Source organism: Campylobacter jejuni (assembly GCF_049221745.1).
GTDB lineage: Bacteria > Campylobacterota > Campylobacteria > Campylobacterales > Campylobacteraceae > Campylobacter_D > Campylobacter_D jejuni_E.
In genome coordinates this window covers 1-57671 of the sequence record NZ_JBMJAO010000008.1, presented here as the reverse complement: position 1 = coordinate 57671, position 57671 = coordinate 1, and the positions used below count along the sequence as shown (strand labels likewise).

Annotated in this window: 67 protein-coding genes and 2 pseudogenes (1 of these 69 running past the window's edge); 34 read left to right on the top strand and 35 right to left on the bottom strand. The window is 29.9% G+C overall.

All coding sequences use genetic code 11. The features are described 5' to 3' along the window. Positions 1-62, bottom strand: partial view of a peroxiredoxin gene (gene ahpC / locus ACOTU8_RS06770; RefSeq protein WP_002854219.1) — the start only. Its footprint begins 535 nt before the window's first position; the window shows 62 of its 597 coding nt (coding positions 1-62); its start codon is at positions 60-62; its stop codon lies off the left edge, out of view. 205 nt (positions 63-267) lie between these two features. Between ahpC and fdxA the strand changes: the two genes are divergently transcribed. The 6 genes from fdxA to fabH all read left to right on the top strand — a co-directional run bounded on the left by fdxA (position 268) and on the right by fabH (position 3562). Further along, on the top strand, positions 268-552 hold the full coding sequence (gene fdxA, locus ACOTU8_RS06765; protein WP_002854354.1) for a DUF362 domain-containing protein: 285 nt from the start codon (positions 268-270) through the stop codon (positions 550-552). Positions 553-663: 111 nt separating this feature from the next. After that, positions 664-1077, top strand: coding sequence for a nucleoside-diphosphate kinase (gene ndk / locus ACOTU8_RS06760; protein ID WP_422342275.1), 414 nt, complete (start codon positions 664-666; stop codon positions 1075-1077). After that, positions 1078-1431 carry a hypothetical protein gene (locus ACOTU8_RS06755; RefSeq protein ID WP_422342274.1) on the top strand — a complete coding sequence of 118 codons (354 nt, stop codon included), beginning with the start codon at positions 1078-1080 and terminating at the stop codon, positions 1429-1431. Between the two features lie 25 nt (positions 1432-1456). Then, the gene (gene rpmF / locus ACOTU8_RS06750) at positions 1457-1603 is read left to right on the top strand and encodes a 50S ribosomal protein L32 (protein ID WP_002858674.1); all 147 of its coding nucleotides are present in this window, start codon (positions 1457-1459) and stop codon (positions 1601-1603) included. A 5-nt stretch (positions 1604-1608) separates the two neighbouring features. Further along, the gene (plsX, locus tag ACOTU8_RS06745) at positions 1609-2595 is read left to right on the top strand and encodes a phosphate acyltransferase PlsX (protein ID WP_422342273.1); all 987 of its coding nucleotides are present in this window, start codon (positions 1609-1611) and stop codon (positions 2593-2595) included. Continuing rightward, positions 2588-3562: a beta-ketoacyl-ACP synthase III gene (gene fabH, locus ACOTU8_RS06740; protein ID WP_422342272.1), complete on the top strand. Its 975-nt coding sequence runs from the start codon at positions 2588-2590 to the stop codon at positions 3560-3562. Before plsX ends, fabH begins: the two co-directional genes overlap by 8 nt. On the opposite strand, the gene ACOTU8_RS06735 is transcribed toward fabH, so the two are convergent. From ACOTU8_RS06735 to rplY, 17 genes are all read right to left on the bottom strand, one after another. Continuing rightward, complete coding sequence (locus ACOTU8_RS06735) at positions 3559-3909, bottom strand: RidA family protein (protein ID WP_422342271.1); 351 nt, start codon at positions 3907-3909, stop codon at positions 3559-3561. The two genes, fabH and ACOTU8_RS06735, sit on opposite strands and share 4 nt — an antisense overlap. Next, positions 3906-4982 carry a phosphoserine transaminase gene (serC, locus tag ACOTU8_RS06730; RefSeq protein WP_422342270.1) on the bottom strand — a complete coding sequence of 359 codons (1077 nt, stop codon included), beginning with the start codon at positions 4980-4982 and terminating at the stop codon, positions 3906-3908. Before serC ends, ACOTU8_RS06735 begins: the two co-directional genes overlap by 4 nt. Positions 4983-4991: 9 nt before the next feature. Next, positions 4992-6155 (bottom strand): exodeoxyribonuclease VII large subunit, encoded by a 1164-nt coding sequence (xseA, locus tag ACOTU8_RS06725; RefSeq protein WP_422342269.1) that lies wholly within the window; start codon positions 6153-6155, stop codon positions 4992-4994. Continuing rightward, the gene (gene ubiE / locus ACOTU8_RS06720; protein WP_422342268.1) at positions 6152-6859 is read right to left on the bottom strand and encodes a bifunctional demethylmenaquinone methyltransferase/2-methoxy-6-polyprenyl-1,4-benzoquinol methylase UbiE; all 708 of its coding nucleotides are present in this window, start codon (positions 6857-6859) and stop codon (positions 6152-6154) included. Before ubiE ends, xseA begins: the two co-directional genes overlap by 4 nt. 2 nt (positions 6860-6861) lie before the next feature. Then, positions 6862-8058 (bottom strand): hypothetical protein, encoded by a 1197-nt coding sequence (locus ACOTU8_RS06715; protein ID WP_422342267.1) that lies wholly within the window; start codon positions 8056-8058, stop codon positions 6862-6864. A gap of 45 nt (positions 8059-8103) precedes the next feature. Next, entirely contained in the window at positions 8104-8514 is a 411-nt protein-coding gene (gene perR, locus ACOTU8_RS06710) for a peroxide-responsive transcriptional repressor PerR (RefSeq protein ID WP_002876900.1), read from the bottom strand. A gap of 85 nt (positions 8515-8599) precedes the next feature. Then, positions 8600-10447 carry a 1-deoxy-D-xylulose-5-phosphate synthase gene (gene dxs, locus ACOTU8_RS06705; RefSeq protein WP_422342266.1) on the bottom strand — a complete coding sequence of 616 codons (1848 nt, stop codon included), beginning with the start codon at positions 10445-10447 and terminating at the stop codon, positions 8600-8602. Next, the gene (gene fliH, locus ACOTU8_RS06700) at positions 10440-11270 is read right to left on the bottom strand and encodes a flagellar assembly protein FliH (protein WP_422342265.1); all 831 of its coding nucleotides are present in this window, start codon (positions 11268-11270) and stop codon (positions 10440-10442) included. The genes dxs and fliH overlap by 8 nt, the downstream gene beginning before the upstream one ends. A 7-nt stretch (positions 11271-11277) precedes the next feature. Next, positions 11278-12306: a flagellar motor switch protein FliG gene (gene fliG / locus ACOTU8_RS06695; protein ID WP_422342264.1), complete on the bottom strand. Its 1029-nt coding sequence runs from the start codon at positions 12304-12306 to the stop codon at positions 11278-11280. Next, a complete protein-coding gene (gene fliF, locus ACOTU8_RS06690) occupies positions 12306-13988 on the bottom strand; it encodes a flagellar basal-body MS-ring/collar protein FliF (protein WP_422342263.1) in 1683 nt (560 codons plus the stop codon). Before fliF ends, fliG begins: the two co-directional genes overlap by 1 nt. Positions 13989-14039: 51 nt before the next feature. After that, complete coding sequence (gene hisC, locus ACOTU8_RS06685; protein WP_422342262.1) at positions 14040-15134, bottom strand: histidinol-phosphate transaminase; 1095 nt, start codon at positions 15132-15134, stop codon at positions 14040-14042. Next, on the bottom strand, positions 15124-16197 hold the full coding sequence (gene pheA, locus ACOTU8_RS06680; RefSeq protein WP_422342261.1) for a prephenate dehydratase: 1074 nt from the start codon (positions 16195-16197) through the stop codon (positions 15124-15126). The genes hisC and pheA overlap by 11 nt, the downstream gene beginning before the upstream one ends. Further along, positions 16185-16952: an HAD-IIA family hydrolase gene (locus ACOTU8_RS06675; RefSeq protein ID WP_422342260.1), complete on the bottom strand. Its 768-nt coding sequence runs from the start codon at positions 16950-16952 to the stop codon at positions 16185-16187. The genes pheA and ACOTU8_RS06675 overlap by 13 nt, the downstream gene beginning before the upstream one ends. A gap of 1 nt (position 16953) precedes the next feature. Further along, complete coding sequence (lysA, locus tag ACOTU8_RS06670; RefSeq protein ID WP_422342259.1) at positions 16954-18162, bottom strand: diaminopimelate decarboxylase; 1209 nt, start codon at positions 18160-18162, stop codon at positions 16954-16956. Between the two features lie 43 nt (positions 18163-18205). Further along, complete coding sequence (locus tag ACOTU8_RS06665) at positions 18206-19264, bottom strand: LptF/LptG family permease (RefSeq protein ID WP_422342258.1); 1059 nt, start codon at positions 19262-19264, stop codon at positions 18206-18208. A gap of 1 nt (position 19265) precedes the next feature. Next, positions 19266-19808, bottom strand: a complete 543-nt coding sequence (gene pth, locus ACOTU8_RS06660) for an aminoacyl-tRNA hydrolase (RefSeq protein WP_422342257.1) — start codon at positions 19806-19808, stop codon at positions 19266-19268. Further along, positions 19805-20341, bottom strand: coding sequence for a 50S ribosomal protein L25/general stress protein Ctc (gene rplY / locus ACOTU8_RS06655; protein WP_422342256.1), 537 nt, complete (start codon positions 20339-20341; stop codon positions 19805-19807). Before rplY ends, pth begins: the two co-directional genes overlap by 4 nt. Before the next feature lie 137 nt (positions 20342-20478). On the opposite strand from rplY, the gene ACOTU8_RS06650 reads away from it, so the two are divergent. Genes ACOTU8_RS06650 through bioD form a run of 3 tightly spaced genes read left to right on the top strand, consistent with a single transcriptional unit; the run spans position 20479 to position 21707 of the window. Next, on the top strand, positions 20479-20820 hold the full coding sequence (locus tag ACOTU8_RS06650; protein WP_422342255.1) for a DMT family transporter: 342 nt from the start codon (positions 20479-20481) through the stop codon (positions 20818-20820). Further along, positions 20820-21134: a DMT family transporter gene (locus ACOTU8_RS06645; protein ID WP_422342254.1), complete on the top strand. Its 315-nt coding sequence runs from the start codon at positions 20820-20822 to the stop codon at positions 21132-21134. Before ACOTU8_RS06650 ends, ACOTU8_RS06645 begins: the two co-directional genes overlap by 1 nt. 9 nt (positions 21135-21143) lie before the next feature. After that, the gene (gene bioD, locus ACOTU8_RS06640) at positions 21144-21707 is read left to right on the top strand and encodes a dethiobiotin synthase (protein WP_422342253.1); all 564 of its coding nucleotides are present in this window, start codon (positions 21144-21146) and stop codon (positions 21705-21707) included. On the opposite strand, the gene ACOTU8_RS06635 is transcribed toward bioD, so the two are convergent. Both ACOTU8_RS06635 and bioA read right to left on the bottom strand, forming a co-directional pair. Next, complete coding sequence (locus ACOTU8_RS06635) at positions 21704-21979, bottom strand: hypothetical protein (RefSeq protein WP_422342252.1); 276 nt, start codon at positions 21977-21979, stop codon at positions 21704-21706. The two genes, bioD and ACOTU8_RS06635, sit on opposite strands and share 4 nt — an antisense overlap. 53 nt (positions 21980-22032) lie before the next feature. Further along, a complete protein-coding gene (gene bioA, locus ACOTU8_RS06630) occupies positions 22033-23316 on the bottom strand; it encodes an adenosylmethionine--8-amino-7-oxononanoate transaminase (protein ID WP_422342251.1) in 1284 nt (427 codons plus the stop codon). 67 nt (positions 23317-23383) lie between these two features. Between bioA and bioF the strand changes: the two genes are divergently transcribed. The 7 genes from bioF to modC are packed head-to-tail and all read left to right on the top strand — an operon-like array spanning position 23384 to position 28557. Then, positions 23384-24526, top strand: coding sequence for an aminotransferase class I/II-fold pyridoxal phosphate-dependent enzyme (gene bioF, locus ACOTU8_RS06625; protein WP_422342250.1), 1143 nt, complete (start codon positions 23384-23386; stop codon positions 24524-24526). Further along, positions 24523-25134 (top strand): pimeloyl-ACP methyl esterase BioG family protein, encoded by a 612-nt coding sequence (locus tag ACOTU8_RS06620; protein WP_422342249.1) that lies wholly within the window; start codon positions 24523-24525, stop codon positions 25132-25134. The genes bioF and ACOTU8_RS06620 overlap by 4 nt, the downstream gene beginning before the upstream one ends. Next, positions 25131-25817, top strand: coding sequence for a malonyl-ACP O-methyltransferase BioC (bioC, locus tag ACOTU8_RS06615; protein WP_422342248.1), 687 nt, complete (start codon positions 25131-25133; stop codon positions 25815-25817). The genes ACOTU8_RS06620 and bioC overlap by 4 nt, the downstream gene beginning before the upstream one ends. 50 nt (positions 25818-25867) lie before the next feature. Further along, positions 25868-26617 (top strand): molybdate ABC transporter substrate-binding protein, encoded by a 750-nt coding sequence (gene modA, locus ACOTU8_RS06610; RefSeq protein WP_422342247.1) that lies wholly within the window; start codon positions 25868-25870, stop codon positions 26615-26617. After that, entirely contained in the window at positions 26614-27015 is a 402-nt protein-coding gene (locus ACOTU8_RS06605; protein WP_422342246.1) for a TOBE domain-containing protein, read from the top strand. The genes modA and ACOTU8_RS06605 overlap by 4 nt, the downstream gene beginning before the upstream one ends. Continuing rightward, the gene (gene modB, locus ACOTU8_RS06600) at positions 27008-27682 is read left to right on the top strand and encodes a molybdate ABC transporter permease subunit (RefSeq protein ID WP_038815921.1); all 675 of its coding nucleotides are present in this window, start codon (positions 27008-27010) and stop codon (positions 27680-27682) included. Before ACOTU8_RS06605 ends, modB begins: the two co-directional genes overlap by 8 nt. Beyond that, entirely contained in the window at positions 27679-28557 is an 879-nt protein-coding gene (modC, locus tag ACOTU8_RS06595) for a sulfate/molybdate ABC transporter ATP-binding protein (protein ID WP_422342245.1), read from the top strand. Before modB ends, modC begins: the two co-directional genes overlap by 4 nt. On the opposite strand, the gene ACOTU8_RS06590 is transcribed toward modC, so the two are convergent. Further along, the gene (locus ACOTU8_RS06590; protein WP_002870726.1) at positions 28554-28781 is read right to left on the bottom strand and encodes a helix-turn-helix domain-containing protein; all 228 of its coding nucleotides are present in this window, start codon (positions 28779-28781) and stop codon (positions 28554-28556) included. The two genes, modC and ACOTU8_RS06590, sit on opposite strands and share 4 nt — an antisense overlap. A 126-nt stretch (positions 28782-28907) precedes the next feature. Between ACOTU8_RS06590 and ACOTU8_RS06585 the strand changes: the two genes are divergently transcribed. Both ACOTU8_RS06585 and traT read left to right on the top strand, forming a co-directional pair. Next, complete coding sequence (locus ACOTU8_RS06585; RefSeq protein ID WP_422342244.1) at positions 28908-29420, top strand: hypothetical protein; 513 nt, start codon at positions 28908-28910, stop codon at positions 29418-29420. Positions 29421-29429: 9 nt separating this feature from the next. Further along, positions 29430-30142: pseudogene (gene traT / locus ACOTU8_RS06580) on the top strand (complement resistance protein TraT). Here the strand turns inward: traT and blaOXA are convergent. The 3 genes from blaOXA to surE are packed head-to-tail and all read right to left on the bottom strand — an operon-like array spanning position 30139 to position 32316. After that, entirely contained in the window at positions 30139-30888 is a 750-nt protein-coding gene (gene blaOXA / locus ACOTU8_RS06575; RefSeq protein ID WP_422342243.1) for an OXA-184 family class D beta-lactamase, read from the bottom strand. The pseudogene traT and the gene blaOXA overlap by 4 nt on opposite strands. Beyond that, on the bottom strand, positions 30885-31550 hold the full coding sequence (locus ACOTU8_RS06570) for a tRNA threonylcarbamoyladenosine dehydratase (protein ID WP_422342286.1): 666 nt from the start codon (positions 31548-31550) through the stop codon (positions 30885-30887). Before ACOTU8_RS06570 ends, blaOXA begins: the two co-directional genes overlap by 4 nt. Next, positions 31540-32316, bottom strand: a complete 777-nt coding sequence (gene surE, locus ACOTU8_RS06565) for a 5'/3'-nucleotidase SurE (RefSeq protein ID WP_422342242.1) — start codon at positions 32314-32316, stop codon at positions 31540-31542. The genes ACOTU8_RS06570 and surE overlap by 11 nt, the downstream gene beginning before the upstream one ends. A 665-nt stretch (positions 32317-32981) precedes the next feature. On the opposite strand from surE, the gene ACOTU8_RS06560 reads away from it, so the two are divergent. From ACOTU8_RS06560 to tal, 12 genes are all read left to right on the top strand, one after another. Beyond that, the gene (locus tag ACOTU8_RS06560; protein ID WP_422342241.1) at positions 32982-33782 is read left to right on the top strand and encodes an RICIN domain-containing protein; all 801 of its coding nucleotides are present in this window, start codon (positions 32982-32984) and stop codon (positions 33780-33782) included. Between the two features lie 12 nt (positions 33783-33794). Continuing rightward, positions 33795-34598, top strand: a complete 804-nt coding sequence (locus ACOTU8_RS06555) for a cytolethal distending toxin subunit B family protein (RefSeq protein WP_422342240.1) — start codon at positions 33795-33797, stop codon at positions 34596-34598. Between the two features lie 10 nt (positions 34599-34608). Continuing rightward, positions 34609-35181, top strand: coding sequence for a cytolethal distending toxin subunit A (locus ACOTU8_RS06550; protein ID WP_422342239.1), 573 nt, complete (start codon positions 34609-34611; stop codon positions 35179-35181). Positions 35182-35336: 155 nt separating this feature from the next. Continuing rightward, complete coding sequence (gene peb3, locus ACOTU8_RS06545) at positions 35337-36089, top strand: AcfC family glycoprotein adhesin PEB3 (protein WP_422342238.1); 753 nt, start codon at positions 35337-35339, stop codon at positions 36087-36089. Between the two features lie 93 nt (positions 36090-36182). After that, complete coding sequence (gene lpxB / locus ACOTU8_RS06540; RefSeq protein ID WP_422342237.1) at positions 36183-37277, top strand: lipid-A-disaccharide synthase; 1095 nt, start codon at positions 36183-36185, stop codon at positions 37275-37277. Between the two features lie 12 nt (positions 37278-37289). After that, positions 37290-37775, top strand: coding sequence for a transcription elongation factor GreA (greA, locus tag ACOTU8_RS06535; RefSeq protein WP_422342236.1), 486 nt, complete (start codon positions 37290-37292; stop codon positions 37773-37775). 9 nt (positions 37776-37784) lie between these two features. Next, positions 37785-38543: a metallophosphoesterase gene (locus ACOTU8_RS06530; RefSeq protein ID WP_422342285.1), complete on the top strand. Its 759-nt coding sequence runs from the start codon at positions 37785-37787 to the stop codon at positions 38541-38543. Continuing rightward, the gene (cheV, locus tag ACOTU8_RS06525; RefSeq protein ID WP_422342235.1) at positions 38536-39492 is read left to right on the top strand and encodes a chemotaxis protein; all 957 of its coding nucleotides are present in this window, start codon (positions 38536-38538) and stop codon (positions 39490-39492) included. Before ACOTU8_RS06530 ends, cheV begins: the two co-directional genes overlap by 8 nt. 3 nt (positions 39493-39495) lie before the next feature. Then, positions 39496-41805: a hybrid sensor histidine kinase/response regulator gene (cheA, locus tag ACOTU8_RS06520; protein ID WP_422342234.1), complete on the top strand. Its 2310-nt coding sequence runs from the start codon at positions 39496-39498 to the stop codon at positions 41803-41805. Between the two features lie 4 nt (positions 41806-41809). Continuing rightward, a complete protein-coding gene (gene cheW / locus ACOTU8_RS06515; RefSeq protein WP_002826355.1) occupies positions 41810-42331 on the top strand; it encodes a chemotaxis protein CheW in 522 nt (173 codons plus the stop codon). Then, positions 42331-42954, top strand: coding sequence for a phosphoserine phosphatase SerB (gene serB / locus ACOTU8_RS06510; protein WP_422342233.1), 624 nt, complete (start codon positions 42331-42333; stop codon positions 42952-42954). The genes cheW and serB overlap by 1 nt, the downstream gene beginning before the upstream one ends. Then, complete coding sequence (gene tal, locus ACOTU8_RS06505; RefSeq protein WP_422342232.1) at positions 42954-43937, top strand: transaldolase; 984 nt, start codon at positions 42954-42956, stop codon at positions 43935-43937. The genes serB and tal overlap by 1 nt, the downstream gene beginning before the upstream one ends. On the opposite strand, the gene ACOTU8_RS06500 is transcribed toward tal, so the two are convergent. From ACOTU8_RS06500 to ACOTU8_RS06455, 10 genes are all read right to left on the bottom strand, one after another. Next, positions 43938-44360, bottom strand: a complete 423-nt coding sequence (locus ACOTU8_RS06500; RefSeq protein ID WP_422342231.1) for a Sua5 YciO YrdC YwlC family protein — start codon at positions 44358-44360, stop codon at positions 43938-43940. It abuts the gene before it with no gap. Further along, positions 44357-47626: a carbamoyl-phosphate synthase large subunit gene (carB, locus tag ACOTU8_RS06495; RefSeq protein WP_422342230.1), complete on the bottom strand. Its 3270-nt coding sequence runs from the start codon at positions 47624-47626 to the stop codon at positions 44357-44359. Before carB ends, ACOTU8_RS06500 begins: the two co-directional genes overlap by 4 nt. Before the next feature lie 523 nt (positions 47627-48149). Continuing rightward, entirely contained in the window at positions 48150-48899 is a 750-nt protein-coding gene (mreC, locus tag ACOTU8_RS06490) for a rod shape-determining protein MreC (RefSeq protein WP_422342229.1), read from the bottom strand. Beyond that, on the bottom strand, positions 48889-49929 hold the full coding sequence (gene mreB / locus ACOTU8_RS06485; RefSeq protein ID WP_002851700.1) for a rod shape-determining protein: 1041 nt from the start codon (positions 49927-49929) through the stop codon (positions 48889-48891). The genes mreC and mreB overlap by 11 nt, the downstream gene beginning before the upstream one ends. A gap of 11 nt (positions 49930-49940) precedes the next feature. Then, the gene (gene clpX, locus ACOTU8_RS06480; RefSeq protein WP_422342228.1) at positions 49941-51164 is read right to left on the bottom strand and encodes an ATP-dependent Clp protease ATP-binding subunit ClpX; all 1224 of its coding nucleotides are present in this window, start codon (positions 51162-51164) and stop codon (positions 49941-49943) included. After that, positions 51157-51948: an acyl-ACP--UDP-N-acetylglucosamine O-acyltransferase gene (gene lpxA, locus ACOTU8_RS06475; protein WP_422342227.1), complete on the bottom strand. Its 792-nt coding sequence runs from the start codon at positions 51946-51948 to the stop codon at positions 51157-51159. The genes clpX and lpxA overlap by 8 nt, the downstream gene beginning before the upstream one ends. Next, on the bottom strand, positions 51948-52388 hold the full coding sequence (gene fabZ, locus ACOTU8_RS06470) for a 3-hydroxyacyl-ACP dehydratase FabZ (protein WP_422342226.1): 441 nt from the start codon (positions 52386-52388) through the stop codon (positions 51948-51950). The genes lpxA and fabZ overlap by 1 nt, the downstream gene beginning before the upstream one ends. 94 nt (positions 52389-52482) lie before the next feature. Further along, on the bottom strand, positions 52483-53574 hold the full coding sequence (locus ACOTU8_RS06465) for an epoxyqueuosine reductase QueH (RefSeq protein ID WP_422342225.1): 1092 nt from the start codon (positions 53572-53574) through the stop codon (positions 52483-52485). Then, the gene (gene bcp / locus ACOTU8_RS06460) at positions 53574-54029 is read right to left on the bottom strand and encodes a thioredoxin-dependent thiol peroxidase (RefSeq protein ID WP_052775810.1); all 456 of its coding nucleotides are present in this window, start codon (positions 54027-54029) and stop codon (positions 53574-53576) included. Before bcp ends, ACOTU8_RS06465 begins: the two co-directional genes overlap by 1 nt. After that, complete coding sequence (locus ACOTU8_RS06455) at positions 54026-54232, bottom strand: tautomerase family protein (RefSeq protein ID WP_422342224.1); 207 nt, start codon at positions 54230-54232, stop codon at positions 54026-54028. The genes bcp and ACOTU8_RS06455 overlap by 4 nt, the downstream gene beginning before the upstream one ends. Positions 54233-54407: 175 nt before the next feature. On the opposite strand from ACOTU8_RS06455, the gene ilvE reads away from it, so the two are divergent. The 4 genes from ilvE to ACOTU8_RS06435 are packed head-to-tail and all read left to right on the top strand — an operon-like array spanning position 54408 to position 57475. Next, positions 54408-55322 (top strand): branched-chain-amino-acid transaminase, encoded by a 915-nt coding sequence (gene ilvE, locus ACOTU8_RS06450; RefSeq protein WP_422342223.1) that lies wholly within the window; start codon positions 54408-54410, stop codon positions 55320-55322. A 12-nt stretch (positions 55323-55334) separates the two neighbouring features. Further along, positions 55335-56423, top strand: coding sequence for an SPFH domain-containing protein (locus ACOTU8_RS06445; protein ID WP_422342222.1), 1089 nt, complete (start codon positions 55335-55337; stop codon positions 56421-56423). 12 nt (positions 56424-56435) lie between these two features. Further along, entirely contained in the window at positions 56436-56966 is a 531-nt protein-coding gene (locus ACOTU8_RS06440; RefSeq protein WP_260628162.1) for a DUF2393 domain-containing protein, read from the top strand. Further along, the gene (locus ACOTU8_RS06435) at positions 56966-57475 is read left to right on the top strand and encodes a DUF2393 family protein (protein ID WP_422342221.1); all 510 of its coding nucleotides are present in this window, start codon (positions 56966-56968) and stop codon (positions 57473-57475) included. Before ACOTU8_RS06440 ends, ACOTU8_RS06435 begins: the two co-directional genes overlap by 1 nt. A gap of 120 nt (positions 57476-57595) precedes the next feature. On the opposite strand, the pseudogene ACOTU8_RS06430 reads toward ACOTU8_RS06435, so the two are convergent. After that, a pseudogene (locus ACOTU8_RS06430) lies at positions 57596-57671 on the bottom strand (methyl-accepting chemotaxis protein); the annotation flags it as partial.

Sequence of the window (57671 nt, the reverse complement as noted above, 5' to 3'; positions counted from 1 at the left end):
ATTTCATTGTTTCCTAATACTGCTGGAGCAGTAAAATCTAAAGCTTTTTTAGTAACTATCATATTTTCTCCTAAATAATAAATTTTATTGATAGCGAAATTATATCGTTTAAATCTTTATTTTTTTTTAAATATCTAAAAATAATATTAAAAATTTAAGAAAGTTATAATTATTATCAAATAAGGTAAATTTTTGATTATCAAAATTTACCTTATTTAAGAATTTTATGCTAAAATCTTTTAAATCTTATATTAAAAAGGAGAAAAAATGGCTGTAAAAATTACAGATATATGTATTGCTTGTGGTTCTTGTATTGATGAGTGTCCAGTGAGTGCTATCGTTGATGATGCTAACAATCCAGAAGGCGAAGATAGATATTATGTTTATGCAAACAAATGCGTTGAATGTGTAGGACATAATGATCAACCAGCTTGTGCCAGTGCTTGTCCAACAGATGGATGTATAGTTTGGAGTGCTGTAGAATCAGGACAACCAAGTCGTGATAATATTGGTGCTGATATGAGAAGTGGGGACACTCCAGTTTTTGCATAATTAAAAAAAAGAAAAAGCTAGAGATTCCTAGCTTTTTCTTTTAATTTAACTTTCTTTAAACAAATTCAAGTATAATTTTAAGCCTTATTAAAATGAGGAGTTATTACAAAGATGGAAAAAACTTTATCTATAATTAAACCTGATGCTGTTAAAAAAGGTATTATAGGAAAAATTTTAGATCGTTTTGAAAGCAATGGATTAAGAATCGCTGCAATGAAAAAAGTTCAACTTAGTAAAGAACAAGCTGAAAATTTTTATGCTGTTCATAGAGAAAGACCTTTTTTTAAAGACTTGGTTGAATTTATGATTAGCGGTCCTGTTGTTGTTTCTGTACTAGAAGGAGAAGGTGCTGTATTGAAAAATAGAGATTTAATGGGAGCAACAAATCCTAAAGAAGCTAAAGCAGGAACAATTAGAGCTGATTTTGCTGAGAATATTGATGCCAATGCTGTTCATGGAAGTGATAGTTTAGAAAACGCAAAAATAGAAATTGAATTTTTCTTTAAACCGAATGAAATTTGCTAAATGAAAATCCCTTTTTCTAAGATTAATACAAAGGAATATCCTTTTAAACTTAATCTTGAAAATATGATTTTTGAGGGAAATTTAGTAAAAATAAATCCTAAGCTTGTTAAAATAAATGCTGTTATGCAAGGTTTTATCTATAGACCTTGTGATAGTTGTGGAACTGAGTTAGAACTTGAAATTAAAGAAAATTTAGAACTTTTTGCAAGTGATGGTATTTTTAAAGATAAAGCAAACGAATTGAGCAATACTATAGAATTTTTCGATGGACATATTGATTTAATAGAAGTTGCTATTAGCGAGCTTGAAGCTTATTTGAGTGATTATTTTTATTGCATAAATTGCAATAATTAATTAAATTTTTTAAAAAGGAGAAAAAATGGCAGTACCAAAGAGAAGAGTGAGTAAAACTCGTGCAGCTAAACGCAGAACTCACTATAAAGTTAGTCTTCCTATGCCTATAAAAGACAAAGATGGAAGCTACAAAATGCCTCACCGTGCAAATCCAACAACTAAGGAATATTAAAATCAATGATTAACATTGCCATTGATGCAATGGGTGGTGATTTTGGAGAAAAACCCATTATAGAAGGCGTTTTAAAGGCACTAGAAGCAAAACCTTTTAACGCTATCTTAGTGGGAAATTCTAAAATTCTAAAACCTTTAATACCAAAAAAATTAGAACAATATATACAATATGAAGAAGCTAGCGAAATTTTTTCGATGAATGAAAATGCCACGGATGCTTTAAAAAATAAAGAAACAACCATATACAAAGCTATTAATTTATTAAAAGAAAAAAAAGTAGATGCTGTAGTTTCAGCGGGTCATAGTGGAGCAAGCATGTCTTTAGCTACATTAAGACTTGGAAGACTTAAAGGTATTTCAAGACCTGCTATTGCTACTTTAATGCCAAATATCGTTAGCAAAACTTTACTTTTGGATGTTGGAGCGAATACAGATTGTAAAGCTGAAAATTTATTTCAATTTGCCATAATGGGTGAAGTTTATGCTAGAGAAATTATGCAAATTCAAAAACCACGCCTTGCTTTACTTTCCAATGGTGAAGAAGAATGCAAAGGCAATGAACTTACCAAAGAAAGTCATCAGCTTATGAAAAAAATTCCAAATTTTATAGGTAATGCTGAAGGTAGAGATATTTTCAATGGTGGAATAGATGTTTTAGTCTGCGATGGTTTTGATGGAAATGTTATTTTAAAGGCTTGTGAAGGTGTAGCAACAGCTATTTTTCAGCTTCTAAAAAACGAAGTAAAACAATCTTTGATTTCTAAAATAGGTGCTTTACTTATGAAACCATCTTTTAAAAAATTAAAAAAACACACAGATTGGCAAGAATACGGTGGAGCACCCCTTCTTGGAGTTAATGGTTGCGTGATTATAAGTCATGGAAAAAGCGATTCTAGAGCTATTAAAAATGCAATTTTTCAAGCTATAAATTTTAGCCAATCCCATATCAATGAACTTATAGAAAATGAACTTGGGAAATACAATGCTTAAAGCCAGTCTTAAAAGTATAGCTTCTTATATTCCAGAAAAAATTTTAAGCAATGCTGATCTTGAAAAGATAGTAGATACCACCGATGAATGGATCACTAGACGCACGGGTATTAAAGAAAGACGCATTGCTAAAGAAAATGAAAATACAAGTGATTTAGGTACAAAAGTTGCCTTAAAAGCTATAAAAAGAGCAAATTTAAAACCTGAAGATATTGATGCTATTCTCGTAGCCACTTTAAGTCCTGATTATTTTACTATGCCTTCAACAGCTTGTAAAATTGCTTCAAATTTAGGTCTTGTAAATATTAGCGCTTTTGATATTTCAGCAGCTTGTTCTGGTTTTATCTATTTGCTTGAACAAGCTAAAGCCTTAGTAGAAAGTGGTTTAAAAAAAAATGTCTTGATTATAGGAGCTGAAAAAACAAGCTCTATTATAGATTACAATGATAGAAGTATTTGCATACTCTTTGGAGATGGTGCAGGAGCTGGAGTTGTAGGTTTAGATAATGAAAATCATATCCTTGATGTACATACTGCAAGCAATGGTAATTATGGAGATCTTTTAATGACTCAAAGATCACAAAAATCAAGCCTATGTCAAACACTTTCTATGCAAATGAAAGGCAATGAAGTTTTTAAAATAGCAGTAAACACGCTTAGCAATGATGTTGTAAAAATTTTAGCTAAAAATAACATTTTAGCACAAGAAATTGATCTTTTCATTCCCCATCAAGCTAATCTACGCATCATTAAAGCCGTCCAAGAAAAACTCAATCTAAGTGATGAAAAATGTGTGATCACTGTACAAAAATATGGTAATACTTCAGCTGCTTCTATACCTATGGCAATGAATGATGCCTATGAAGAAGGTCGACTTAAAAAAGGAAATTTAATCTTACTAGATGCTTTTGGCGGTGGTTTTACTTGGGGATCTGCGCTTTTAAAATTTGGAGGAGAGAATTTTTAATTCTCTTTTAGCTTTCCAAAAGCTTGAATTTCTACCAAATAACCCTCTGCTAAAGCACTTCCTACACAAGCTCTAACAGGCTTAGGATAATTTTTAATCCAAGCATCATAAATCTCATTCATCGCATCAAAATCTTGCATATTAGCTAGCCAGATTTGAATTTGAATCAAATCTCCTTTGCTTGCGCCTATTTTTTCAAACAAAGCATCAAGTTCTGCAAGTGCTTCTTTAGTTTGTTTTTTAATATCTCCGCTAGGTTCAAAAGCCACTTGTCCTGCAGTTTTAAAATATTTATCAAAAACAATAATTTGCGACATTCTATCGCACTCATCAAAACGCTTTATCATGCATATTTTCCTTGAAATTCTTTCATAAATTCACACAAGGTTTTTACCTGTTCTAAACTTAGTGCATTATAAATACTTGCACGAATTCCTCCTAAAATTCTATGTCCTTTAAGTCCTATCATCCCAGCTTCTTCAGCTTCTTTTACAAAAAGAGATTCTAAATCTACATTTTTAGTAATATTAAAACTCACATTCATTAAAGATCTATCCTTTTTATCTGCATGTCCTTTATAAAATCCATTGCTTAAATCAATACATTCATAAAGCATAGTAGCTTTTTGAGAATTTTTCTCATGCACTTTATCAAGCCCACCTTGATTTAAAAGCCAATCCATTTCAAGATTAAACATATAAATAGCAAAAGTTGGGGGCGTGTTAAACAAAGACTGATTCTCAACATGAGTCAAATAATTTAACATACTAGGAATTTGTTTATTTTTGGATCTTTCTAACATATCTTTACGGATAAAAATACAACTTAAACCCGAAATTCCAGCATTTTTTTGCACCCCACCATAAAAAAGAGCGATATTTGAAAAATCTACTCTTCTAGAAAAAAAATCACTCGATGCATCAACAATCAAAGGAGCTTTAGTTTTAGGATAATTTTGATATTGAGTGCCATAAATAGTATTATTAGAACAAATATAAGCATAATCAGCATTATCACTAAATTCCACTCTAGGAATATGATTGAAATTACTTTCCTCGCTACTTACTACGGTTTTAACATTGACACCTAAAATTTGTGCTTCTTTAATTGCTTTTTTTGTCCAAACTCCTGTATTTGCATATTCACAAACCCCATTTAAAGCTAAATTCATAGGAATCATAGCAAATTGCAAGCTTGCTCCACCTTGTAAAAATAATACTTCATAATCATTTTTTAACCCATAAAGTTTTTTAGCTTTCTCTTGTGCCCCAAAATGCACTTCTTCAAATACTTTTGTGCGGTGAGAAATTTCCATTATAGAATAACCTTTACCCTGATAATCACAGAGTTCTTTTTGAGCTTGCTCTAAAATTTCTAAAGGTAAAGTTGATGGCCCTGCACTGAAATTAATTTTTCTCACAATTTATCCTTATAAAATTTTTGCTTCTTTTTGAGAAGTTTGAGAACTTAAAATAACAATATCTTCACTTTTAAGCTCATCTAGACTTACTATTTTACCATTTTTTCTTATACAAATAAACTTTTTACTTTTATCAAAAAAATTCTCATGTTGCAAATAGGCATTTTGCAATTTCTCTAATTTTAATTCATTATAACGCATTTGATTTGCTAATAAATGATTTAATTGCTTTTCTATATCATGGCTTTGCTTTATTTTTTCATCTATTATTTTTGGCAAAGAATTAAATTTAAAAAATTTACTTAAATTTAAAAGTAAATTTTCATAATTTTGCATTTTATGATTCCAAAGTTGTATTAATTTTTCTTCCATTAAATCCAAACTTTGCTCTATATCAAACTTAGAATAAAACAAAGTATCTATAGCAGCTGAAGGCGTTGGAGCTCTAAAATCTGCAACAAAATCACTAATAACATAATCGATCTCATGTCCTATAGCTGAAATTATAGGAGTTTTTACTTTAAAAATCTCTCTTGCTAAATTTTCATCATTAAAACAAAAAAGATCTTCCCTGCTTCCTCCACCACGTGCCATAATAAGAACATCTAAACCCATATCATCAGCTTTTTTTAAAGCTTGTGTAAGAGAAAAAGGAGCATTATTTCCTTGAGTTAAAGCATCAAAAATATAAATTTTTGCCAAAAAATATTCTTTTTGATGAATAAGTTTTAACATATCTTGCAAAGCAGCAGAAGTTTTTGAAGTGATAATGCCTACTTTTTTAGGAAATTTTGGTAAAGATTTTTTAAAGCATGGATCAAAAAGTCCTTCTTTTTGCAAACGCTCCTTTAAAGCCAAAAACTGTACTTCCAAATCCCCAAAACCTGCTTTTTTCATACTAGTAGCGATGAATTGATAACGACCACTTTCAGAGTATAAACTCACACTACCACAAAGTTCTAACAAATCACCCACTGTTGGCTTAAATCCAACTTTTAAATTAGCTCCTTTAAACATGACACAAGCTATACTTGATCTTTCATCTTTTAAATCAAAATACCAATGTCCTGAGCTATGCAAGGTGATTTTTGAAATTTCTCCACTTAAAACTATATCATCAAAATGTGTTTCTAATAAAGCCTTTGCTTTAAAATTTAATTCTGTTGGTGTCATAGTTTTTTTGCTATAAACATTGAACTCACGCCAAAGCTAAAACTTTTATAATCAAGCATTTCAAAACCAGCATTTTTAAGCTCTAAGATGAACTCTTCCTTGCTTAAAAATCCTTCAATAGAATTCGGCAAATACTCATAAGCGCTTTTATTTTTACTAATTATCCCACCTATACTTGGTAAAATATTTTTAAGATAGAAATCTCTACAATCTGCTATAAATCCACCCTTTTCTCTTTTTGTAAATTCCAAAACTACCAAAATACCATCTTTTTGAAGTACTCTAGCAAATTCACTTAAGGCTTTTTGTCTTTCTACAACATTGCGAATACCATAACTAATACTTAAGATATCTAAACTTTGATTTTCTAAAGGTAAATTTTGTGCCTTTGATTCTATAAACTCAACATTTGGAAATTTTTCTTTTGCAACATTTAGCATACCACTACTTGGATCAATGCCTTTAATATTTAAAATATTTTTTTCCATTTTTAAAGCACTCTCTTGCCAAATCTCTATCATATCCCCTGTGCCACAAGCAATATCAGCGATTTTTAAATCTTTCTTTGAATATAAACTCATTGCTCTTTGACAAGCTTTTTTACGCCATGCCACATCAGCACCAAAACTTAAAATTCTATTAGCTTTATCATAGGTAGGAGCAATTTGATTAAACATTTCTATAATTTTTTCTTGTTTTTGCATTTTTATCCTTTGTAAATTTTCAAATTTTTACTCGATTTTTTAAGCAATTTGCAAAATTTATTTTTATTATTGATTATTTTGGAAAAAATATTTTTATCCCTATCTTTACAATATTTTTCATAAAGTTTGTTTAAATTTTTTATCTCTAAAAAACGATAAAAATATTCTAAAAATATTGCCAATTCAAAAAAACTATTTTCAAAAAGCTCTAAATCAAAATTTTTTAGTATATTTTTTCTAAATAAAATAATTTTTTTTCTAAGTTCTAACGCAACAAGTTGTTTAAAAAATCTATCTTTGCAATCGCCTTCATAAAAAGAATTTTCTTTTATAAAAAAATCAAAATCATTAAACAAATCTTGGATTTTTTCATCGCTTAAAAATAGTAATAAATCTTGATTTGAATTTTCACTTGCTAAAATATCTTGAGTTTTTTTCATTATATCTTTAAACTTTAAAGCCAAAATATTACTCAAATTTTTATCTAAAATAGTATTCATACTTGATAAAACTATATACAAACTTCTTGAATAAAATAAAAATTCACATAAACTTTGCTTATCTTTTCTCTCTAAAGATAAAGTCCAATAAAATTTTAATTTTTTAAATAAATAAAATAAAAAAATTCTAAATCCATCATAAGCATTAATATAATTTGGAAAATCCAAGCTAAAATTCTGATTTTTTTCTATAATTTTAAAACATTTCTCTATATCAAAATTTTGATATTCAAAACCATATAAAACGATATGTTTAGAATTTAAATCATGATGCAATTCTTTTTGAATTTTAAAATCTTTAGGAATTTTAAATTCATTAGAACTATCCAATGTTGGAAAAAATATTTTTAAAATACAAATTTTAGGCTCTTCATAAATATCAATATAGGTTTTTAAAGAACAAAATTTAAATTCAAAACGTTCTTTTTTAACACTCTTTCCTATAATCTTTTTTCGAGCTTTTTCAAATTTTTTTTTAGAAATTTTTTCTTCTTGATTTTGCTCTAAAATTAAATTGTTAAATTTTATAATTTTATAAAATTTATTACAAAAACTTTGAAATTTAACACTATAATTTGGGGTTATTTGAGTATAAAAAGTTTCAAATTTAGAATTTCGAAAAGGTATATTATCTTTTTTTAAATTCTCTAAAAGAGTGTAATCAGATAGTAAAAAGCTTTTTTGAATTTCATAAACCATTAAAATAACCCTTAAAATATATGGGTTATTTTAACCTTATTTTGCTTAATGACACTTTTTACAACTATCAACATAAGCACAAACAGACAGATGATTGACGAGATTGCCTATCTTTTTTTCTAAATGCTCTTGATATTCATAAAGCTTAGCATCTTTAAAACTTAAATCCTCTATACCACCACATTTAGTGCAAACTACATGAATATGTTCTTCTTCATAAATATCGTAACAAGTTTTTTGATTTAAAACATTGATTTCAACAACTAAACCTTGTTCTTGTAAAGTATTAAGATTTTTATAAACCGTCGCTAAAGAGATTGAAGGGTATTCTTTTTTAATTTCTGTATACAATTCATCAATATTAGGATGCTCATGCCTTTTTAAAATTTTTAAAACACATAGTCTTTGCGGAGTAGCTTTTAACTCATGTTTTTTAAGCATTTGTAGTAATTCCATTGTATTTATTCCTTGCTTTTTTAAGTGGAAATAATAATAAAATTTTTATTAAAAGAAGTTTATATTAAATAATATTTTTTATTATTTAATGATAAAATTTTAAAACTTTTATCAACAAACTATTGACATCTTTTTCTAGTTTTTTTTCCACCTCACTTGTTTTTCCATGTTCAATAAAATTGTCTTCATATTCAAAGCTAACAACTTTTTCATGCAAATCATATTTTTGTAAAAAATTATTAATTAAACTTTCTATACCACCAATTTTAACATTTTCACTAAAAATAAACCAAATTTTACTTTTTTTAGCAAGCTCACACAAAAGCTCTTCATCTAAAGGTTTAGCAAAAATTAAATCGATCAAATTAGCATTATTATTCATTTCTTGCAAGGCTCTTAAAACTTGCCACGCTTTTGCCACACCTTGTCCATAACCTAAAAAAGCAATTTCACTATTATTTTTTACAAGCCATTGTGCCTTACCAAGTTTTATCTCACAAGGACTAAATTCTTTATCTAAAATAAAACTTCCTCTAGGATAGCGAAAAGCAATAGGTCCTTGATGTAAATAAACGTATTCCATTATATTTTGCATCATTTGTTCATCTCTTGGAGCTAAAAGAGTAAAATTTGGCAAAGGAGCTAAAAAACTAACATCAAAAACACCTTGATGCGTCTCTCCATCTTCACCTACTATTCCTGCTCTATCCATAGCAAAAACCACATTTAAATTCATAATCGCACAATCATGGATCACTTGATCATAAGCACGCTGCAAAAAGGTACTATATATCACAATAAAAGGCTTAAATCCTTCTTTTGCCATAGCTGCCATAGAAGTTACCGCGTGTTGTTCTGCAATAGCTACATCCCAAAAACGAGTTGGATACTTTTCTATAAGTTTATCAAGACCTGTTCCACTTGGCATAGCTGCTGTAACTCCAACGATATTTTCATACTTTGAAGCTAAATCGAGCAAATTCTTAGAAAAAATTTCAGTAGCAGATTTTTTAGTATCACTTTTTTTAACACTCTCTCCACTATCTATATCAAAAGCTCCTACACCATGCCATTTAGCATGTTTTCCTTCAGCTAAAGCATAGCCTTTACCCTTTATGGTTTGAGCATGTATCACACAAGGCTTTTGCATAGCTTTTGCTTGTTTTAATGCAGAAATAATTTCACCTAAATTATGTCCATCAATAGGCCCTATATATTCAAGCCCTAATTCTTCAAACAAAAGCCCAGGAGTAATAAGTTTAAAACTCTCTTCAAAACGCTTAGCCATATAAGTAGCACTATTAGGCAATAAATCTAACATTTTAGCAATACGCTTTTTAAAACTTTGATAAAACTGCGTTGCCATAGCTTGAGAAAGATACTTTGAAATCGCTCCAATTGGTTTTGAAATACTCATTTCATTATCATTCAAAAGTATCACACAAGGAAATTTAGAATCACCTAGTTCATTCAAAGCTTCATAGACCATACCCGCGCTTAAAGCTCCATCTCCAATTAAAGCTATAGGAGTACGTTTCTCGCCTTTTAAAGCAATAGCTTTGCAAGCACCTACAGCTAAAGAAATAGAAGTACTTGAATGTCCAGCTATAAAGTAATCCCCTTCGCTAGGTTTTGTATAACCACTTAAGCCATTGATCTGTCTTAAAGTATCAAATATTTCTTCTTTTCCGCTTAAAAGCTTGTGTGTATAAGACTGATGTGACACATCAAAAATAAAAGGATCTTTTTTTGCATCAAAAACCAAATGCATTGCTATACTAAGTTCTACAGCGCCCAAATTTGAACTTAAATGCCCACCATTTTTACTCACAACTTGTATGATTTTTTCACGTATAGATGCTGCTAAATTTTCTAATTCCTTTAAACTTAGTCTTTCTAACTCCTCTTGACTATATGCAAATTTTTTACTCATTATTTACCATTTTTTTAATTTTAGTTAGACGAGAATTAAGATTAGATTCTATATTACCTGCATCGCTTATAATAATAACACTTCCCTTACTAATCGCATCATCAAGACTTATTTTAATATGAGCATTCTGATCAAATTGCTCTTTTAAATACTCATAATCCTCTGCATTAACCTTAAGCTCAATTGCACTAGCACCTTTAAGCTCGCCGATTAAATCTTTGGCCAAAGCATAAGCTATTTTGCTAGAATTTAGTTCAAGTTCTTTCAAGATCACTTCTTTAGCGATATCTATAGCAGTATCTGCTAGTTCTTTTTCATTTTTTTCTATGAAATTTTCAAGATTTTCGCAAGCATTATCGAGTTTGGCTATACTTTTTAAATATTTATCTTTAAAATCACTCAATTCCTTTTGAAATTCCTCTTTGGCCTTTTCATAACCTTCTTTAATAAACTTTTTTTTAGCATTCTCAAGTTCTGAATTTAAGCGATTATTAAATTCATTCTCTTGGCTTTCTATTTGCATTTGAAGTTTAATAATATTGCTTGACATTTCATCTGTTTTTTTAAGTAAATCTTCAACAAAGCTTGGCTGAAATGTCGGAATTTGAGTTTCCATAACAGCTTGTGTAGAAGCAATGGCTTGATTTTCTTCGACTGGTTTTTCGTCATTTAAAGATATATTAGCATTTTCTTCATCTGAAGTTTGAGTATGTTTTTTTTCACCTGTATGATTATCAAATTCTGAAATAACTTTAAAACGATATCCTTCAACAACATGCTGATTAGAAGCTCCACCAGAAATAACATTACTACGATTAACCATCTCTTACCTACTCTATCATTTCATCCGCATCGCCTGTTTGCACAAGTCCTTGTTCTGCAAGTTTTTGCACCACTTCAACAACCTTTCTTTGCGCATCTTCAACATCTTTAACACGCACAGCACCCAAAAAACCCATTTCTTCAAGAAAAGCTTCACTTGCGCGTGTAGACATATTGGCTAAGAATTTTTGCTTTAATTCCTCACTTGCACCTTTTAAACCTATCATTAAATCACGTTTATCAGCTACTTTTAAAATTTCTCTTATAGCTTGAGTGCTAAGTTTTTGTATATCATCAAAAGTAAACATTAATTCTTTAATTGTTTCAGCCAAACGCTCATCACTTTGCTCAATATAAGTAATAGTTGATTTGCTTGCTTTTTGCCCTAAACGATTAAGCACTTCAGCTACAGCCCTTGGACCACCCACTTCAACTTTATAAGAAGTAAGACTTTCAAGCTTGCTTTCAAGTACTGCAGAAACCCTTTTAATAATACTTGGAGAAATATCACCAAGATTTGCCATTCTTATAACTACCTCAGCTCTTAATTCATCGCTAAAATACTCCAAAGTTTCTGCTGCATGAATAGAATCCATATGAGCTAAAATAAGAGCAATAGTTTGCGGATGCTCTTTAGTGATAAAATCTGCAAGTTGCTGTGGTTTAATTTGTGCTAAATAAGCAAAATTTTGATTATTCTCCATGCTCTTAGTGAGTTTTTCAAGAATTTTATTTGCAATTTCTGGACCAAAGGTACGAAAAAGTATTTCTTTAGCATATTCTAAACCACCGCTTTTAATATATTGATTTGACTGAAGCAAGGTATAAAATTCTTCTAAAACTGCAGTAGCCACAGATCTATCAACATTTTTAGCCATGGCAATGTAACGTGAAATTTCTGTAATAACATCAATTTCCATATGCGAAAAAATAGAAGTTGTTGCATCTTCACCAAGTTGTATAAGAAATATCGCCACCTTTTCAGGCATAGATAAATCATCATAAACCATTTTTTGTTCTTCGCTCAGCTTTATCATTACATATCCTTTTCGCCAAATTCACTATCATTTTGGATTAAGTTTTGCAAAAGTGCCGCAATTTCTTCGCCTTTATCACTCACCAAACTACGTAATTTTTCAAGTAAAACTTCATATTGAATGGAATCTTCATTAAAATTATCTCCAAAACCAAGTTGTTCTTCAACTTTTTTCTTAGCCGCATTAAATTTTTCTAAAGCATCTTCAGCATCATCTAAAACAACATTTGGACCTTGTTGTATTTCTTCTTGAGCTGCAACATCTTCGAGCATTTTTTGGGTAAATGGAGCAATAACTTTTTTATAAAAAATAAAAAGTAAAACCGCTGCAATAAAATATTTAACCGGTGGAATAAATGGTTCAATAAAACGATTATAAAAAGTTTTAACTTTACTTTCAACTCTAATTGACTCACGATGAAACGGTAAATTTTGAACCACAACACTATCACCTCTAGCAGCACTAAAATTGATAGTATTTTTAACTATACTCTCAACACTTGCAAGCTCTTCTTTAGTCAATGGGACATATTCGCTTTTTACATTTCCATTTTCATCAACCACATCTTGATATTTTCCATCTATAGTAACAGCTGCTGAAGTGCGTAAAACTGTTGCAAATTGTTTTTTAGTATTTGTGATAGTTTTAGAAAGTTCATTATTTGTAGTAACTTGATTTTTTTTATAAGTATCAATTTGACCCTTATTATCAAGTCCTTCAACAGGACCTATATTAGAAACTGCACCTGGAACACCTTGAATTTCAGGATCTTTTCTACCTGTTCTTTCTTCATTTAATGTTTGCTCACTGCGCACTATAGGATTTGGGTCATAAATTTCACTTTGAGATTCTTGCTTGGAAAAATCAAAATCTATATTTACACTTACTTTTACCTTATCCATACCACCCGCAAAAGGGGCTAAATTTTCTATAATTTTATCCTCTAAAACTTTTTCTTGATCGCTTTTAAATTTAATTTGTGCACGAACCAAATCATCTTCGTATGCTTCTTGTTCATCTAAAGGCACACCACTTTGATCACTAATTTTTACATTTTCTTTCGTGAGTTTTGGAACAGCAGCTGAAACAATATTTTTTATACCATCAATTTGCTTTCTAGTCAGTTTTAAACCTTCGCGAACATTTACAACAACTGAAGCAGTAGGTGGAATTTGTCTTTCAGTAAAAACACTATCTTTAGGAAAGGCTATATGCACAACAGCACTACGTATAGGCTCTAAAGTTTCAATAGTTCTTGCGAGCTCACCTTCAATAGCTCTTTGATATTTCACCTTTTGTTCTTCATTTGTAGCTCCAAAAGCTTGAGTATCAAAAGCTTCAAAACCTACGCGACTATCTTTTATAAGTCCTTCACTTGCAATAAACATTCTTTGACGATAAACTTGATCTTGTGGAACTAAAATTTTATTTTCACTTTCTAATTTATAAGGAATATTATTTTGTTCAAGTTTAGCTACAATTGCAGCAGAAGAGCTTGGGCTTACATTTTCAACTAAAACTGCATATCCATTATTTGCATTACTACCACTTCCACGAAACAAAGCTAAAAATACCAAAAATCCAACTACTACCACAATAGATGCAGCAATCACTATACGCTGCTTACGAGTTAAATTTTGATAAAGCTGCCCAATTTGATGAAGCATATTTTTAAAATCCATTAATTCTCATCCCTTAGTTTAGCGAATTTTCATATATTTTTTGATTTTTATCTATTTTAAAATTTTATCAAATTCTGTAAAAAATCTTTCATTTTCATAAGATGTTCCTATAGTAATGCGTATAGCATTTAAACCATAGCTTTTTAAATTTCTTATTATTATACCTTTTTTAAGCAATTTTTCAGACAAATCTGTACTATTTTTTTCATCAAAAAAATAAGTAATAAAATTTGTATAACTATCAATGGTTTTGATATTGTATTTTCTTGCAAATTCATTATAAAGATTCATTTGAGAAAAATTATTCTCTAAAGTTCTTTTAGTAAATTCATTATCATCTAAAGCCGCAACAGCTGCTTTTAAAGCAAGATTATTTACATTAAAAGGAGCGCGAAGTTTATAAAACGCACTAATAATATGATCGCTAGCTATACCATAACCGATACGCAATCCCCCTAGTCCATAAAGCTTAGAAAAAGTTCCCAAATAAAGCACATTTTCAAATTCTTTAATTAATTCACAAGGTTCTAAATGTTTTTTGTCATCTTTAAAACTTGCAAATTCATTATAAGCTGCATCAATCACAACTAAACAATCCTCATCCACACCTTTAATAAACTTGGTCACTTCACTTGCATCCAAACACTCGCCTAAAGGATTGTTTGGTAAGCATAAGAAAATAAGTTTAATTTCATCTTTGTGCATTTCATAAAGTTTTTTAAACTCATTTAAATCATGAGTAATACTTTGAGTTTTATAGCACTTTGTACCGCATTGTTTGGCATAAATTTCATACATTGCAAAGGTAACTCCAGCTTGCAAAAAAGCATTTTTAGAATTTAGCTTAGAATGTATAGCAAATTCAATCACTTGATCACTACCTGCACCGATGATGATATTTTCATTTTGAACTTTGTATTTTTGAGCCAATTTACTTTTAAGCTCTATCATACTATCATCAGGATAAAGATGAGCTTTATTTGCATTTTGTCTTAAACACTCTACAGCTTTTGGTGGCGTGCCAAAAGGATTTTCATTACTTGCTAATTTTATCACTTCTTTAACGCCATATTCTTTAGCAATAAGTTCTATATCTTTACCTGGCTCATAATTATTTAAATGATTTAAAAAGTCATTAAATTTCATCTTTTTCTCCTGATAAATAAGATCCAAGCCAAACAATTTCTTCTATATCTTTTAAAGCTTTTTGAACATTTTCATCATCAATATGCCCTTCAAAATCTATATAAAAACTATGTAAAAATTCTTTTGATTTTACAGGACGAGATTCAAGCTTGGTAAGATTAATATTTTCTTTTTTAAACTGCTCTAATAAAAAACTAAGCCCACCAGGTTTATGTGCTGCGTGTGCCAAAATAGAAGTTTTGCAATTAGGCATTTTAGGATTTTTAATATCACTTAAAATCAAAAATCTTGTTTTATTTGCTGCATTATCTTCTATTTTATCAAAAAGCACGGGTATATTATAAAGTTTTGCTGCTATTTTAGAACAAATTGCTGCTGCATATCTATCTTGAGAAGCTAAATAAGCTGCATTAGCTGTAGATTTTGAAGGTATAAATTCTATAGTACTTAGCCCATGACTTTCTAAAAATTTACGACACTGGTTATAGCCTTGCGGATGTGAATAAATATGTTTTATTTCTTTTAAATTTTCATTAATTCCTACAAAAGAATGATGAATATCCATATAAATTTCACCAAAAATTTTAAGCTCGTTGTATTTACCAAGACAATCCAAAGTAATACCTACTGCACCTTCTGTATTATTTTCTATAGGTACAACTCCATATTTTGCTTCTTTATTGCTTAATTCCTTAAAAACATCTTCAATATTAGCCAAAGCTATGTAACGACTCATCGCACCAAAACGACTCCTTGCTGCTTGATGTGTATAAGTTCCTTCAGGTCCTAAATAAGCTATAGTTTGAGGCATTTCTAAATTTCTTGAAACAGCAAAAATTTCTTGGTAAATCGCTTCTATAGCATTTTGATCTAAAAGTCCTAAATTAGCGTTTTTTAAACGATTGATAATGGCTCTTTCACGTTCAGGACGATAAATAGTTCCTCCACTGCTTTGCTTAAGCTCGCCTATACTTTTAACATAAGTCATTCTTTCATTTAAAAGCTCTAAAATTTTATTATCAACCATATCAATCTTATTTCTAAATTCTTCTAAATTTGGCATTTTAGCTCCTTTAAAAACTCAAAAACACTAGGATAAACTCCATCAAGTAAATCCGTATCAAGCTCTTTTATATTGCTTATCTTACCACTTAAAACTAGCAAGGTTTTCATGCCAAGTTCTTTTGCCTTAAGCAAGTCTCCTTTAAAATCATCACTAATGATTTTAATATCTTCAAAATTAACATTTGAATTTTGTTTTCTTATCAAATTTAAAGCTTCTTTATAAAAAGCAATGCTAGGCTTGCCTACAACCTCGTATTCAAAATCAATAGCATTTTTAAGCATAGCCATAATGCTACCTACACCAGGATAAGGCTTGCCATCTTTTTTATAAATACTAGTTTCGTGCATAGCTATAAACTTAATTTCTCTTCTAGCCAATTCTATCATACTAGCAAAATCTTTAAATTTAAAATCATCATAACTAGCTACAAGCACAGCACTAGGATTTATAAAATCAAGCTCAAAACCAAGATTTTCAAGACTTTTTACAAACTCATCTGCACCAAAAGCCGCAACTTTACAGGGTTTTAAAATGTGTTTTAAAACACTAAAAGGATCAATATAAGCATTTTCTTTTATAGCCAATCCTTTTTGCTGTAATCTTTGCAAAAAATCAAGTTTTTTTGTATTGTTGGTAATAATAATATAAGGAAGATTTTTTTTATTTAAAAAATCAATCAATTCTTTAGCACCATGGATTAAACTCTTATCATGATCAGAAATTAAAGTCCCTTGAACATCTAAAAAAAACATTTTAAGCCTTTAAGAATTTCTCTTCTAAAGCAATCTGATCTTCAAAATTTTCTCTTTGACGAATCAATCTTACCTGTCCTTCTTCAAGGGCTAATTCACAAACTTTATTACGAGTATTGTAATTACTACTCATGCTAAAACCATAAGCTCCAGTATTTTTAACAACCATAATATCACCACTTTGTGTGCTAGGTAAAGACCTTGCTTTAGCAAAAAAATCCCCACTTTCGCAAATTCCACCTACAACATCACACAAACTTTCTTTACCTTGACTATAAGGTAAAACTATCTCATGATAGGCCTCATATAAACTTGGACGTATAAGATCATTCATCGCTCCATCTACTATAATAAAACGCTTAGTCTTATTTTGTTTTTCATAAAGCACCGAACAAACAAATTCACCACTTTTAGCAACTAAATACCTTCCAGGTTCCATTCCTATAGTTAAATCAAGTCCATGAAGTTGTGCTAATACACCTTGTGCGTAATTATAAAGATCAATTTCACATTTATCTTTTTCATAAGCCACTCCAATACCACCGCCTATATCAAAAAATTTAAGATCGATTTGAAAGGCTTTTAACTCTCTTACAAGTTTTGCAACAATTCCCGCTGCTTCATGAATGGGAGAAATATCTAAAAGTTGCGAACCTATATGAAAATGCACTCCAACGGGATCTAAAAAAGATGAATTTTTTGCATAAAGATACATTTTTCTTGCTAGATCAATTTCAACACCAAATTTATTTTCATTCAGTCCTGTAGAAATATAAGGATGAGTTTTTGCATCAACATTTGGATTAACACGAATACTGATTCTTGCTTTTAGATTAAGTTCTTTAGCCACACTTTCTAAAAGCATCATTTCAGCTTCACTTTCAAGGTTGATATATAAAATATCATATTCTAAAGCAAATTTTAATTCTTCCTTAGTTTTTCCCACTCCGCTAAAAATAATCTTGTAAGCTTTTGCCCCTGCTTTTAAAGCACGCTTTACCTCGCCTATACTCACGCAATCAAATCCACTATCTAAATTTGCAAGCATTTGTAAAAGACTAAGATTTGAATTAGCCTTTACAGCATAAAAAATTTGAGATTTTCTAGCCTTAAAAGCATCCTTGAGATTTAAAAAACGCTCTTTTATCAAATCAAAATTGTAAATATAAAAAGGAGTGTTAAATTCTTGCTTTAATCGTTTATAATCCATCTTTTGCCTTTAATTTTTATAATTTTACTACACAAAACTTAATTTATCGATGTTTATAATACATATAAGCACTTAAACAAGCTAAAATTATAATAGGTGTTACAATACCAATTTCACTTGCTATTACACTATTTTCACTTAATCTAGTAAGCAAAAACAACACCCCCCAAATCATCAAAGTTACCACAAAAGCCACAAAAGCCACAAAAGCAAGATTAAAAAATCTTGCTATTATAGGAAAAAAATAGTACATAATAAGCATTAAAAATGGTGCAAAAAAAGGAGTAAAGATAAATTTATAAAGATTGATTTTAAGAGCATCTATATTAACATTTTGGGCCTTAAAAAGCTTAAAACTTTCAAATATATCAGATATGGAATAATCACTATTACTAGCTACTCCTTCTATGATCTTTGGTTTAAAACCATCGAGTGATTTAAGCTGAGAAAAATCTTTTAGCTCTAAACCAACACTAGCAAGTTCATAGTTTTTGGGTAATAATGTAATATTACCATCTTTTAAAATCCAACTTTCACCTTCAAATTGGGCATTTTTAGCACTTACAAAAGAGCTTAAATTTAAATCATTGATATTAAAAATTTTTATATTTTGAGCACTATTTTGTCCATTGTTTATCTTCGAAATATAAACAAAATTATTATTAAATTTTAAAAATACTTCTCCACTTTGATTCATAATAGTGCCATTTTTTAAAATATTTCTCTTATAATCATTTGCATAAGCAAAAGAAGTAAAATTTAAACCTATATAAACACAACAAAAAAACAAAGCCCATAAAAAAGGAAATAAAATAACATAATTTCTGCTCAGTCCTAACGCATAAAGACTTACAAATTCATTTGCCCTAATCATAGAAATCAAAGAAACTACCAAGGCAAAAATCAAAGAAATGGGTAATACATAAGGCACTGCTGAAAAAGACAAAAATATAACATAAAGCAAATCAAGATTGGCAGCTTTTGGTAAATCTTTAAAATTTAAGAGCAAATCAATACCGCAATAAAAACCAAGTAAAGAAAAAAATATAATAAAAAAATTTTTTAAATAAATCCCTGAAATAAAACGAAAAAATATCCACATCTTAAGCCTTTAGGCTATATTTAGATGATATAAAAGATAAATCATCATTTTTAATAAGCTCAAGCAAAGCTTCCTTGGCATGTTTTAAAACCTTGCTTAAGATTATTTCTTCTTCTGGTTTAAATTTACCTAAAACATGGGAAATCACATTTTCACCCTTTCCCACTCCTATACGCACTCTTTCATAATCATTTCCACATAAATTATCTATACTTTTAAGCCCATTATGTCCACCACTTGAACCGCCTTTTTTAAAGCGCAAGGCTCCTAAATTTATATCTATATCATCATGGATAACTATCATTCTTTCGCATTTATAAAAATCATTCACTGCTTTTACACTAAGTCCTGAATTATTCATATAAGTACTAGGTTTAAGAAATAAAGAAGAACCTATTTTAAAAAGTTCTCCTTTAAATTTAGAGTTTGTAAGATTTGTAAAATTGCTTTCTTTTAAAAGCAAGTCAATTAGCATAAAACCGACATTATGGCGAGTATTTTCATACTCTACGCCTATATTGCCAAGCCCTACGACTAAAATCATCTAGCTTTTTCTACGCCTACAACCGCTACTCTATCAGCATCTATTATAGTTACTCCCGCAGGAACTACAACATCACGAACAAGTAAAGCATCACCTACATCGAGTTTGCTTACATCAAGTTCAAAGAAATTAGGCAAATTTTCAGCCGCACATTTTACTTTTAACCTTCTTTTTGATTGGATTAAAACACCTTTATTTTTAAGACCTATAGCTGTTCCTGTAATTTTTACTGGAACCATATACTTAGAAACTACACCTTTTTGTGCAACTTTTAAATCTACATGTTTAAGTTCTGCAGTTACAGGATCTTTTTGATAATCCACAACTACAACACTTAAAGTTTTTGAACCCACTTTTACATCAAAAATTAAAGTAGTTTTTTTACGAACTTCTCTAATAAATTCATTCACTTTAAAAGCAGCATTAATGTTTTCTAATCCTTTTCCATAGATGTTTGCGATTAGATAACCATCTCTTTTTAAAGCTTTAGCAGCTTTTCTACCGATACTCTCTCTAACGATACCTTCTAACATCTTTTATCCTTTCTGAAAAAATAAGCTTTTATTATATCTAATCTTGGCTTATGGAAAAGTAAATTTATACTTTGTTTTAATTTCTTTAAGCTATAATTTGTTATGCAAACATTTAATATTAAATTTAAGGCTTACACGTGAATAAAAAATTTAATATCAATATAGCTTGGTTTTTAATAATCTTAGGTGGAATTATAGAATGCTTTTGGGTGAGCGGACTTAAGTACTCTACAGAAATTTGGCATTATATTCTAACAGCCATTGGAGTTTGTATTTCTTTTACTTGTTTTTTAAAAGCTTGTAAAAGACTTGAAGTAAGTATTACTTATAGTGTGTTTGTAGGTATTGGTACTATTGGAGTAGTTTTAAATGAAATGTTTATTTTTAATGAGCCTGCTTCCATGGTTAAACTTGTACTTATAGCAATTTTACTTTTAAGCATTATAGCCCTTAAATGGGTAAGCAAGGAAACTAAGTAATGGAATGGTTTTATCTATTTTTAGCTACTGCTTGTGAAATTTTTGGTGTAGTAATTATGAAAAAGCTCGTAAGCACTAATAATAAACTTTATCTTCTAGCCTTAATTGTGTGTTTTGGATTTTCTTTTGCTTTTTTAAATTTAAGTATGCAAAGTATTGCTATGAGTGTAGCTTATTCTATATGGACAGGAGCTGGAACTGCAGGTGGGGTGATGATAGGAGTATTTTTTTATAAGGAAAGTAAGAATTTTTTAAAACTTTTTTTAATTGCTGTGATTATTGCTTGTACAGTAGGTTTAAAATTTCTTTCTTAGGTTTAAATAATGAAAATATATATTAGCGGTATAGATACAGGTGTTGGTAAGACTTATTTAAGTGCTAGAATTTGTAAAAAATTAGGCTTTGATTATTTTAAACTCATTCAAGCAGGAACCCCAACAGATAGTGAGTTTATTACAAAATTTAGTCCAAAAACAAAGATTTTTAAAGAGGGTGTTTTTTTACAAACTCCCGCTTCACCACACAAAGGTAGGATTTTAGAAAATTTAAGCTATAAAGCTTTTGATATACAAATTCCACAAAGTAATAAACTCATCATTGAGTTAGCTGGGGGACTTTTTTCTCCTATAGATGATGAAAAAACTATGATTGATTATATAAGCAAGTTTAAATATCCTACTATTTTGGTGGCTAGAACTTATTTAGGAAGCATCAATCATACACTTTTAAGCATAGAAATTTTAAAACAAAGAGATATAAAAATCCTTGCCTTAGTGCTAAAAAGTGAAGATCATTTTAGTAAGGATTTTATAAGCAAATACACAAAAATTCCTATCATAGAATTTGATGATAAAGTATGTGAAAATCTTTCAAAATTTATTGTTTAAGATGTTCTTGGTTTTGGTGGAAATTTATTTCTTATATACTCCTTACCTTCGTTAGTGATTGTTAATTCATTTTTATTTTCGTCATAAAGCATATACTCTTTGTATATATAACTTGTTTGATTGTCTCTATTAGAAATAACATTATTAACATTTTGGAAATCATATATCCCACCAAGCAACTGCTCGATTTTTGTTGTGTTTAATGTTTCTTTTTTATAAAGAAGCATTAAAACTAATTCATCAAAAAAAGCATTTTGATTAATTTCTTTCATTTTAAACATCCTTATTATTAAGAATTTCTAACATAATTATACCAAAATAAACACTAAATTTCCTTAAAAATCTGCTCTAAACTCTCTACTACATAAACGATTTGTTCTTTTGTGATGATGTAAGGAGGCATAAAATAAATCGTATTTGCTAAAGGTCTTAAAAGCAAACCTTTTTCTAAGGCTTTTTGAAATACAAAAAGTCCCACGCGTTCGTGTTTATGGCTTAAAATATCAAAAGCACTGATCATTCCACAAGTTCTAAAATTTTCTAAAAAATCAAATTTTTTAAGTTTTGAAAATTCTTGCTGGATAAAGGTACTTAAAATTTGATTTTTTTCTAAAATATTTTCATTTTCAAAGATATCTAAAACCGCATTAGCTGCTGCACAAGCTAGAGTGTTTCCTGTATAACTATGAGAGTGTAAAAAGGCTTTTTGTTCGCTATAGGGTGCATAAAAGGCATTATAAATTTCATCCTTTGTAAGTACTACAGAAAGAGGCATAAATCCTCCTGTAATTCCCTTTGAAAGACAGATAAAATCGGGGCTTTGTTTACATTGATGCAAAGCAAACAAAGTTCCTGTGCGTCCAAAACCCACTGCAATTTCATCAAAAATCACTTGCACATTAAAAGCATGGCAAAGTTTAATCGCTTCATCGATAAATCTAGCTTCATACATATGCATATTTCCCGCACATTGCACCAAGGGTTCGAGTATAAAAGCACAAATCTCATTTGAGCGTTTTTCTAAGATATCTTTTAAAATTTCAAGCTCTTTAGTATAATCTTTACCTTGCGGCACAGGAGTGCTTAAACACTCTAAAAGCAGGGCTTTGTAAGTATCTTTATAAAGTGCAACATCGCCCACACTTAAAGCCCCTAAGGTTTCACCATGATAGGAATTGCTTAGGGATAAAAATTTATTTTTTTTCAAACCTTTATTTAAATGATAATGAAAACTCATCTTAAGTGCTACTTCAATGGCACTTGAGCCGTTATCTGCATAAAAACATTTATTAAAATCACGTCCCACTTTTTCACAAAGTCTCGCAGAAAATTTGATGATAGGTTCATGTGTAAAACCTGCTAAAATCACATGTTCAAGCTCATCGACTTGTTTTTTGATGGCATTTGCGATTTTTTCATTACAATGACCAAAAAGATTTACCCACCAAGAACTCACACAATCCATATAAGCCTTATCATCAAAATCATAAAGCCACACTCCTTTTGCTTTTTTTATAGGGATTAAAGGTAAGGTTTCGTGATCTTTCATTTGTGTGCAAGGGTGCCAAATGTGTTTTAAATCGAGATTTTTTAAGATTTGATTTTGCATTATAACTTCTTTTTTAAAAATATTTTGGCAAAATAATACTTTAAATTTTTAAATTTACAGGAAAAAAATGAAGCTCGAAAAAATTTTGCAAGATCTAGAACAAAATCACAATCTAAGAACTCTAACACCTTTAAAACATGAAAATAAATTTGTTTATAAGCAAGATCAAAAGCTTTTAAATTTATCAGGAAATGATTATCTTTATTTGGCATCTTCTAAAGAGTTAAAAACTGAGTTTTTAAACACCCTAAAAGATCAAGATTTGTTTTTTTCAAGTTCGAGCTCAAGAAGCTTGAGTGGAAATTTTGAAATTTATGAAGAATTGGAAAGTTTTTTAAAGACTAAATTTAAAGATAAAGAAATTTTACATTTTAATAGTGGTTATCATCTAAATATCTCTTGTATAGCAGCACTTTCTGGAATTTCTAAGACGCTTTTTTTAGTCGACAAACTCATTCACGCAAGTATGATTGATGGCTTAAGGCTCGGCGGGGCTGATTTTTTTCGTTTTCATCATAAAGATATGAATCATTTAGAGAGTTTAATCCAAAAACATTATGACAAATATGAAAATATCATCGTTTTAAGTGAAGCTTTGTTTAGTATGGATGGAGATTTTAGCGATTTTAAAACTTTATGTGATCTTAAAAAGCGTTATGATAAAATCAAGCTTTATATAGATGAAGCACACAGCGTGGGTTGTTTTGATGAAGAGGGTTTGGGGCTTGTTAAAAAACTAGCCTTAGAAAATGAAGTAGATTTTTTGGTTTTTACCTTTGGAAAAGCCCTTGCTTCCATAGGTGCTTGTATGATATGTGATGAAAAATATAAAAAATTTTTCATCAACAAAGCTAGAGCTTTTATTTATTCTACAGCTTTGCCACCTATTAATGTAGCTTGGACACAATTTATTTTTAAAAAAATGCCTTATTTTAAGAAAGAAAGAGAAAAATTAGAGCTTTTAAGTACTTTTTTTAAAAGCAAATTGCAAGAAAAAAATCACACTGTTTTAGGCGATGCTTATATTATTTGCTTGCTTTTAGGTGAAAATAAAAAAGCCTTAGAAATTTCACAAAAACTTGAAAAAGCTGGATTTTTTGCTCCCGCGATCAAAGAGCCTACTGTACCAAAAAATACCGCTAGAATCCGTTTTTCTTTGCATGCAGAACTTAGCATAGAAGAACTTGAAAGGATAATAGAATTTTTATGAAATATGAATTTTTATGTAAAAACCCTAATTCAAAAAAGCTTATAGTGATATTTGGGGGATTTGCTTCACATCCTAGTCATTTTTCGCATTTAAAAAGTGATAAAAATGTGATTTTATTTTATGATTATGAAAATTTTGATTTGAATTTTGATTTCAAAGCTTTTGATGAACTTTTTTTAATCGCTTTTTCTATGGGGGTTTGTATAGCCAATAGACTTTTAAAAGAGCTTAATTTTAAACAAAAAATTGCCATAAATGGCACAAATTTAGGCATAGATAAATCAAAAGGAATTCATCCTACAATTTTTAAAAAAACCCTGCAAAATTTCAAATTAGAAAATTTTAAAGAGGCTTTATTTAAAGAACGCAAAAGCTTAGCCAAAGATTTTATTTTTAAAAATGAAAAAGCTTTGAAAATAGAACTTGAAAGACTTTTTGACTTTGCTTTAGCAAAACAAGAAGAAAATTTGCTTTGGGATAAGATTTATTCAAGTAAAGAAGATGAAATTTTTCCACCAAATGCCTTGAAAAATAATTTTAAAAATTTGATTTTTTTAGATGAACCGCATTTTGCTTTTTTTCATTTTAAAATTTGGGATGAGCTTTGAATTTTTTAAAAGCAAAAGATTATGAAAAACATGCAAAAGTGCAAGATTTTATGGGTTTAAAACTTTGTGGAATTTTAAAAGATTTAAAAATTTCACATTTTGAAAAAGTGTTTGAATTTGGTTGCGGTAGGGGTGAATTTAGCAAAAAACTTCAAAATTTCATTACTTTTGATGAGTATTTAAAAAACGATATTTTAAATTTTAAAGAAAATTCTAATATTTTAATTTTTGATATGAACGAAATTGCAAAACAGGATTTAAGTAAAGAGAAATTTGATCTTATTGTCTCAAATGCAAGTTTGCAATGGCTTGATTTAAAACAAATCATACCAAGTCTTAAAGATATGCTTAATCAAAATGGCATTTTACTTCTTTCTACTTTTGCAGAACAAAATTTAAAAGAAATCAAGCAAAGCACGGGTTTTGGTTTAAATTATATTAGCTTAAATGAATTAGAGCAAATTTTTAAAGCCTATTTTAATGAAGTAAAAATTACTCAAGAACTTGTAGAATTAAGCTTTAATAATGCTTTAGATATTTTTAGACATTTAAAATTAAGCGGAGTAAATTCTTTAGGATTTTATCCTTTAAATAAAAGCTTTTTAAAAGAATTTGAAGAAAAATTTCAAAACAAACTCACTTATCATCCTGTATTTATTTTATGCAAAAATGATATAAAATAAATTTTTTGTGTTATAATCCAAAAATTGAATTTTTACACAAGGAAAACTAAATGAAAAAGTTTATAGTATTTTTTGGGATTTTGTTTTTTGTTTCGTGTTTAAATGCACAAAATTTAAGCATTTTCGTTGCTTCTTCAGCTTCAAAAGCAATGAGTGAAGTTAAAGATGAGTTTTTAAAAACACATCCAGAAGATAAAATAGAATTGGTTTTTGGTGCTTCTGGAAAATATTATGAGCTTTTAAAACAAGGAAGAGAATTTGATCTCTTTTTTTCAGCGGATACTAAATATGCTAAGGCTATTTACGATGATAAAAATGCCTTAATAAAACCAAAAGTTTATGTTTTAGGAGTTTTAGCTTTGTACAGTTTGGATGAAAATTTACTCCAAGGAGGTGTTGAAAATTTAAAAGAAAAGGCAGATAAAATCACACATCTAAGCATAGCCAATCCCAAAGTAGCTCCTTATGGAGTAGCTGCTAAAGAAGTGCTTGAAAATTTGGATTTAAATGAGCTTTTTAAGAATAAAATCGTTTTAGGTGAAAATATCTCGGTGCCTGTTTTACATGTAGATAGTAAAAATGCAGATATAGCCATAGTGGCTTATTCTTTAGTGTCTCCTATCAATCATCCTAAAGGTAAAACAAGTATTATTAATCCAAAGTATTTTAGCCCTTTAGAGCAAAGTTATGTCATTACAAAATACGCTAAAGATAAAAAATCAGCCTTTGAGTTTAGTGAATTTATTAGTTCTAAAAAAGCAAAGGAAATTTTTAAAAAATACGGATTTAGCACACCATGAACCTTATAAAAGGACAAATTTATGAGCTTTTAAATCAAGAAGATATAGTTATTGTTAAAATACTTTCTAAAGAAGTGATTTTTAGTGTTTTGATGCTTGAATTAAAATCTTTAGAAAATTTAAAAATTGGTGCTAGTGTAGAACTTCTTTTTAAAGAGCATGAGCTTTGTTTTAGCACAAGCGAAACTCTTTTAAGTGTTGAAAATTCTTTTTTGGCTAAAATTACAAAAATTAAAAAAGGCGAACTTTTGTATCAGGTATTTTTTGATTTTAAAGGTAATGAGCTTTCTAGTATTATCACTAAAGAAAAAGCCTTAGAACTTGAACTTTGTGAAAATCAAGAATGGCTTTGTTTTGTAAAAGCAAATGATATTGTATTAAGGAGTCATAGTGCTTGATCCAGCTTTTTTACAAACCCTTTATCTTACTTTTAAACTTGCTTTTATCACGACTTTTATTCTTTTTTTTATCGGTGTATTTTTAGCTTATTTGCTAAGTTTTGTGCGTTTTCCTTTTAAAACAATCCTTCAAAGCTTTATTTCTTTACCTTTGATTTTACCCCCTAGTGTTTTGGGATTTTATTTGCTTGTAACTTTTTCGGCTAATAGTTTTTTAGGGCAAGTTTTAAAAGAATATTTTAATCTTTCTTTGGTTTTTAGTTTTGAAGGTCTTGTTTTTGCTTCTTTGATTTTTTCTTTGCCTTTTATGGTAAATCCTTTGCAAAGTGCTTTTTCATCGATCAATCCAAATTTACTCGATGCTTCTTATAGTTTAGGTAAAAGTAAAATTTATACTCTTTTTAGAGTAATTTTACCTAATTCTAAAGCAGGAATTTTTAGTGCTTGTGCAATGAGTTTTGCTCATACTGTGGGTGAATTTGGAGTAGTGATGATGATTGGAGGACATAAACAAGGTGAAACTTTAGTAGCTAGTATAGCTATTTATGATGAACTTGAGGTCTTAAACTATAGCTTGGCACATCAATATGCTTTTATATTGTTTATTTTTTCTTTTTTAGTGCTTTTTAGTCTTTATTTTGTCAATAAAAAAATGAGTTTTCAATGATAAAAATTGATATCAATCATCCTATGAATACCGCTAAAGGAAGACTAGATCTAAAATTTAAAAAAGACATAGAATCAGGAAAAATTACTGCACTTTTTGGCGAAAGTGGAGCAGGAAAAACCACTCTTTTAAAAATCATAGCAGGACTTATAAAGCCTAAATTTGGCCGTATAGAAGTAGATAATGAACTTTGGTTTGATTCTTCAAAAAATTTTGGTTTAGCTTTACAAAAAAGAAAGATTGGTTTTGTTTTTCAAGATTATGCGCTTTTTCCAAATATGAATGTAAAAGAAAATATTACCTATGCTGCTAGTTCTAAAGCAAAGGTTAGCGAGCTTTTAGCCTTAATGAAACTTGAAAATTTAGCTAAAATTTATCCCAAAAATTTAAGCGGCGGGCAAGCACAAAGAGTAGCTTTAGCAAGAGCTTTAGCAAGGGAGCCAAAAATTTTGCTTTTAGATGAGCCTTTGAGTGCTTTAGATTTTAAAATGCGTGCCAATTTACAAGATGAATTGATTAAAATTTTAGAGTATTTTAAGATAAGCACTTTATTAGTCAGTCATGATCTAACTGAAATTTATAAGTTAAGTCATAGAATTTTAGAGCTTAAAAATGGAAAAATCATCAAGGACTTTCCAAAAAATGAATTTTTTACTCATTCAAGTATTAGTGCAAAATTGCGTTTGAGTGCGACTTTACTTGAAATTAAAAAAAGTGATATTTTGGTGGTTTTAACCTTACTTTTGAATCAAGATATTATTAAAATCACTCTTAGTGAAGAGGAATTTTTAAAATCTTATCCAGATATAAAAATAGGCGATACTCTCATACTTTCAGTAAAAGCTTTCAATCCTATTATTGTTGGAAAAATTTAAGGCATTAAGTCTTTGATGTCTATGCCAAATTCTTTAGAAATTTGATAAAGATGAGCAAGATTATAATTTGCTCCATGTTTTCTAGTTTCTATTTTTGCAATATAATTTGGTGATTTATGTCCTAAAATACTAGCAAGCATTAGCTGAGATATTTTTCGCTTTTTTCTTTCTTTTTTAACTTTTTCTACAATTTTATTAAAAAAAATATCTAATTCTTGTTCCAATTTGAATACCTAAATTGTTATTTTTAGAATGATAAAAAAGCAAGTGTAAAATAACAAACACTTATAAGTGTTTGTTAAGCTTTAAGTCTTTATAATTGATTTTTCATTTTTAAAAAGGAGTTAATTGTGAAAAAAATATTTTTATTTTGTATTTTTTACACTACTGTTATATTTGCAAATCCCATGCCTTTTGGCTTAGAGCTTGGTAAAGCTGATTTTGATGAAGTTGTAAAAAAATATCCAAACTTTTCAAATGCTGGTACTAGTATTTACACAGGGGGTAAGATTATTGAAGTGAGTTCAAGTGATTTTGAGCTTGGGGGTTTAAAAGATAAAGTTCTTTTTATTTTTGATAAAGAAAATAGATTAACACTAGTGCAATTAAAATTTCATAAAGATCGTTTTAGTGATATTTTATCTTCGCTTTCAAAATATAAAATTATCAAAAAAGAAGTACCTTATGTAGGTAATCGTTATATAAAATTACAGGATGGAGATTGTAAAATAGAACTTGAATCACCTCATTTAAGTTTTGAGATGTATTTAACTTATAAAACCAATCAATTTGAAAAACTTTATAAAGACTATATCAAAAAAGAAGAACAAGAACGCAAAAATAAACAAAATTCTATACTTTAAGGAGAAATCATGGAAAAATCAATTTTTAAAATCACATTAAGTAGTGTTTTGGCAGCTAGTTTACTTACAGGTTGTTTAACAACTACTTTACAAACTAATGCAATAATGAGTCAAAGTATTTTTCTTGATCCTGTGGCTAAGGAAAAAAGAATTGTATTTTTAAATATCAAAAATACAAGCGGACATGACGTAAATTTAGAACCTAAATTAAGAAGTGCTTTGGAAGCTAAAGGATATAAAGTTATAGATGATCCTGATAAAGCAAATTATATTTTAAGCACCAATATTTTATATTGCGATAAAAAACAAGAAAATAATGCTGTAGGCGGTGCTGTTGCAGGAGGTGCTGCAGGTGCTTTAGTAGGAGGACTTTTAGGAAAACTTACTGAAGATACAATTTGGCAAATGCAAGTAGATATTAATATCAAGCAAAAAGCTGATGGTAAAGTTTTAACTTCTAGTGGTAATGTTAATGGACAAGCTAGCGTAAGAAATTCTCAAAGCTCAGGCTTTTTAAATAGCTTTGGCGGAAATGTTCACAGTGTAAAGTAGGACATTTAAATTCAAATCAAATTAATAATACACAACAAACTTATGAAGGCAAATATATAGAAAAAAATACTATTATTTTTGCAGAAGCTGTAAAAACAGGACTTAAACTTCCTGAAGCTACGCCTATTTTAGAAGATAAAATTGCAAATCAAATAGCAGGATTATTCTAATTTGTTATGATTGCTAGATATTTTTCTAGCAATTCTTCCCTTATTTTAATATTTTTAATGTCCTTTATATCAACATTTAAAGCAAAAGATAAAATTTTGTTTTTAGTCTTTACGAATCCAACAATCCAAGCTAAATTTATATTATCATTAAAACCTGTTTTAGCATAAATTTTTTGGATTTTATCTTCCTTAAAAAGAATAATTTCTTTAACTTCTTCTTGAATTTTTTTAGAAAAAGGTAAAGAATTTTGCGAAAGTTTAAAAAGTAAATCAGCTTGATTTTTTGCAGAAATTTGTAAAGAATTATCTAGCCAAAAGGTATCTATTTTTGAAATTTTTGTATTTCCATAAGAAAGTTTATTTAAACTTTCTTGCATGGTTTTAAGTCCTATTTTTCTTGCTAATTCTTTAAAAGCAGGTACTTGAGAACGTTTTATAGCTGAGCTTAAATTAGCATCTTGCTTCCAAGAGGGTAAAAATACTTTCTCGCCTTTATAATGATAAAAATTTTCCTTTGCATCTCTAATTACGCCATTATCAAGCGCAATTAAGGCATTAAAAATCTTAAAAGTTGAAGCAGGAGAAAAAGCTTTTTTGGCTCTTTTAAAATCATTACTTGCATAATTTTTTCCATCAAAGACTATAAAAGTCCCACTTGTATTATAATCTTTAAAAAAATTACCAAGTATTTTATCCTCTCCAAGGGCTATATTCAAAAACAATATAAATACAATAAAATTTCTCATTGCTCTTTATATTTTGATAAGACTTTTCTCATTGCTAAACTTGCTAAAGCCAAGCCAAAAGAAGCTGTCACACCCATAAAAGAACCCAAATCTTTACAATGCGCTTCTTCATCAGAAAAAACTACATCAAAATTTCCCTTAAAACCTGATTTTCTAAGTTCATAACGAAATTTTTTAGCCAAAGCATCACCATGAGTTTTAAAAATATTTGCAATCTTAATACGAGTTGGATCAAGCTTTCTAGCCCCTCCTGTAGAAGAAATAAAAATCTGTTTTTTAAAGTCTATAAGGTGAGCTAAAGCTACTTTTGCAGGAATATCATCAATTGCATCAATAATAAGATCAAACTCGCTTAAATCAAAATTTTTAAAAAAATTTTCATCGATTTTACCAACTATACCTTTGGCTTTATAAATCCTTTCAAATACTTTAGCTTTGTCTTCACCTATATTTTCACTATGAATTTGGCGGTTTTGGTTAGTAACTTCAAATTTATCCGCATCAATTAAAGTAAGATTTTGAAAACCGCTACGATAAAGTACATCAACACAAACTCCACCTACCCCACCAAGTCCACAAACAAGTATTTTTATTTGTGAAATTTTTTGAAACTTTTCTTCACCTATAAGCCATTTTATACGCGTAAATCTATCACCCATTATTTACCTTTAGCCATTTTTTAACTTTTTTCATTTTATCATATGCTGTAAGATCAAGCATTATAGGGGTTATTGTAGTATAACCTTTTTTAAGTAAAACAATATCACTATTTTTCTCATCTTCAAAATCTAAATTAGCAGCTGCAAGCCAGTAGTATTTGATTCCACGCGGATTAGTATTTGAATGTGCTTCAAAATTATATATTCTTTTACCTGTTTTGCAAATTTTGATACCTTTCATTTTTGATTTTGCTGGAAAATTGATATTTAAAAATTCTTTTTTCTCCAAAGGAAATCCTTTGTCAAAAATATTTCGAATAATTTTTTTAGTAATTTTTAAAGCATTTTTATAATCTAATTCTTTTTCATTTTTCTTATAAAATTGAGAAAGAGCAATAGCAGGAATTCCTTGTAAAACTGCTTCTATAGCACCTGCACAAGTTCCTGAATAAGTAATATCTTCACCTACATTTGCTCCTTTATTAATTCCACTGATTACAAGATCGGGCAAATGCGTTTTATAGAGTGTATGCAACGCAAGATAAACACAATCTGCAGGAGTCCCATCATTAAGCTTGTAAAATCTCTTTCTTACTTTAACAAAGTGTAAAGGTTTGGTTAAAGTTATAGAGTGCGAACAAGCCGATTTTTCAACAGATGGAGCTACTATAGTAATCTTAGCTTTAAATTCTTTTTTTAACATTTTAACAAGCTTTTTAAGCCCTTCACTCTCATAACCATCATCGTTAGTGATTAAAATTCTTTTCATTCTTATCCTTTTTTATAGGCATTTTAACATAAAAAGCCTTAAGGACAAGATAGATTAAAGTTCTATTACTGATACTCTTTTATGATTGACTTCATTATCTCTAGCTAAATTCAATAAAACTACTGCATAATCAGTATAAGAAATTCGACTTTGATTTTTACTATATTAACTCAAAATTTCACCTGTCAATTTAAAATGATTTATCTTAATTCCTTTATAAAATTCAGCTGATAGATAAGAAATATAGCCAATTAATATCTCTTTTATCTTTGTAAAAAATCTAAAACTTCAGCTATAGCTCTTGCAACACCTAGAATTCTTTAAGAAATCCTACACTATCATTAGACGAATTTTATCATTTAAAAAAATTTTAGCTCCACCAACAACTACAAACTTAGCAAGATTATTTTGCAAAATGCTATACAAATGCTTAAATATGTTTTATATGAAGACTCAAATCCTTCCATTCCAAAAGCATCAACAATTACATCAAACCCTCTAAATCATTATTTTTAAGATTGAAAATATCTTAATTTAAAAATAAAATGAAATATAGCCTTATTTTAGATGATTATTTAATCTTAAAAATTAAATAATCATAAAATTTTTATATTTTTTAAAATTATGTTAATATATTTAAATCTATTTTTACCCAAGGAGAAAAAATGCAAAGAACTAACTCTATCATAATACTAAACTTATTATTATTATTATTTATGGGATGCTCCTCTAAAGAACTCAATCCTTTGGGACGATCTTATGGTGAGCCATATGATAGCGATCCACTTAAAATAGGAATGATACCCACAATACCAGCTAAACAAAAAACTCCTGCATTAGTTGACGGTGCAAATCTAGTTCCAGCAGATATTCCCTTAGATCCACCTTTGATAAAAATAAATACTTTTAAGGGAAATAGCATTGTTAAGGGACCTTTACCAAGATTAAAATCAAACGGTGAATTTAATGATGCATCTGTATATGAAAATAGAGGATATCCAAGTGATTTTGTAACCATCATGGCTCCATCAGGAGCTGCTTTAACCGTTTGGGCATTAAGACCAGGGAATTGGATATGGGGTTATAATCTATACTCAAGTATAGCTTTTGGAGATGCAAATGTATGGCAACTTATAGAATTTCCTAATAATAAAGTTATGATTAAAAATGCTAAAACACTAACTTGTCTAAATGCTTATGGAAGGGGAATTGTTCATTATCCTTGTGATCAAAGTAATTATGCACAATTTTGGAGACTTTACCCTATGAGCAATGGAGCTTATCAAATTCAAAATTTTGCAACTCAAAAATGCATTCAAACTCCTATAAAAGACGTGATGCATGAATTTAATCTTTCTTTTTATAATATATTTACAACAGATTGCTTAAAATCTGGTGAAAAAAATCTAGATAGACAATGGTATATAACAGCACCTACTTTTGGTTCTCGTAGACCATATAAATAAACGGAGTTAATTATGAAAAAAATATTTTTATTAATTTTTAGTATAAATTTACTTTTTGGGGCTTTAGAAGATTATAATGTTGGAACATGGAATTTACAAGGTTCTTCAGCAGCAACAGAGAGTAAATGGAATATTAGTATTAGACAACTTGTTACAGGAAGTAATCCTATGGATATTCTTGCTGTTCAAGAAGCAGGAGTTTTACCTACTACTGCAGTAATGACACAAAGACAAGTTCAACCTGTTGGAATAGGCATTCCTATTCATGAATACGAATGGAATTTAGGCACCCGAGCTCGTCCGAATTCTGTTTTTATATATTATTCAAGAGTAGATGTAGGAGCTAATAGGGTTAATATGGCTATAGTTAGCAGAAGACAAGCTGATGAAGTCATAGTTCTACCTCCTCCAACCGTAAGCTCACGGCCTATCATAGGAATTCGCATAGGAAATGATGCTTTCTTCAGCATCCATGCTTTATCAAGAGGTGGCAATGACGCAGGAGCCATAGTAACAGCTGTCGATGCTCATTTTAGAAACATGCCTCAAATAAATTGGATGATTATGGGTGATTTTAATAGAAATCCACAATCATTAACACCATTACTAGATGCGGATTTAAGAACACGAATCTATTTTGTCACTCCTTCTTCTTTTACACAAGCAAGTGGTGATGTTCTTGACTATGCCATTACTGGAAATTCTGATGTAAGTAGAAGATATAATCCACCAGCAATACTTGCTATATTAGCTTTTGCAGGACTTAGAACTTTTTTAGCATCAGATCATTTCCCAGTAAATTTTAGAAGATTTTAAAGGTAGTATTATGAAAAAAATTTTTATTTTAATCTTTATTTTTTTAAGTTTATCAAAATCTGTTCAAGAACCAGGTGACTTACCTGATTTTACTCCTATGTTTGCTATAAGATCTTTAGAAACAGGGATTAGTTTAAGTCCATTCAGAGAAACTTCTCAAAAACTTGAAGATCAAAATTGGATTCTAAGAGAAATTGTACTTGATGATAAATTAAAACAAAAAGATGAATTAGCCGAAGAACTACCATTTGGCTATGTGCAATTTGTTAATCCAAACAATAATGATTTATGTTTAGCAATACTAGAAGATGGATTTTTTGGAGGGAAATCGTGTAAAAAAGATTTAGAAGATGAAAAATTAGAAACTGTATTTTCCATCATGCCAACAACAGGATCAGCTGTTCAAATTAGATCCTTAGTTGAAGGAGGAAGAGAATGCATGGTAACATTTTATAATCCAAATGTTGCGATAGAAAATCGTTTTGGCATACAACCTTGCATTTTAGATCCTGCTTTATTTTTAGACTTAAATGAACTAATGTTTTTTACTCCAGCTATAATAGAAGCAACTCCTATTTATTAATTTTATATTTACTTGTAAACCAAAATTTTGGTTTACAAAAATATTAAAAAGTAATACTAATTTACCTTAATAATATTTTATTAACTATTTATTAATATATAATCTCTAGAATCTCACTTTTAAATTAATAAACATTTATCGTAAAAAGGAAAAATATGAAAAAAATTATCAGTTTATTCGGAACATGTGCTTTAGCTTTTAGTATAGCAAATGCAGATATAAATCTTTATGGACCAGGTGGTCCACACACAGCCTTAAAAGATATAGCAAGTGAATATAGTAAAAAAACAGGTGTAAAAGTAAATGTAAATTTTGGTCCTCAAGCAACTTGGTTTGAAAAAGCTAAAAAAGATGCAGATATTTTATTTGGAGCTTCAGATCAATCAGCTTTGGCTATAGCAAGTGATTTTGGTAAAGATTTTAATGTTAGTAAAATCAAGCCTTTATATTTTAGAGAAGCCATTATCCTTACTCAAAAAGGCAATCCTTTAAAAATCAAAGGTTTAAAAGATTTAGCTAATAAAAAAGTAAGAATTGTCGTACCTGAAGGTGCTGGAAAAAGCAATACTTCGGGTACAGGAGTTTGGGAAGATATGATAGGTAGAACTCAAGATATAAAAACTATACAAAATTTTAGAAACAATATCGTAGCTTTCGTTCCAAATAGCGGAAGTGCAAAAAAACTTTTTGCACAAGATCAAGCTGATGCATGGATCACTTGGATTGATTGGTCAAAAAGCAATCCTGATATAGGGACTGCTGTAGCTATAGAAAAAGATTTGGTTATTTATCGAACTTTTAATGTGGTGGCTAAAGAAGGTGCGAGCAAAGAAACGCAAAATTTTATTACTTATCTAAGTTCTAAAGAAGCTAAAGAAATTTTCAAAAAATATGGCTGGAGAGAATAAACCTTCATACACGCTTTTTTAGCGTGTTTTCTTCTACACTTTTATTAAGATAAAACAAGATAAAATGCTAAAATATATTACAAGGAAAATTTTTTGAAAACCTTTTTAGTTTGTGCCTTGGAACCATCAGCAAATTTGCATTTAAAAGAAGTTTTAAAAATCTATAAAAAAGACTTTGGCGAATTTGAACTTTGCGGAATTTATGATGAAAATTTATGCGAAGAATTCGCCTTAAATTCCAAGCCATTATATAGTTCGCATGAATTTAGTGCTATGGGTTTTATAGAAGTTTTACCTTTGATTTTTAAAGCAAAAAGAGCAATTAAAGAGTTAGTAAATTTAAGCTTTACCCAAAAAATAGATGCAATTTTATGTATAGATTCTCCTGCTTTTAACATCCCTTTTGCAAAGGCTTTAAAAAAAAATGACTCTAAAATAAAAAGGATTTATTATATCTTGCCTCAAGTTTGGGCTTGGAAGAAAGGACGTATTGCTATTATAGAAAGTCATTTTGATATTTTAGCTTCTATTTTGCCCTTTGATGCTCAGTTTTTTAGCAAAAGCACTTATATAGGTCATCCACTTTTAGATGAGATAAAAGAATTTAAAAATCAAAAAGATATAAACAATATATTTTCAAAAAAAGAAAGTGAAAAAATTATTGCTTTTTTACCCGGATCAAGAAAAAGCGAAATCAAGCGTTTAATGCCTATTTTTAAAGAACTCTCATACAAATTTAAGGGTGAAAAAATTCTTTGTATTCCTCCATTTAATCTTAATAAACTTGAAATTTATAGTGATATTAAAGAATTTAAAATAGAAAGCAACACTCCAAAAGTTCTCAAAAAAGCTGATTTTGCCTTTATTTGTAGTGGAACAGCTACTTTAGAAGCTGCATTAGTGGGTACGCCTTTTGTTTTAACTTACAAAGCAAAAACTATTGATATTTTTATTGCAAAACTTTTTGTAAAATTAAAACACATTGGCCTTGCAAATATTTTTTGTGATTTTGCTGAGAAAGAAGCTTTAAACCCTGAATTTTTACAAGATGAAGTCAATATTTTAAATTTATATGAAGCTTATAATAAATATGATTATAAGGCATTTTTTGCTAAAGTTGATTTTTTAAAAGAATATTTACAATTTGGAAGTGCTAAAAATTTAGCAAAAATACTAAGCGAAATATAATAAGGATAAATCATGCAAAAAGAACCAATGAGTCAATTTGGCTACGATAAATTGGCTGCTGAATTAAAAGATTTAAAAGACAATCAACGCCCCGCTGTTGTGATAGAAATCGATACAGCAAGAAGCCATGGGGATTTAAAAGAAAATGCAGAATACCACGCTGCAAGAGAAAAACAAGCCTTGATAGAAAGTCGTATTGCTGAACTTAGCGATTTACTTGCAAGGGCTCAAGTGATTGATCCTTCAAGTTACGAACACAATAGCGTGAAGTTTGGCTCAAGCGTTGTAATTATGGACTTAGATACAGAAAAAGAAAGTAAATATACTCTAGTGGGAATTTGCGAAGGAGATTTAGATAAGGGTTACATTTCTATCGCATCTCCATTAGCAAGAGCTATGCTTGGAAAAAAAGAAGGTGATGATTTTAAAGTACGTTTGCCTAAAGGTGAAAGCGAATTTGAAATTATTTCTATTAATTATGAGCCTTTAAAATTCTAAGGATATAAAATTTTACTTCAAAATGGAGCGATTTTAATCGCTGATGCCCATGAAAATGAACAACGAAAAGGATTTTGGAAATTTTTGCACGCTTTAAAAAAAGGCGAAATTTCTACCCCTCAACTCATACTTATGGGTGATATTTTTGATTTACTTATAGGCGAAATCTCTGCTACACATGAATTTGCTAAACCTTACATAGAACTTTTAGAAGAATTGGCCTTAAAAATTGAAATTATCTACTTAGAAGGCAATCATGATTTTAATCTTTCTTGTTTTTTTAAAAGGGTAAAAATTTTTAACTTACAAGAGCAGCCCATAAAGCTTAATTTGCATATAAGTAAAGGTAATAATCTTGTTTTAAATAATGCTTTTATAAAATTAGCTCACGGAGATATTTTTTTACCACATCTTTTACAATTTACTCTTAAAACATTAAGAAATCATTATTTGCTTATATTTTTGAATTTTTTAAATATTATTACTTGTAATTTTATTTCAAATAAAATTCTTCAAAATCAAAACAAAAAAAACCTTTTTTATCAAATAAAAGATTTCGAGAATTTAGCCAAAAAAAGATATAAAAGATATGGAAATTTAGGCTTTTGGGTATGTGAAGGACACTATCATCAAAATTATCGAATTAACAAAGAAAATATTAAATATTTTAACTTAGCTAGTTTTGCATATAAGAGAAGTTTTTTTGTAGTAGAATATCAGCAAGAAATCAAATTTCGAGAACAGAAATTGAGGGGTCAAAATGTTTGATGAAAATATCGTGAAAACGGGTTCAAATGAAATGGAGCTTGTCGATTTCCGTATCTTTAAGCAAGGACACGATAAAGTCTATGAAGGAATTTATGGTGTAAATGTTTCTAAGGTAAGGGAGATTATAAAAATCCCAAGCCTTACAGAACTTCCAGGTGTACCTGATTACATCGAAGGTATTTTTGATCTTCGTGGAGTGGTTATACCTGTAGTCAATCTTGCCAAATGGATGCAAATCACTGAGCCAGAAAGCACTATGCTAAAACCTAGAGTTATTATTACTGAATTTAGCAATATTCTTATTGGTTTTATAGTTCATGAAGCAAAAAGAATTCGTAGAATAAACTGGAAAGATATAGAACCAGCAACTTTTTCTACAGGAACAGGTGCTTTAGATAAAGGTAAAATCACAGGTGTAACACGCATTGAAAATGATGAAGTGTTGCTAATTTTAGATCTTGAAAGTGTTGTTGAAGATTTAGGAATTTACGCTCCAAAAACAGATATAGATTTTGGAAAAATAGAAAAATTTAGTGGAACAGCACTTATACTTGATGACAGCATGACTGCTAGAAAACGCGTCAAAGAAATGATGCAACAAATGGGCTTTCAAGTTGTTGAAGCTAAAGACGGTGTAGAGGGCATAAACAAATTAGAAGAATTAAGCCAAGTTTATGGTGAAAGTTTAAATGATACTTTAAAAATTATAGTAAGTGATGTCGAAATGCCACAAATGGATGGTTTCCACTTTGCTGCACGCATTAAAGAAGATCCAAGATTTAAAGACATTCCTATAGTCTTTAACTCATCTTTATCAAATGAATTTATGAATGAGAAAGGTGTTCAAGAAGCTGGTGGAGAAGGCTATCTTGTCAAATTTAACGCTAGTGATTTCTTCAATGAAATTGCAAAGGTTATTAAAAAACATCAATCTCAAGAACAGGGGTAAAATATGGAAGATATGCAAGAAATACTTGAAGACTTTTTGGTTGAAGCTTTTGAGCTTGTTGAGCAAATCGACCATGATTTAGTAGAGCTTGAATCAAATCCAGAAGATTTAGAATTATTAAATAGAATTTTCCGTGTTGCACATACGGTTAAAGGATCATCAAGTTTCTTAAATTTTGATGTTTTAACAAAGTTAACTCACCATATGGAAGATGTTTTAAACAAAGCAAGACATGGCGAGTTAAAAATAACTCCAGATATTATGGATGTGGTTTTAGAATCTATTGACAGAATGAAAACTTTACTTAATTCTATTCGCGATAATGGCAACGATACTGCTATTGGTATGGATATAGAACCAATTTGCGCAAGATTAACAGCTATTTCAGAAGGAGAGTCTCCTGTTACGGCAACAGATTCAAATGAAAAATCTACTCCACAAGCAGAATCAGAAGCACCAAAACAAGAAATAGTTACTCCAGAACCTGAAGTAGATGTTAATCAATTAAGTGATTCTGAAGTTGAAGCTGAAATAGAAAGACTTTTAAAAGTTAGAAAAGCTGAAGATCAAGCTCGTCGCGCACAAAAGAAACAAACAACAAATGCGACACCTAAACCGACTAACAATACAGCAAATAAACCTGCGGAAAGTGGAGAGAAAAAAGTTCCTGCCTCAAGTAGCAATGCTAGTAGCATGGATCAAACCATACGTGTAGAAGTAAAAAGATTAGATCACTTAATGAATCTAATTGGGGAGCTTGTTTTAGGCAAAAACCGTTTGCTTAAAATTTACGATGATGTTGAAGAGCGTTATGAAGGAGAAAAATTCCTTGAAGAGCTTAATCAGGTTGTAAGTCAATTAAGTATTATTACAACTGATGTTCAGCTTGCTGTAATGAAAACAAGAATGCAACCTATAGCAAAAGTTTTCAATAAATTCCCAAGAGTTGTTCGTGATTTAAGTCGTGAATTAGGAAAGCAAATAGAACTTGAAATTACAGGTGAAGAAACTGAACTTGATAAATCCATCGTAGAGGAAATTGGCGATCCTATCATGCATATGATTAGAAATTCATGTGACCATGGTGTTGAGGATCCAGCAACTCGTGCAGCGAATGGAAAACCTGAAAAAGGCATAGTCCAACTTAAAGCTTATAATGAAGGCAATCACATCGTTGTAGAAATTACAGATGATGGTAAAGGACTTGATCCAAATGGCTTAAAAGCAAAAGCTATAGAGAAAAATTTGATTACCGAAAGAGAAGCAGATCAAATGACGGACAAAGAAGCTTTTGCTTTGATTTTCAAACCTGGTTTTTCAACTGCAGCTAAAGTAACAAATGTTTCAGGTCGTGGCGTAGGAATGGATGTTGTTAAAACTAACATCGAAAAACTTAATGGGGTAATTGAAATTGATAGTGAGTTGGGTAAAGGAAGTTCATTTAAACTTAAAATTCCTCTTACTTTAGCAATTATTCAATCCTTGCTTGTAGGAACTCAGGAAGAATTTTATGCTATCCCACTTGCAAGCGTTCTTGAAACAGTTAGAGTACCAATTGATGATATCTATACTATCGAAGGTAAAAATGTATTACGCTTAAGAGATGAAGTACTTTCTCTTGTGAGACTTTCAGATGTATTTGGAGTTAAACAAGTCCTTGAAAGTGGTGATCAAACTTATGTCGTTGTTATAGGGGTAGCTGAAAGTAAACTTGGTATCATAGTAGATACTCTTGTAGGACAAGAAGAAATAGTTATTAAATCTATGGGTGATTATTTACAAAATATCCAAGGTATAGCAGGAGCTACAATCCGTGGTGATGGTAGAGTGACATTAATCATTGATGTAGGTGCTATGATGGATATGGCCAAAGAAATTAAAGTTGATATTAAAGCACAATTAGAATCAAGTGCGAAAAAACCTAAAGAACAACCAAGTGACTATAAAGTCTTAATTGTAGATGATTCTAAAATGGATAGAACTTTAATGCAAAAAGCTTTAGAACCACTAGGAGTTAGTTTAGTTGAAGCAACAAATGGTGTTGAAGCATTGAATATTATAAAATCTGGTGAACATGATATTGATGCAATGCTTATAGATATCGAAATGCCAAGAATGGATGGATACACCTTAGCTGGTGAAATTAGAAAGTATTCTAAATATCGTAACTTACCATTGATAGCAGTTACTTCAAGAACAAGTAAAACTGACCGCTTAAGAGGTGTTGAGGTGGGTATGACTGAATATATCACTAAACCTTATTCTCCAGAATACTTGGAAAATGTGGTTAGAAAAAATTTGAAACTAGGATAAGAATATGAGTAATGAAAAATTAGAGCAAATTTTGCAAAAACAGCAAACTCAGATGGCTGGTCCTGATGTCGATCAAAGAGAAGATGATATCATCCAACTTGTTGGCTTTGTAGTTGGAGATGAGGAATATGCGATTCCAATTCTTAATATACAAGAAATCATTAAACCTATAGAATATACTAGAGTTCCTAGTGTACCTGATTATGTTCTAGGGGTTTTTAATATGCGTGGTAATGTTATGCCGCTCATTGATCTAGCTCAACGCTTTCATTTAGGAAGTTCTAAAATGACACCTCAAACAAGATATATTGTTTTAAGAGGTGAGACAAATGGAACTGGAGTTGGAGGAAATGCTGGTTTCGTTATAGATAGATTAACTGAAGCAATTAAAATTCACAGAAACAGAATCGATCCACCACCTGAAACTTTAGTTAAAGACAAAGGTATGATTTATGGTATAGGAAAAAGAGATGAAAATATCTTAACTATACTCAAAGTAGAAGCTTTACTTAAGCGCGAATTTTAATGATTAAATTTTGTGTTTTTGACTTTGATGCTACTTTAATGGATGGTGAAACCATCGATATTTTAGCTACAGCGCATGGCAAGGGTAATCAAACAAGCGAAATTACCCATCGTGCCATGACTGGAGAACTTGATTTCTTTGAAAGTCTTCAAAAACGAGTAAGCTTTTTAAAAGGTATGTCTTATAAAAAAGTTTTAGAATTAGGTAGCACACTTCCACTAATGCATGGAGCACATGAACTTATCCAATATTTAAAATCTAAAAACATACAAATTGTTATTTTTAGCGGTGGTTTTCATGAAGGCATAGATCCTGCTATGCAAAAACTTGGAATTAACCTCGGTTTTGCAAATTATCTGCATCATAAAAACGACATTTTAACAGGATTAGTTGGTGGGGAAATGATGTTTTCAAATTCAAAAGGCTTAATGCTACAACGATTAAAAAGCTTTTTAAATTTGAAAACAGATGAAGTGATGTGTGTTGGCGATGGGGCGAATGATTTGGCAATGTTTAACGAAAGTGGATTAAAGATTGCATTTTGTGCTAAAGAAATTTTACGTTTTCAAGCTGATATTTGCATAGATATAAAAGACTTAAAAGAAATAATAAAGGTAATATAATGAAAAATTTTTCTCTTTGGTGTGATTTTATAGAAAATAGTTTTTTAGATAATGAATTTTTAAATTTATTATCACATGGAATTAATGGTGCTACTTCAAATCCTGCTATTTTTAAAAGTGCTATTTTAAATTCTCCAATTTATAAAGATAAAATTCTTAAATTAAAAGGAAAAAAAACAAAAGATATTTATGAAGAATTAGCAATTTCTGATATTCAAAAAGCAGCTGATAAATTAGCTCCTCTTTTTTATCAAAAAAACGATGGATTTATAAGTATTGAAATAGATCCAAGACTTCATGATAACACAACTCTTAGTTTAGGCGAAGCTAAAAGACTTTATAGTGCTATTGGCAAAGAAAATGTAATGATTAAAATTCCAGCTACAAAAGCTTCTTATGAAGTAATGTATGAACTTATGAAAAATGGTATTAGCGTCAATGCTACCTTAATTTTTTCTCTTGAACAAAGTCAAAAATGTTTTGAAGCTTTAAATGCAGGTTTAGTCGAATTTAGAAAAAACAATATAGCCCTAAAAGGAAAAAATACTGATTTGAGAACTCCACAAGCTGTTATAAGTATTTTTGTAAGTCGCTTTGATAGACTTTTAAATTCTAAAGCTAAAGAACAAAATCGTGTAGGAATTTTAAATGCGAATTTAGCTTACAATAATATCTACTTAAAAAATGAACCTAATATTCGTGCCTTGTTTGCAAGCACTGGAGTTAAAGGAGACGATCTGCCAAAAGACTATTATATCAAAGAACTTCTTTTTGAGAATTCTATTAATACTGCCCCACTTGATGCAATACAAATATTTAAGGGAAATATAGAATTTAAAAAACCTTTAATGAATTTTGAAATTTATACAGAACTTAATCAAATTATTTCTCAAAGTGAACGAGAAAAAGCTTGCAATGATTTATTAAGCGATGGCATAGAGCAATTTTGTATTGCTTTTGAAGATATTTTAAAAGCTCTTTAATTAACGTATTTTTATCATTTTATTCTTTGAAAGCCTTAATATTTTTGATGGGATATTTTCGAAAAATTTCTCATCAAGTATTATATCAGCAACACTTCTAGCCCATTCTTCATCGAATTCTTTTCCATGCTTATTTGCCGAAGATGAATAAAAATAGCCATTTTTACTTAAAAAATTTGCATGTTTACACTCTTTCACAATACGAATGGCCTGATTATTTGGATAAATAAAAGTTGTTTTTTTAGAACGGCGTACTAAATTTTTAAAAGATTTTGGAATTCTTGCTAAACTTTTTAACTCACAAAATTTCGCAGAAGTGATTAAGCAAGGTTGATTTTTATCTCTACCTTTTAAAGCATTAATCTCTTCTAAATTTTTACTTAAAAATCCTACTGTAGTATCTGTTTGAGCTAAATAAATCAAGATTTAAGCCACTCTTGCAAACTCTTTACATCTAGGCAAGATTTACTCTGTATAGCTTTAATCGATTTTGCACCTGCTAAAGCTGATCGTAAATTTGTAAAATAAGGTATTTTAAAACGAATAATATTTTCACGAATTTTTTTCGTATCGCCTTTAAAACTGTGACTATCGCTTGTATTGATAACTAAGTGAATTTCCCCATTTTTCAATTTATCTTCAACATTTGGGCGTCCTTCTGAAATTTTATGCACAAGCTCACACTCAAAACCACTTTCTAAAATTTCCTTGCAAGTTCCCCCTGTTGCCATAAGCTTAAAGCCAAGCTTTACATATTCTGCAGCGATTTTTTTAGTATATTTTTTATCCTTATCTTTTAAGGAGATAAATACCACACCTTGTTCTGGAAGATGATTAAACGATGCAATTTGACTTTTTGCGTAAGAATTTGCAAAATCCTTACTTATACCCATAACTTCACCCGTTGAACGCATTTCAGGGCCTAATTCTAAATCACTTCCACTAAGTTTTGCAAATGGAAATACTGCTTCTTTTACACTCATATATTTTGGAGTTTTAGGGCGTAAAATTTTAGTATCAAAATTAACCACTTTGAAAGTATCATAAAATTTTAAAGCTTCTTTTAAATTTCCTTGCCACATCACACGCGTTGCCACTTTTGCCAAAGGAATACCCGTAGCTTTACTAACAAAAGGCACGGTACGACTAGCTCTAGGATTTACCTCTATCATATAAAGCTCATTATTATGTAAAGCAAATTGTATATTTAAAAGCCCTACAACTCCCAAATTTAAAGCAATATCTGTGGTTTTTTGTGCAATAATTTCTTGCATTTTTTCATCGATATTGCAAGGTGGCAAAGAACAAGCACTATCACCTGAATGAATTCCCGCTTCTTCTATGTGCTCCATAATTCCTGGAACATAAACATCTTTGCCATCACAAATCGCATCAACATCAATTTCTGTAGCATTGTCTAAAAATTGATCGATCAAAACAGGACTTTTATCGCTCACATCCACAGCTTCTTGCATATAAAGTCTAAGTTCAGCCTCATCATTTACCACACGCATCGCACGCCCACCTAAAACATAACTTGGTCTTACAAGCACAGGATATCCTATATCACTAGCTTTAAGTACCGCTTCTTCTACGCTTGTTGCAGTAGAATTTTTTGGCTGATTGATACCTAACTTTGCAATAAATTGAGCAAATTTCTTTCTATCTTCTGCCATATCAATTACTCTTGCGCTAGTACCTATAATCTTAGCTCCAAAAGCACTTAAACGCTTAGCAAATTTCAAAGGAGTTTGTCCACCAAAATGTACAATCACTCCATCAGGTTTTTCACGCTCAATCACCGCTCTTAAATGTTCAAAATCAATAGGCTCAAAATACAAAATATCACTTGTATCATAGTCAGTCGAAACGGTTTCAGGATTGCAATTATACATAATGGTTTTAATACCCATATCTTTAAGCGCAAAAGAAGCATGTACGCAAGCATAGTCAAATTCTATACCTTGTCCTATACGGTTTGGTCCTCCGCCTATAATCATCACTTTTTTTTCTTTTTTATCTCTTATTTCACTTTTACTTTGAGTGAGTTCGCTTACATTAATACTTGAATAAAGATAAGGAGTTAAAGCTTCAAATTCACCCGCACAAGTATCCACTTCGCTAAATTCTACGATGATTTTTTGCTTCATTCTCGCATAATAAATATCATTTTGGCTTAATTCTAAATTATCTTTCAAATTTACAAGCAAAGCTATCATTTTGTCTGAAAAACCCATAGTTTTTGCTTTTCTCAAAAGAGCTTTATTGTTTAAAATATCCATATCAATTTGCTCTTCAAAATCTACAATTTCTTTAATCTGTGTTAAAAACCAAGGATCTATTTTACAAAGCTCATAAAGTTCTTCTACACTAAAACCTTCCCTAAAAGCTTGGGCAACATAAAGCAAACGCTTTTCATTGGCATTGCGAATTTTAAAAATAAGATCATTTCTATCTTCAAATTTTACTCTATCAAAACCACTCAAAGAACGCTCAAGAGAACAAAGTGCTTTTTGTATACTTTCTTTAAAAGTACGTCCTATAGCCATTACCTCACCCACACTTTTCATAGCTGTACCTAAAGTTGTGTTTGCTCCTGGAAATTTTTCAAAAGTAAAGCGAGGGATTTTTGTTACAATGTAATCAATCACAGGCTCAAAAGATGCAGGAGTTCCTGTAATATCGTTTTTAATCTCATCTAAACTAAAACCTACCGCTAAAAGTGTAGCAACCTTTGCTATAGGATAACCTGTCGCTTTAGAAGCTAAAGCACTTGATCTTGATACCCTTGGATTCATTTCTATAACTATCATTCTTCCATTTTTTGGATTGAGAGCAAATTGCACATTACTTCCGCCTGTATCTACACCAATTTCGCGTAAAATTGCAAAAGAAGCGTTACGCATTGCTTGATATTCTTTATCGGTTAAAGTTAGTGCAGGAGCTATTGTAATACTATCTCCTGTATGAATTCCCATAGGATCGATATTTTCTATACTACAAACTATGATACAATTATCTACCCTATCGCGTATAACTTCCATTTCATATTCTTTCCAACCTAACAAACTTTCTTCAATCAAAATTTCATGGATAGGTGATAAAGCTAAAGCAGTATTAGCAAGTTCTTTAAACTCGTCCATATTATAAACCACGCCACTTCCAGCACCCCCTAAAGTATAAGAAGCACGGATCATCAAAGGAAAGCCAATTTCATCTACGGCTTTTAAAGCTTCATCATAATTATACGCATACATCGATTTTGGCAAATCCATACCGATTTTTTTCATACATTCTTTAAAAATTTGACGATCTTCGCCTTTTTTAATCGCCTCAGGATTGGCACCTAAAAATTTCACATCTCCTAAAAGCCCGCTTTCATAAACTTCCATAGCGACATTTAACGCTACTTGTCCACCCATAGTTGGTAAAATTGCATCAATTTTTTCCTTTTTAATAATGCTTAAAATATTTTCTTTCGTAATTGGTTCTATGTAAGTTGCATCTGCAAATTCAGGATCTGTCATGATGGTTGCAGGATTTGAATTGATTAATACTACACGATAGCCTAATTCTTTTAAAGTCTTTGTAGCCTGAGTTCCTGAATAATCAAATTCACAAGCTTGCCCTATAACAATAGGACCACTTCCTATAAGTAAAATGCTTTTGATATCTGTTCGTTTTGGCATAAATTTTCCTAAGAGCATAAATTTATGCTAATTATAACAAAAATTAGTTTTAGGCAAACTTTTAAAATTTAAATCATATTGCTTTTATTTAGATAATTTTGTATATTGTTTTAAGTTTAAAAACATAATAAAATTAGTCAATAAATTTTCTTGACATTTTATTTATAATTCATTTTTTAATAATAAATTCCATACTATAAAAATTTTAGAATTAATAATTAAAATTATCTTAATAAATTTCTATATTTTTAACTTTTATGATTAAGCAATAATTAGATATATTTTATATTTTCATGAAAACATAAAATATATCATTTTCAAAATTTTACTGAAAAAACTTCCCAATTAGAATTAATCCAACTTTAGTAAAAATTCATAAATGCTACAACTCATCTTAAAAAATATGTCTCTTAATATACTACTAAAACTATAGAAATTTTACTTCAATATCTAGAAAATATTTTTAATTTTAAAAAAGTTACAAAATAATTAATAAAAAATTATTTAAAAAATAAGCTTTTATTTATAAATTATCTACTATATATAAATAAGCAGGAATATTTATTTGTATATATGGTTTTACTTCTGCACTTTGATATATATCTTCATCATTTATCTTAGTAACAATCCCTACTGGCACATCTGAAAAAAAAATATTATCAAGCCCACTTGTTAAAATTTTATCTCCAATATTAATTTTTGCCCATTTTGGAATAAATTTAACCATAACTCTACCATCTTCACCCTGAATGAGACCTGGAGCTTTAGATTTTCCTATGTAAACAGAAAAAACACACTGATCATCACCTTGTAAAAGAGCCATCGCCCTACCACTTTTATTAATAGCTATACCTGCAGCATATCCTTGATAAATTAAACCACGATTTTTACCAATAGGAATTTTACTCCAATCTAACCATAATTTTTTATAATCATTTAATTCAACATAAGAAATAACTCTAGTTAAAGAAACTTGAGGTAAATATTTTGTAGAATTTTGATCCTCTAAAATACGATTTAATTGATTTGCAAAACTTGTTACTTTTACAGCAATATCTTCTAATTCTTTATTTCTGGTTTTTAATTTTTGAATTTGATTAACTTGATTAAAATGTTCTGAAATTTTTTCCCCTAAATAATCTTTAGCATCATAAAAATTACTTATAATAAAATCATTAATACGGAGAACATTTTGTTTAATAAGTCCTCCATAATAAAAAGATACAAAAAACAAAAAAGCCAAAATAAGAACATAAAAAATCTTATTCTTCATTGGTTAATTGTTGCAATAATGAAATTTCCTCTAAAGCTTTACCTGTTCCCTTTGCTACAGCTAAAAGTGGTTCATCCGCAATATAAACTGGTAAACGAACAATTTCACTTAAATATTTATCAAGCCCACGAATTAATGCTCCACCACCAGTTAAAACCACGCCATTTTCTACTATATCACTTGCTAAATCAGGCGGCATCATTTCAAGCACCATTTTTAAAGCATCAGCAATTTCCTTTAAATATTCACGCATTGCCTCTCTTACATCTTCACTTGTAAGCTCAATACGACTTAAAAGTCCACTAACTTGATCACGCCCTTTTACCACCATAGAAAGTTCTTTTGGAAGTTGAATAGCCGAACCTATAGTGATTTTAATTTCCTCTCCCGTTCTTTCGCCTATAATAAGATTATATTTTTCTTTCACATAGTTTACTATACTCATATCAAGCTTATCACCAGCTGTACGGATAGATTTTGAAATAACAAGTCCACCTAAAGAAATCACTCCAATTTCAGTAGTTCCACCTCCTATATCTACCACTAAATTTCCTTTAGGTTCTTGTATAGGTAAACTCGCACCGATGGCTGCTGCCATAGGCTCTTCGATTAAAAAAACTTCTCTAGCACCTGCACTTAAAGCACTTTCTCTTACTGCTTTTCTTTCTACTTGAGTTAAACCATAAGGAACAGAAATAATAATTCTAGGGCGTAAAAAACTTTTTCTACGATGTGTTTTTTCTATAAAATAACGGATCATTTTTTCAGTCATATCAAAATCTGCTATCACACCATCTTTCATAGGACGAATAGCTTCAATATTTCCGGGAGTTTTTCCTACCATATCTTTAGCTTCTTTACCTACAGCTAAAATTTTTGCCTTCGATCCATATCTTTCTCTTTCAACAGCCACCACAGAAGGTTCATTAATCACTATACCTTTATCTTTTACCAAAACAAGGGTATTAGCTGTACCTAAGTCAATCCCCATATCACTAGAAAAAAAACCTATAAGTTGATCTAATATCATTTCTATCCTTTTTAACTTATTTTTCTTTTTATTAATAATGCTTTTGCATTTTCCTTAACAACTTCTTTGGTGATTATAATATCATAGTTTTTATATTCTGGTAATTCAAACATTAAATCTACCATCATTTCCTCTATAATACTTCTAAGCCCCCTAGCTCCTGTTTTTCTCTCTAAAGCAAGCTGTGCAATTGCTCTTAGAGCATCTTCTTCAAACTTTAAATTTACTCCATCAATAGCGAAAAGCTTTTGATATTGTTTAATAATCGCATTTTTAGGTTCGGTTAAAATTCTTATCATATCTTCTTCATTAAGCTCATTCAAAGATGCAATCACATGTAAACGACCTATGAGTTCAGGAATCAAACCAAAATGTACTAGATCATCAGGTTCTATTTTCTCAAGTAAAGCTTTATTTTCCTCTTTTGCATCATCAAAAAAACCTACAACCTTATCACCAAGTTTTCTTTTTAAAATTGTTTCCAAACCATCAAAAGCTCCACCGCAAACAAATAAAATATTTGAAGTATCAATTTGTATAAATTCTTGATTTGGATGCTTTCTTCCCCCCTTTGGTGGAATATTTACCAAACTTCCTTCGATAATCTTAAGTAAAGCTTGTTGCACACCCTCTCCACTTACATCACGAGTAATAGAACGATTTTCACTCATTCTAGCAATCTTATCAATCTCATCAATGAAAACTATACCTTTTTGAGCTCTTTGTACATCTCCATCTGCAGCTTGCAAAAGACGAGTTAAGATATTTTCTACATCCTCGCCTACATATCCTGCCTCAGTTAAAGAAGTTGCATCACAAATTGCTATAGGTACATCTAAAAATTTTGCTAGAGTTTGAGCAAGTAAAGTTTTTCCACTTCCTGTTGGCCCAACAAGTAAAATATTTGACTTGAAAAGCTCTGTATCATCATCTTGAAGTTCAGCTTTAAAAAGTCTTTTATAATGATTGTACACTCCAACACTAAAAACTTTTTTAGCTCTATCTTGTCCTATGACATAACGATCTAAATAGGCTTTTAATTCTTTTGGAGTGATATCTTTAAATTCTGTATTATGGCTTTGTTTAGGTTCTTTAAATTCTTTTTCTTCTCCATAAATAATACTATAAGCACCTTCAACGCAATATTCACAAATAAAAGCATCATCATTTTCATTTGCTAAAATTCTTCTTTGTGGATTCTCCACTTCATTGCAAAAACTACATTTTCTAGGCATTATTTTTACCCCTATAAACAGGAATTCCGCGCTTTGTTTCTAATATAAAATGGCACATTTTTTTAACATTTTCACTTTCACTATTTGCAAGTAATACTGTCGCATTTTCCTTCAGTTCTCCTTGTCTAAATAAAGTTTTAAAAGCTCTGCTAAGTCTATCCACTTCATCTTTATCAAAACGACGACGAATACCTACTAAATTTAAACTTCTAATGCTCGCACGATTTCCTTCTGCTAAGCAAAAAGGTACTATATCCTGAGAAAGCGCACTTGCTCCTGCTATCATACAACCTTCACCTACTTTGACAAATTGATGAATGGGAGTTAGCCCTCCTACAACTGTAAAATCTCCAAGCTCAACATGGCCTGCTAAAGTTGCATTATTGGCTAAAATGATATTATTCCCCAAAAAACAATCATGAGCAATATGACAATAAGCCATAATAAAAGCATTATCTCCTATACGAGTAAAACCATCTCCTTTAGCTGTACCTGAATTTATCGTTGCAAATTCTCTAATAGTTGCATTTTTTCCTATAATAACACCACTTTTTTGCTCTTCTTTATAAGATATATCCTGAGGAATATCACCTACTATAGCATAAGAAAATACACGAGAATGATCACCTATAGTTGTATCTGAAAGAATCCTAGCACCCTGTTTGATGACAACATCATTACCTATTTTAGTATCTTTACCTACATAAGCATAAGCTTCTACTACAACATCGTCACCAAGTTGTGCACCCTCTTCAATCACCGCACTTGGATGAATTTTTTTCATTATTTATCCACTATCATAGCTTTAAGCTCAGCCTCTGCAACTAAATTTCCATCTACAAAAGCTTGCCCTTTAAAAATCCACATATTGCCACGATTTTTAACCACGCTCATTTCATAATCAAGCCTATCTCCAGGACGCACAGGATTTCTAAATTTTGCTCCATCTATGCCTATGAAATAAACTACTTTACTTTTTGGATCCACTTTATCTTCCATACTTTCAAAAGCTAAAACTCCGCCTGTTTGAGCCATACCTTCTAAAATCAAGACTCCGGGATAAATAGGATGCTCTGGAAAATGTCCCATAAAAACATGATCACTTATACTGATGTTTTTATATCCTCGCACCACTTCTTTGACTTTTAATTCTGTAATTTTATCTACTAGTAAAAAAGGATAACGGTGTGGTAAGATTTCTTGAATTTGCATTACATCTATCATTATTAAATTAACCTTGAAAACAATTAAAAATTTTATTATATAAAAAAATCATTAAAAATTATATTAACAAAAAAAGTTTTTCTTAATAAATTTCTTAAATTTCTACAAGCACCTCTTGATTATCATGATAAATTTCACTTTTTGCTATCACTTCATATCTTGAAGGTAAAATATTTTCAAGAATGATAATAGGGCTAAGATTATAAGTTCCAAACAATTTATTACGCCATTTAATTTCTGCTTTTACACTTAAAGGTTTTTTTAAAAAATCTTCAAAATTTTTCCATTTGTTTTTAAAAAATGCATTAAAACGCCAAAATTCCACAAAAACCATTTCATCTTTAGTGCTTCTATAAAAGCCTTCTTTTAAATTTTGTTTTAAATTTTCCTCATCCAAAGAAAATCTTGTATAAACGTTTTTAAAATGCGAATAAAATAAAATATGAGATTTAACAGGCTTTTTATCTAATTTTATCAAAGCGCTTAAAAGACGATAATTTACAAATTTCTCTCTTAAAATTTCAAATTTTATGCCCTTTTTCTCCCATAAAACCACTTTTTTATAAAGAACTATTCTTGCTTCTATACTTGCAGGTAAAATTTGCTTATTTACAGGAGACATTAATTCACCAATAAAACTTTTATCTTGTTTTTGTTTTTTAAGCCCATAAATACAACCACAATAGTTTTGATGATAAAGCATTTCTTTTTTTGTTAAAGCAAACTGCCTTTGAGTACCGCCATTTTTACGAAAATCAGGAGCTAAAAACTCTACTCCATAAGGTTCGCATTCTTTTTGTAAGGCATTTTTTAATTGTTCTAAATCTTTTTTAGGGCTAGTTAAAAGGGTGGTAGTAAGCTTTTTCTCTCCTATTTTAGCAGCAAATTCAACACTAGACCTCATTCTCAAGTCAAAACAAATTTCACATCTTGCACCCTTTTCAGGTTCATCTTCATAACCTTTTACTGCCTTAAGCCATTTTTCATACTCATACTCACCTCTATAAAGCTTAATACCAAGTTTATCACAAGATCTTTTTACATCTAAAAATCTTAGTTCATATTCGCTTAAAGGATGGATATTTGGATCATAAAAATATCCTATGATTTTTTCATCAGGATAAGTCTTTCTAAGCTCTTTTATAAAATAATGACTATCTACACTACAACAAATATGCACTAGCATTAAAGACTTTCAAGTACTTTTAAAGCATGATCTTTTACACGAACATTGCTATAAATTTGAGCAATCTTACCTGTTTCATCGATAACAAAAGTAGAGCGGATAAGACCTTCGTATTCTTTTCCGTAATTTTTCTTAAGTCCCCAAGCTCCATAAGCTTTAGCGACTTCTTTTTCACTATCGCTAAGTAAAATATGCTTTAAATCAAATTTAGAGATAAATTTTTCATGACTTGCCACGCTATCAGGACTGATACCGATAATCACTGCATTTTTACCACCAAATTTATCATAATTTAAACTAAAATCACAAGCTTCTGTAGTACAACCTGGGGTATTATCTTTTGGATAAAAATACAAAATCACCTTTTTGCCAATAAAATCTTTTAATGCTATTTTTACTCCATCTTGATTTAAAAGCTCAAACTGAGGTGCCTTATCTCCTATATTTAAACTCATTTGTTTACCTTTGCTTTGATAGCTTCTACACTTTCTCCGCCAAAGCCTATATCATAATTTTCTACATCCTCTAAAACCACCACAACTCTTTCTTTACTTTTATTATATTTCGTGCTTAAAAGCTCGGTAATATCAGCTATAAGTTCCGCTTTTTGTTCCTTACTTAAAGCCGGCTTTGCTAATTTAATATTTACTAATGGCATAATTTCTCCTTATTTAACGATAATTTTTCATAATTATTTCAAAAAATACCTAATATTTTTTTTAACAAAAAACCTTAATTTAAAAAAGCTTATTGTTAGTATATTTTTGATAAAATCCCGATTTATTCTTAAAAATAATATTTTTTAAGCAATAAACAACTATAAAAGGTAAAAAATGATCTCAGCGAATAAAATTTGGATGGATGGAAAATTAGTTGATTTTAAAGATGCAACTTTGCACTTTTTAACCCATTCTTTGCATTATGGCAATGCTGTTTTTGAAGGAACTAGAGCCTATAAAACAGATAAAGGCTTAGCAATTTTCAGACTTGAAGATCACACCAAAAGACTTTTAGAGTCTGCAAAAATTACTCTTTTAAATTGTCCTTTTTCTCAAAAAGAGCTTGAAAATGCACAAATTGAACTCTTAAAAGCAAACAATTTTAAAAGCAATGTCTATATCCGCCCTTTGATTTTCTTAGGCGATGGAGTTATGGGACTTTATCATATAAAAGCTCCTGTAAGAGTCGGGATTGCAGCTTGGGAATGGGGTGCTTACCTTGGAGAAGAAGGTTTAGAAAAAGGCATAAAAGTAAAAATTTCGTCTTTTGCAAGAAATAGTGTTAAATCATGCATGGGAAAAGCTAAAGCAAGTGCGAATTATCTTAACTCTCAAATTGCAAAATTTGAAGCTATTGAAGCAGGCTATGAAGAAGCTTTAATGCTTGATGAGGAAGGTTTTATCGCAGAAGGAACAGGAGAATGTTTCTTTATTGTAAAAGATGGGGTTTTAATCACACCTCCAAATGATTTTTCTTTAAAAAGCATTACTCAAGATACAGTGCTTAAAATCGCTCATGATCTTGGTGTCACTGTGCTTCGCCAAAGAATTTCAAGAGATGAAGTTTATACTGCTGATGAAGCATTTTTTACCGGAACAGCCGCTGAAATCACTCCTATTAACAATATTGATGCAAGAATAATAGGAAATGGTTTAAGAGGATCTATAACTAAAAAACTTCAAGATGCTTATTTTGATGTAGTTTATGGATACAATGAAAAATACGCATCTATGCTAACTTATATTTAAAAAAGGAAATAAATGCCAGCTGATTTGAATGATTATTTCAATAAAAAAAATGGAAATTCTAACAATAACGGAAGCAACAACCGTCAAAATTTCAATTTCAAAGCACCAGAATTTAATTTTAAAGGTTTTGGAAAATTCTCTCCGTTTATTTATGGGGTGATTATTATTATCTTATTTTTAATCGTTGCAAAACCTTTTATGGTGATAAATTCTGGGGAAATGGGGATTAAATCAACAACAGGTAGATATGACCCAAATCCATTAGAACCAGGACTTCACTTTTTCTTACCTTTTGTACAAAAAATAACCATAATCGATACTAGAGTAAGACAAATCAACTATGCTTCTATAGAGGGAAGTAATGAAAATTTATCTTCAGGTTCAGGTGTTATTAATAAAAATAGTATTTCTGTACTTGACTCTCGTGGATTGCCTGTATCTATTGATGTTACAGTGCAATACCGTTTAAATCCTTTGCAAGTTCCTCAAACCATAGCTACTTGGAGCTTAAATTGGGAAAATAAAATTATCGATCCAGTTGTTCGTGATGTAGTGCGAAGTGTTGTAGGAAAATATACAGCCGAAGAACTTCCTACTAATCGCAATGCAATAGCCGCTCAAATAGAAGAAGGTATAAGAAAAACTATAGAAGCTCAACCAAATGAACCTGTAGAACTTCGCGCTGTACAACTTAGAGAAATTATTTTACCTTCAAAAGTAAAAGAACAAATCGAACGCGTGCAAATTGCAAAACAAGAAGCTGAAAGAACCAAATATGAAGTAGAAAGAGCTAATCAAGAAGCCTTAAAAAAAGCTGCCTTAGCTGAAGGGGAAGCAAACGCAACCATAATCAGTGCCAAAGGTAAAGCTATGGCTGTTAAAATAGAAGCAGATGCACAAGCTTATTCTAATAAAGAAATCGCAAACAGCTTAAACACCCCTTTACTAAATTTAAAGCAAATTGAAACTCAAAAAGAATTTAATGAAGCTTTAAAAGTCAATCAAGATGCTAAAATTTTCTTAACTCCAGGTGGAGCAGTGCCAAACATTTGGGTTGATACCAAAGATGCTAAAAAGCAAAGTTCTGCCAACATGAACTAAAAGGATACGCAAGTGGAAAAACTAAGAGAAATCGTGCTTTTTTACACTACTCATTTATATTTAGTAGATTATATGCTGATTTTATTAGTTTTTTTTCTCTTCACTTGTGTTTTACTTCTTTGTGTATTTTTACGCCATAGACCTATAGCAGCACTTTTTATTATTGCATTTGATATTATTATTTGTTTTTTAGTTTATATCTATGGGTATAAACTAATAGACAATGAAGTAAGAACTCGAAAAACCGCTATTGCAGATCAAAAAATAATACAAAGCTCAAATGATTTAATTGTTGATTTTAACATTACAAATAATTCAAAAAATAATTTTAAAGAATGTAAAATTACAGCTAAAATTTTTGCAGATAAAATACCTAATGATAATATCATAGAAGAATATAAAAAGAAATTTATCCCTTTTAGACAAAAAAGTAGAGAAATTAAAGATCTAAAGAAAAACGCAACCCAATTTCAAAGAATTACTTTTGAAAATTTTAACTATGAAAATAACTTTACCATACGCTTAGTTTCGGAGTGTTTTTAATGCATTTTACGATTTTTCATATTATAGCTTTTATCATTTTACTTATTTGCTTTGCTTTGATTTGTATTTTAATCTTTCTAAAAGTCAAACAGAAAGAAATGGCTTTGATTTCTTATACCATAGCTACTATTTTTACTGCACTTTTGATATATTCTATTTTTCTAACAATCAATCAATTCACCACTCAAGCTGATCTTAGCAAACTAACCTACACAAGAGATCTAAGACATGAAAGTGTTATCGTAAGCGGAAAGGTTCAAAATCTTACTAAATTTGAAATCAGAAAATGTTATTTAATACTTAGCATATTAAATCAAAAACAAGTAGGAGGAGAAATTTTCAATGATAAAAATATCCGCAATGCCAAAATGCAAAATACAAGTGTTTCTTATACTATAGAAATTATAGACACACTTCCAGGTAATACTTATAAAGAATTTAGAGCCAATGTTCCTTTTCCTCCAAGTTTTGATAATCCTGAATTTTATCATACTCTAAAATGTATTTGATTTAGAAAATACTTAATATTAACAATTAGAATTTATCTATATAACATTTCATTAAATTTTAAAAAATTAAATATATATTATTTTATAGAGATAACTAGCTTTTTAGCTAGTTATCTAAGATTAAAACCTCTTCTTCTTAACATCTTCTAAGATATTATTAGCTATATCACTTACTGTACTAGAAATAATAGCTGAT

Coding starts and splice junctions, on each gene's coding strand:
- fdxA (WP_002854354.1), top strand. CDS start 268: ATGGCTGTAAAAATTACAGATATATGTATTGCTTGTGGTTCTTGTATT.
- ndk (WP_422342275.1), top strand. CDS start 664: ATGGAAAAAACTTTATCTATAATTAAACCTGATGCTGTTAAAAAAGGT.
- ACOTU8_RS06755 (WP_422342274.1), top strand. CDS start 1,078: ATGAAAATCCCTTTTTCTAAGATTAATACAAAGGAATATCCTTTTAAA.
- rpmF (WP_002858674.1), top strand. CDS start 1,457: ATGGCAGTACCAAAGAGAAGAGTGAGTAAAACTCGTGCAGCTAAACGC.
- plsX (WP_422342273.1), top strand. CDS start 1,609: ATGATTAACATTGCCATTGATGCAATGGGTGGTGATTTTGGAGAAAAA.
- fabH (WP_422342272.1), top strand. CDS start 2,588: ATGCTTAAAGCCAGTCTTAAAAGTATAGCTTCTTATATTCCAGAAAAA.
- ACOTU8_RS06735 (WP_422342271.1), bottom strand. CDS start 3,909: ATGATAAAGCGTTTTGATGAGTGCGATAGAATGTCGCAAATTATTGTT.
- xseA (WP_422342269.1), bottom strand. CDS start 6,155: ATGACACCAACAGAATTAAATTTTAAAGCAAAGGCTTTATTAGAAACA.
- ubiE (WP_422342268.1), bottom strand. CDS start 6,859: ATGCAAAAACAAGAAAAAATTATAGAAATGTTTAATCAAATTGCTCCT.
- ACOTU8_RS06715 (WP_422342267.1), bottom strand. CDS start 8,058: ATGGTTTATGAAATTCAAAAAAGCTTTTTACTATCTGATTACACTCTT.
- perR (WP_002876900.1), bottom strand. CDS start 8,514: ATGGAATTACTACAAATGCTTAAAAAACATGAGTTAAAAGCTACTCCG.
- dxs (WP_422342266.1), bottom strand. CDS start 10,447: ATGAGTAAAAAATTTGCATATAGTCAAGAGGAGTTAGAAAGACTAAGT.
- fliH (WP_422342265.1), bottom strand. CDS start 11,270: ATGGTTAATCGTAGTAATGTTATTTCTGGTGGAGCTTCTAATCAGCAT.
- fliG (WP_422342264.1), bottom strand. CDS start 12,306: ATGATAAAGCTGAGCGAAGAACAAAAAATGGTTTATGATGATTTATCT.
- fliF (WP_422342263.1), bottom strand. CDS start 13,988: ATGGATTTTAAAAATATGCTTCATCAAATTGGGCAGCTTTATCAAAAT.
- hisC (WP_422342262.1), bottom strand. CDS start 15,134: ATGAAATTTAATGACTTTTTAAATCATTTAAATAATTATGAGCCAGGT.
- pheA (WP_422342261.1), bottom strand. CDS start 16,197: ATGCCAAATTTAGAAGAATTTAGAAATAAGATTGATATGGTTGATAAT.
- ACOTU8_RS06675 (WP_422342260.1), bottom strand. CDS start 16,952: ATGTTTTTTTTAGATGTTCAAGGGACTTTAATTTCTGATCATGATAAG.
- lysA (WP_422342259.1), bottom strand. CDS start 18,162: ATGGATTATAAACGATTAAAGCAAGAATTTAACACTCCTTTTTATATT.
- ACOTU8_RS06665 (WP_422342258.1), bottom strand. CDS start 19,264: ATGTGGATATTTTTTCGTTTTATTTCAGGGATTTATTTAAAAAATTTT.
- pth (WP_422342257.1), bottom strand. CDS start 19,808: ATGATTTTAGTCGTAGGGCTTGGCAATATAGGCGTAGAGTATGAAAAT.
- rplY (WP_422342256.1), bottom strand. CDS start 20,341: ATGTTAGAAGGTATCGTTAGAGAGAGTATCGGTAGAAAAGCTGCTAAA.
- ACOTU8_RS06645 (WP_422342254.1), top strand. CDS start 20,820: ATGGAATGGTTTTATCTATTTTTAGCTACTGCTTGTGAAATTTTTGGT.
- bioD (WP_422342253.1), top strand. CDS start 21,144: ATGAAAATATATATTAGCGGTATAGATACAGGTGTTGGTAAGACTTAT.
- ACOTU8_RS06635 (WP_422342252.1), bottom strand. CDS start 21,979: ATGAAAGAAATTAATCAAAATGCTTTTTTTGATGAATTAGTTTTAATG.
- bioA (WP_422342251.1), bottom strand. CDS start 23,316: ATGCAAAATCAAATCTTAAAAAATCTCGATTTAAAACACATTTGGCAC.
- bioF (WP_422342250.1), top strand. CDS start 23,384: ATGAAGCTCGAAAAAATTTTGCAAGATCTAGAACAAAATCACAATCTA.
- ACOTU8_RS06620 (WP_422342249.1), top strand. CDS start 24,523: ATGAAATATGAATTTTTATGTAAAAACCCTAATTCAAAAAAGCTTATA.
- modA (WP_422342247.1), top strand. CDS start 25,868: ATGAAAAAGTTTATAGTATTTTTTGGGATTTTGTTTTTTGTTTCGTGT.
- ACOTU8_RS06605 (WP_422342246.1), top strand. CDS start 26,614: ATGAACCTTATAAAAGGACAAATTTATGAGCTTTTAAATCAAGAAGAT.
- modC (WP_422342245.1), top strand. CDS start 27,679: ATGATAAAAATTGATATCAATCATCCTATGAATACCGCTAAAGGAAGA.
- blaOXA (WP_422342243.1), bottom strand. CDS start 30,888: ATGAGAAATTTTATTGTATTTATATTGTTTTTGAATATAGCCCTTGGA.
- surE (WP_422342242.1), bottom strand. CDS start 32,316: ATGAAAAGAATTTTAATCACTAACGATGATGGTTATGAGAGTGAAGGG.
- ACOTU8_RS06560 (WP_422342241.1), top strand. CDS start 32,982: ATGCAAAGAACTAACTCTATCATAATACTAAACTTATTATTATTATTA.
- ACOTU8_RS06555 (WP_422342240.1), top strand. CDS start 33,795: ATGAAAAAAATATTTTTATTAATTTTTAGTATAAATTTACTTTTTGGG.
- ACOTU8_RS06550 (WP_422342239.1), top strand. CDS start 34,609: ATGAAAAAAATTTTTATTTTAATCTTTATTTTTTTAAGTTTATCAAAA.
- peb3 (WP_422342238.1), top strand. CDS start 35,337: ATGAAAAAAATTATCAGTTTATTCGGAACATGTGCTTTAGCTTTTAGT.
- greA (WP_422342236.1), top strand. CDS start 37,290: ATGCAAAAAGAACCAATGAGTCAATTTGGCTACGATAAATTGGCTGCT.
- cheV (WP_422342235.1), top strand. CDS start 38,536: ATGTTTGATGAAAATATCGTGAAAACGGGTTCAAATGAAATGGAGCTT.
- cheA (WP_422342234.1), top strand. CDS start 39,496: ATGGAAGATATGCAAGAAATACTTGAAGACTTTTTGGTTGAAGCTTTT.
- cheW (WP_002826355.1), top strand. CDS start 41,810: ATGAGTAATGAAAAATTAGAGCAAATTTTGCAAAAACAGCAAACTCAG.
- serB (WP_422342233.1), top strand. CDS start 42,331: ATGATTAAATTTTGTGTTTTTGACTTTGATGCTACTTTAATGGATGGT.
- tal (WP_422342232.1), top strand. CDS start 42,954: ATGAAAAATTTTTCTCTTTGGTGTGATTTTATAGAAAATAGTTTTTTA.
- carB (WP_422342230.1), bottom strand. CDS start 47,626: ATGCCAAAACGAACAGATATCAAAAGCATTTTACTTATAGGAAGTGGT.
- mreC (WP_422342229.1), bottom strand. CDS start 48,899: ATGAAGAATAAGATTTTTTATGTTCTTATTTTGGCTTTTTTGTTTTTT.
- mreB (WP_002851700.1), bottom strand. CDS start 49,929: ATGATATTAGATCAACTTATAGGTTTTTTTTCTAGTGATATGGGGATT.
- clpX (WP_422342228.1), bottom strand. CDS start 51,164: ATGCCTAGAAAATGTAGTTTTTGCAATGAAGTGGAGAATCCACAAAGA.
- lpxA (WP_422342227.1), bottom strand. CDS start 51,948: ATGAAAAAAATTCATCCAAGTGCGGTGATTGAAGAGGGTGCACAACTT.
- fabZ (WP_422342226.1), bottom strand. CDS start 52,388: ATGATAGATGTAATGCAAATTCAAGAAATCTTACCACACCGTTATCCT.
- ACOTU8_RS06465 (WP_422342225.1), bottom strand. CDS start 53,574: ATGCTAGTGCATATTTGTTGTAGTGTAGATAGTCATTATTTTATAAAA.
- bcp (WP_052775810.1), bottom strand. CDS start 54,029: ATGAGTTTAAATATAGGAGATAAGGCACCTCAGTTTGAGCTTTTAAAT.
- ACOTU8_RS06455 (WP_422342224.1), bottom strand. CDS start 54,232: ATGCCATTAGTAAATATTAAATTAGCAAAGCCGGCTTTAAGTAAGGAA.
- ilvE (WP_422342223.1), top strand. CDS start 54,408: ATGATCTCAGCGAATAAAATTTGGATGGATGGAAAATTAGTTGATTTT.
- ACOTU8_RS06445 (WP_422342222.1), top strand. CDS start 55,335: ATGCCAGCTGATTTGAATGATTATTTCAATAAAAAAAATGGAAATTCT.
- ACOTU8_RS06435 (WP_422342221.1), top strand. CDS start 56,966: ATGCATTTTACGATTTTTCATATTATAGCTTTTATCATTTTACTTATT.